Source organism: Roseateles sp. P1_C1_2 (assembly GCF_056406535.1).
The window spans coordinates 169475-215225 of record NZ_JBFUAB010000009.1 but is presented as its reverse complement, the minus strand read 5'-3'; the positions used below and the strand labels follow the sequence as shown (position 1 = coordinate 215225).

Sequence of the window (45751 nt, the reverse complement as noted above, 5' to 3'; positions counted from 1 at the left end):
ATCCGAAGCCCCGGCTCGCCGGGGCTTTGTCATTTCTGAAGTCTGGTGCGCCACACGACGGTGCACCGGTTGCAACCCAGCCATTACGATGGCCCACCCGCCATGAAATTCGTTGACGAAGCCACCATCGATGTCGCCGCCGGTAACGGTGGCGCTGGCTGCGCGAGCTTTCGCCGCGAAAAGTTCATCCCCTTCGGTGGCCCCGACGGTGGCGACGGCGGCAAGGGCGGCAGCGTCTGGGCCGAGGCTGACCGCAATCTCAACACGCTGATCGACTACCGCTATGCGCGCCGCCACGAGGCCCGCAACGGCGAGGCCGGCCGTGGTTCGGACTGCTTCGGTGCGGCGGCCGACGACATCGTGCTGCGCGTGCCGGTCGGCACCATCATCACCGACCTCGAAACCGAGTCCGTCATCGGAGAACTGCTGGAGCCGGGTCACCGCATCCTGATCTGCAAGGGCGGCGACGGCGGTTTCGGCAACCTCCATTTCAAGACCTCGACGAACCGGGCGCCGCGTCAGAAGACGCCGGGTTGGCCGGGCGAGATCAAGAAGATCCGCATGGAGTTGCGCGTGCTGGCCGATGTCGGCCTGCTGGGCCAGCCCAACGCCGGCAAGTCGACGCTGATCACGGCCATTTCGAACGCCAAGCCCAAGATTGCGGACTATCCGTTCACGACGCTGCATCCCAACCTCGGCGTCGTGCGCGTTGCGCCGGAGAAGAGCTTCGTCGTGGCCGACATTCCAGGCCTCATCGAAGGTGCAGCGGAGGGGGCCGGCCTGGGCCACCAGTTCCTGCGCCATCTGCAGCGCACGCGCCTCTTGCTGCACGTCGTTGACCTGGCCCCCTTCGACCCCGAAGTCGACCCCGTCAAGGAAGCCAAGGCGATCGTCGCCGAGCTCAAGAAGTACGACCCCGAGTTGCATGACAAGCCGCGCTGGCTGGTGCTCAACAAGCTGGACATGGTGCCCGAGGAAGAGCGCGAAGCCCGCGTGAAGGACTTCGTCAAGCGCTACAAGTGGAAGGGCCCGGTCTTCAAGATTTCCGCGCTGACGCGCGAGGGCTGCCAGCCCCTCATCCACGCCATCTACGACCACGTTGCCGCCGAGCAGAAGGTGGTCGAGGACCGCGACGTCCGCTTCGACGCCCCCGACACCACAGAATGACCCTGCTCTCCAGCGCGCGCCGCATCGTTGTCAAAGTCGGTTCCAGCCTCGTCACCAACGAGGGCCGGGGCGTTGACGCCGAAGCGATCGCGAACTGGAGCCGTCAACTGGCGGCATTGGCCAACGAAGGGCGTGAGCTGATCATGGTGTCCAGCGGCGCCATCGCCGAGGGCATGAAGCGCCTCGGTTGGGCGACGCGCCCCAAAGAGCTGCATGAGTTGCAGGCCGCCGCCGCCGTCGGCCAGATGGGCCTGGCGCAGATGTACGAGAGCCAGCTCAGCGCCCAAGGCATGGCCAGCGCCCAGGTGCTGCTGACCCACGCCGACCTGGCCGACCGCGAGCGTTATCTCAATGCCCGCTCGACGCTGCTGACGCTGCTGGCGCATCGCGTGCTGCCGGTCATCAACGAGAACGACACCGTCGTCAACGACGAGATCAAGTTCGGCGACAACGACACGCTGGGTGCGCTCGTCGCCAACCTCGTCGAGGCCGACGCCCTCGTCATCCTGACCGACCAGCGCGGCCTGTATTCAGCCGACCCGCGCAAGGACCCTTCTGCCCGCTTCATCGACACGGCCCAGGCCGGTGACCCTGAGCTGGAGCGCATGGCCGGCGGCGCGGGCTCCAGCCTCGGCCGCGGCGGCATGATCACCAAGATCCTGGCCGCCAAGCGCGCTGCGGGCAGCGGCGCCGGCACCGTGATCGCCTGGGGGCGCGAGCCCGACGTGCTGCTGCGACTGGCGCGGGGCGAGGCCATCGGGACGGCCCTGCACGCAGCAACGCCCAAGCTGGCGGCGCGCAAGCAGTGGATGGTTGATCACCTGCAACTGCGCGGGGCCGTCAAGGTCGATGCCGGCGCGGCGATCAAGCTGCGTGACGAAGGCAAGAGCCTGCTGCCCATCGGTGTCGTCGAAGTGCAGGGCGGCTTCCACCGCGGCGATGTCATYGCCGTGCAGACGGCCGAAGGCGTTGAGCTGGCCCGTGGCCTGGCCAACTATTCAGCGTCGGAAGCGCGATTGATCGCGCGCAAGCCGTCGTCGGAGTTCGAGGCCCTGCTCGGTTACGCAGCAGAGCCTGAACTTATCCACAGAGACAACCTGGTGCTCCGCTAGGAGCTCAGCTCGTTGGCTCGCCGTCCGGTGGTGACGCAGTCGTCTCCACCGGCGCCTCCAAAGGCATCGGCCCGCTGTTGCGCTCCCGATGCGCCGGCCGCATGCCGGCGCGCAGATAGCGGTTGTGGTGGTTGATGCGCGGCAGATAGCGCGCCAGCTCCGTCAGCGCCATCTCGTAGACGCCGCGCTTGAACTCGATGACGGCCTCGAGTGGCACCCAGTACTCGTTCCAGCGCCAGGCGTCGAACTCGGGGTGGTCGGTGGCGCGCAGATTCATGTCGCAGTCGCGGCCCACCATCTGCAGCAGGAACCAGATCTGTTTCTGGCCGCGATAGTGGCCGCGCGCATCGCGCCGGATGAAGTGCTCGGGCACCTCATAGCGCAGCCAGTCGCGTGTTCTCGCGATGATGCGCACATGCTCTGGTATGAGCCCCACCTCTTCGTGGAGCTCTCGGAACATCGCCTGCTCAGGCGTTTCACCGTGCTTGATGCCCCCTTGCGGGAACTGCCACGAGTGCGTCCGGATGCGCTTGCCCCAGAACACCTCGTTGCGTTGGTTGAGCAGGATGATGCCGACGTTGGGGCGGAAGCCTTCACGGTCGAGCATAATCAACCTCAAATCTCTAGTTGGTTCGATTATTGCATCGGGCCGCGATTGCCACAGCGCCCTCGCTAACCCGAAGATTTGCCTCTGTTTTGTCGTGACTTCGGCCGGGTTTTCACCCGGCCTTCGCATTTGGTTTGCCCATGAAAGCCTCCCAGTTTTTCGTCTCCACCCTCAAGGAAGCGCCCGCCGATGCCGAGGTCGTCAGCCACAAGCTGATGATGCGCGCCGGCATGATCAAGCGCCTGGGCGCCGGCATTTACAACTACATGCCGATGGGGCTTCGCGTCATCCGCAAGGTCGAGAAGATCATTCGCGAGGAGATGGATGCGGCCGGCGCCGTCGAGTGCCTGATGCCCGTCATCCAGCCTGCCGAGCTGTGGCAGGAAACTGGCCGCTTCGACAAGATGGGCCCCGAACTGCTGCGCGTGAAGGACCGCCATGGCCGCGACTTCATCGTCCAGCCGACCAGCGAGGAAGTCATCACCGACATCGCTCGCCAGGAGCTGCGCAGCTACCGCCAGCTGCCGAAAAATTTCTATCACATCCAGACCAAGTTCCGCGACGAGCGCCGCCCGCGCTTCGGCCTGATGCGTGGCCGCGAGTTCACGATGAAGGATGCCTATTCCTTCGACCGTGACGTGGAGTCGGCCGGCCGCAGCTACGAGAACATGTACGCGGCCTACTGCAAGATCTTCGACCGCTTCGGCCTGCAATACCGCGCCGTCGCGGCGGACACCGGCGCCATCGGCGGCGACCGCTCGCATGAGTTCCAGGTCATCGCGGACACCGGCGAGGACGCCATCGTCTACTGCCCGACCAGCGACTACGCGGCCAACATGGAGCTCGCGGAAGCCGTGGCCCTGCTGCCTGGCCGCGCCGCTGCCCTGCAGGCGCTGAGCAAGACGCCCACGCCCGGCAAGGCCACCTGCGCCGAGGTCGCGCTGCTGCTGAACCTGCCGCTGGCCCAGACGGTGAAGTCCCTGGTGCTGGCCACCGATGAGCTCGACAAGGACGGCAACATCGTCAAGACCCAGGTCTGGCTGCTGCTGGTGCGTGGCGACCACGACCTGAACGAGGTCAAGGCCGGCAAGGTCGAAGGCCTGAAGGGCGGCTTCCGCTTCGCGACGGGCGGCGAGATCGACGCCCACTTCGGCTGCAAGCCCGGCTACCTCGGCCCCATCGGCTTGAAGCAGCCGCTGAAGATCGTCGCCGACCGCACCGTCGCTGTCATGAGTGACTTCGTCTGCGGCGCCAACGAAGCAGACTTCCACTTCACCGGCGCCAACTGGGGCCGCGACCTGCCCGAGCCCGATGTCGTCGCCGACATCCGCAATGTCGTCGCCGGCGACCCCTCGCCCGACGGCAAGGGCCTGCTCGCCATCCAGCGCGGCATCGAGGTCGGCCATGTCTTCTATCTCGGCACCAAGTACTCGTCCGCGATGAACGCGAACTTCCTGGACGAGAACGGCAAGCCCAAGCTGATGGAGATGGGCTGCTATGGCATCGGCGTGACGCGCATCCTGGGTGCCGCCATCGAGCAGAACCACGATGCGCGCGGCATCATCTGGCCGGACGCCATCGCGCCGTTCACGGTCGTCATCTGCCCCATCGGCGCGGACCGCAGCGCCGACGTCAAGGCCGCTGCCGACAAGCTCTACGAAGAGCTGAAGGCGCTGGGCGTGGACGTRCTGCTGGACGACCGCGGCGAGCGCCCCGGTGCCATGTTTGCGGACTGGGAGCTGATCGGCGTGCCGCACCGCGTCGTGCTGGGCGACCGTGGCCTGAAGGAAGGCCAGGTCGAGTACCAGGGCCGCCGCGATGAAGCCGCGACCAAGCTGGGCGTCAACGATGTGGTCGGCCATCTGAAGGGCCTGCTCAAGCTTTGAAGCGCCGGCTGCTGCTGTCCAGCCTGCTCGCCGCGCCGTTGGCGGCGCGGGCGGGCGCCCAGGTCGAGGAGCCGCTGGCGGATTCGATGCGCTCGGCGCTGAGCGCGTCCATCGCGCAGAGCGCGCCGCCGCGCCCCAGGTTCGATGCCAGCCAGATCGACGAGCGCATGGCCTATCTGCGCTGGCTGGGCGCCATGAGCGAGCGGCTGAAGAAACGCAAGACCGAGGCGCAGATCCGCATCGAGTTCCTCGAGACGGTCTGGTACGAAGCCAAGCGCGCGGGCCTGGAGCCCAGCCTGGTGCTCGGCCTCGTGCAGGTGGAGAGCGGCTTTCGCAAATACGCCATCAGCATTGCCGGCGCGCGCGGCTATATGCAGGTCATGCCCTTCTGGGCCAAGCTGATCGGCGACGGCGACGCCGCGAGCCTCTTCCACATGCAGAGCAACCTGCGTTTTGGCTGCGTCATCCTGCGCCACTACCTGGACCGCGAGAAGGGCGACATGTACCTCGCGCTGGGGCGCTACAACGGCAGCCGCGGCAAGCCCGAGTACCCGAACGCCGTGTTTGCCGCACGTCGGCAGTGGCTGCTGCCGGGCGAGAAGTGAAGGGCCAGTAAAGCCCTCAGGGCTTACCCGGCGTGGCTTGTGGCTGGGGTTGATTGGCGCGTTAGGCTTGGTGGTTTCGTCCACAAGACAAGCCGCCGATGCACGCTGCCAAACGCTTTGCGCCCCTTCTTCTCACCACGCTGCTGGCCACCAGCCTGAGCTGGGCCCAGTCCACGGACAACCCCCTCTTCGCGCCAAGCCCGCTGCCGCTGCAATACCCGCAGTTCGACAAGGTGAAGGACGAACATTTCGGCCCGGCCCTGGACAAGGGCATGGCCGAGCAACTGGCCGAGATCCAGGCCATTGCGGACAACCCCGCGGCGCCCACCTTCGACAACACCATCATCGCGTGGGAGAAGAGCGGCCGGCTGCTGGGCCGCACCTCCACGCTGCTGTTCAGCCTGATCGGCGCCGATGCCAACCCGGCCCGCCAGCAGCTGCAGACCGACTACGCCGCCAAGCTCGCCGCGCATCGCGACGCGGTGCTGCTCAACCCCAAGCTGTTCGCACGCATCGAGGCCTTGTATGCGGCACGCACCACGGCGGCGCCCAACGCCCAGGGCACGCGCCTCATCGAGCGCTACCGCCGTGACATGGTGCGCGCCGGCGCCCAGCTGAGCGATGAGCAGAAGGTGCGCATGAAGGCCATCAATGCCGAAGTGGCGACGCTGGGCGCGCGCTTCAACCGAGCGGTGCTGGCCGAGGTCAATGACTCGGCCCTCGTCGTCGACAGCGCCGAGGAGCTGGCCGGCCTGACACCGGCCCAGATCTCCGCCGCCTCGGAGGCGGCCAAGAAGAAGGGCCTGGAAGGCAAATACCTGCTGACGCTGCTGAACACCACCATCCAGCCGCCCGAGACCGAGCTGCAGAACCGCGCGCTGCGCGAACGCCTGCATTTGGCCTCGGTCGCCCGCGGCAGCCGCGGCAATGCCAATGACACGACGGGCATCGTGTCGCGCGTGATGACGCTGCGCCAGGAGCGCGCCGCCCTGCTGGGCTATGCCACGCCGGCCGCCTATGTGCTGGAGGAAGAAACGGCCAAATCGGCCGAAGCCGTCAACGCCATGCTCGGCAAGCTCGGGCCGGCCGCCGTCGCCTCCGCCAGACAGGAAGCGGCCGAACTGCAGAAGCTCATCGACACCGACCAAGCCGCCAAGAAGCAGCCCAGCTTCGCGCTGCAGCCCTGGGACTGGAGCTACTACTCCGAGAAGCTGCGCGCCGCCAAGTACGGCTTCGACGAGAGCCAGCTCAAGCCCTATCTGGAGCTCACCAGCGTGCTGGAGAAGGGCGTCTTCTACGCCGCCAACCAGCTCTACGGCATCAGCTTCAAGCGCCGCACCGACCTGCCGGTCTACCGTGACGACGTGCGCACCTACGACGTCTTCGACAGCGACGGCAAGCAGCTCGCCATCTTCATCGCCGACCTCTACGCCCGCCCGAGCAAACGCGGCGGTGCGTGGATGAACGCCTATGTCGGCCAGAACCCGCTGGAGGGCACTTCCCCCGTCGTCGCCAACCACCTCAACATCCCCAAGCCACCCGCCGGCGAGCCGACGCTGCTGACCTGGGACGAGGTCAACACGCTGTTCCACGAGTTCGGCCACGCGCTGCATGGCATGTTCAACAAGGGCCTGTATCCGGGCCTCTCCCGCGTGCCGCGTGACTTCGTCGAATACCCCTCGCAGGTCAACGAGGTCTGGGCCGACTGGCCCAGCGTGCTGGCCAATTACGCCAAGCACTACCAGACCGGCGCACCCATGCCGCGCGAACTGCTCGACAAGGTGGCGCGTGCCAAGCGTTTCAACCAGGGCTACACGACGCTGTCCTATCTCGGCGCGGCCATCGTCGACCAGCGCCTGCACCAGCTCAAGGCCGGTGAGGTGCCGGCCGCCGACGGCGTCATGGCCTTCGAGGCCAAGGTGCTGAAGGACGAGGGCATCGCCTTCGGCCCGGTGCCGCCGCGCTACCGCCTGCCCTACTTCAGCCACATCATGGGCGGCTACTCGGCTGGCTACTACGCCTACATCTGGAGCGAGGTGCTGGACGCCGACACCGTGGAATGGCTGAAGGCCCATGGCGGCCTCAAGCGTGCCAACGGCGACGCGTTGCGCGCCAAGCTGTTGTCGCGTGGCGGCAGCGAGGATGCGATGGTGCTGTTCCGCAACCTGGTCGGGCATGAGCCCGACATCAAGCCGCTGCTGGAACGCCGCGGCCTGGTCGTGCAGAAGCCCTGAGCAGAACCGCTGGGCGCGTCAGGCGTTGGTCGCCAGCGCGCCCGGGTAGCTCAGGGAGCTCGACGTCGCGGAGACGGAGAACACCACGCTGGTGCTGCTGGTCTGCTGCATCAGCGAGGTGTAGAGCGACATGACGCCGCCAGCCGACCTGGCGAGCTTGGCCGCCTGAGAGATGGCGGCGCTTTGCTGAATCGTCGTCGACAGCTTCATCGCCTCCTTGGCCTGGTCGGCGATGCGGTTGGCGAAGCTGGGCTGGCTGGTGTCAGCCTTCAGAAAGGCCTTCATCGCGGCCTTGTCCGCTTCGGAGCCGTTGAAGGCCACGCTGCCGTCGCTCTTCACCGAGATGTCGATGGCTGCCGTCAGGTGGATGCCAGCCTTGTCCATCGCGGTGCGCAGCTCGGCGCCCAGCTTCTTCTGGGCGATGTCGAGCTGGTGCACGGCAGCCGATGACTTGGCCGTGCCGGCCGCGCGTTGCAGGGCAGCCTGGGACACTTGCGAAGTCACCGTCTTGTCGCCGGTGCGGGCATTGGCGGCCGTCTTGCCATTGGCGGCCGAGTTGTCGAGGCCTTGCGTCGACAGATAGTTGAGTAGCGAGGCGTTGAGGCCAGTCACCACGGCATTCCCCTGAGTCTTTCCTGCCGGCATCTTGCGGGCAAGAGGGCGGTCCCAAGGGCGCTGCAAGGCCCGATTCACCGGGCAGTTCGCCGTTGACGTGGGAGGTTAGAGCCCGGTCCAGGTCTTGGGCTGCGCCTGTGCCACGCCCGCCAGCTCGAGCACGCGCTCGGCCGTCTCGTTGACCATCTCCTCGATGGTCTTGGGGTGGTGATAGAAGGCCGGCAGCGGCGGGAAGCAGATGCCGCCCATCTCGGTCACGGCGACCATATTGCGCAGATGAGCCAGGTTGAGCGGCGTCTCGCGCACCATCAGGATGAGGCGGCGGCGCTCCTTCAAGGTGACGTCGGCGGCGCGGGTCAGCAGGTTGTCGCCCAGGCCATGGGCAATCGCGGCCAGGGACTTCATCGAGCAGGGCGCCACCACCATCGCGGCGGTCGCGAAGCTGCCGCTGGCGATGCAGGCGCCGATGTCGCCCGGCGCGTAGGCGTGGTCGGCTTCCGCTTCCAGCGTGGAGCGGTCCAGGCCCAGCTCGTGGTGGGCGTTGAGGATGCCGGCGGGTGTCGCGACCAGGTGGGTTTCGACACCCAGCTCGCGTGAGCGGCGCAGCAGGCGCAGCGCGTAGGCCGCGCCCGTCGCCCCCGTCAGCCCGACGACAAGGCGGGTCACGCCGTGGTCAGGGCCTGTTGCAGCTCACCCGACTCGTACATCTCCATCATGATGTCCGAACCGCCGAGGAATTCGCCGTTGACGTAGAGCTGGGGGATGGTGGGCCAGTTGGCGTAGTCCTTGATGCCCTGGCGCACTTCCTCGTCTTCCAGCACGTTGAAGGTCTTGAGGTCGCTCACGCCGGCGGCTTTCAGGATCTGGATGGCGCRGCCGGAAAAGCCGCACATGGGGAACTGGGCGGTGCCCTTCATGAAGAGCACGACACGGTTGTTCTTGACCAGGTCGTCGATGCGTTGCTGAACGTCGCTCATTGCAGTTCTCGGAAAGGCAAAGCCGTGATTATCCGAGACGCGGCGTGGCCGCGGTCAGTAGCTGTAAGCCAGGCCCAGTTGCAGCAGGGGCTTGAAGCGCAGGTCGCGCATGGCGTCCTCGAAGCCCTGGGCGCTGCTGCGGCCCAGACGCAGGCCGTTATAGGAGCCCGACATCAGGCCGAGATCGGCGCTGAAGGCCAGGCCGCCGTTGTGCACGCGGCCCGTGTAGCCGATGCCGAAGTAGGAGAGGTTGGCGTTGTCCAGCGAATAACCGTCGGGGCCGCTCAGCGACAGGCTGCGTCGGCCGGCGGCGACGGGGCCGCTGCCCAGGGCCAGGCCGCCACTGCTTTGCGACATCGACAGCGGGCCGAGCAGCAGGCCGCCGGTGGCGCGCAGGCCGCCGCGCAGGCTGGAGAAACCGGAACTGGTGAGGTAGTAGTCGCCGAGCAGGTTGGCGCTGAGCACGCGCGAGCCGCCGAGATGAGGCTGCTGGGCCTCGCTGCCGCTGTCGACGCTGTTCAACTGCAATCGCGCCTGCCAGCGCGGATTGGCGTTGTCGTCGGCCCAGGCCGGGACAGCGGCGAGAACACAGAGGCTCAGTACTGCAGCGCTGGCGAGGCGGACCATGATCGTCTCCTGCGCGGTGCATCGGGTGGCACCGGGATTTGATACTACGCCGGCCAGTCAGTTACGGGAATGAAGAACTGGCAGCAATACATCACACATTTCGGGGTGGTTTCAGCTGGTTGCACGCCAGCGGCCACCGCTGGCCCGGGGCCGATCGGCCAGGTCGCGCCTCAGCGTGGCCTGGGCAAAACCCCGTTCGGTCAGGCGGGCGCCGACCGCTTCGGCCTGATCCCAGCCATGCTCCATCAGCAGCCAGCCGCCGTCGTTGAGGTGTTGCGGTGCAACATCAACAAGGGTCTGCAGGTCGGCCAGGCCGTCGCCGCCGGGCGTGAGCGCCGTGCGGGGCTCGTGGCGCAGGGCCGGCAGGTGCGGGTCGTCGCCGGCGATATACGGCGGGTTGCTGACGACGAGATCGAAGCGTCGGCCGGCCAGCGGCTCGAACCAGCTGCCATGGCGCCAGTCGACGGCCAGGCCCAGGCGTTCGCCGTTGGCGCGGGCGACGGCCAGGGCGTCGGCGCTGAAGTCCACCGCTGTGACCTGGGCGCGCGGGCAAGCCGCCTTGATGGCCAGCGCGATGGCGCCGCTGCCGGTGCCGAGGTCGACGACGCTGGGCTGGCCAGCCAGGCCGGAAAGCAGTTCCAGCGCCCAGTCGACCAGGGTTTCCGTGTCGGGGCGGGGTATCAACGTGGCGGGCGTCACCTGCAGCATCAGGCCGTGGAAAGGCTGCCAGCCGGTCAGATGGGCCAGCGGTTCGCCAGCGGCCAGCCTGTTCAAAGCGGCTTCAGCATCGTGAACCGGCGCGTCGCCGTGGGTGATCAACCAGGCGCGGTCTTGGCCAGTCAGATGGCTCAGCAGCGTCTGCGCATCGCCGCGCTCGACGCCGAGCCGGCGGGCGAGGGCGAGCGCTCCATCTACCGTCAAGCTGGCCGTCACACGCGGCCTTCTTCGAGCTGGGCCAGTTGCTCCGCTGCCTGCGCCGCGAGCAGGCCCTGGATCACGTCGCTGAGGTCGCCGTCCAGGATCTGACCGAGCTTGTAGAGCGTCAGGTTGATGCGGTGGTCGGTCAACCGGCCCTGCGGGAAGTTGTAGGTGCGGATGCGGTCGCTGCGGTCGCCGCTGCCGATCAGGCCCTTGCGCGTGGCTGCCTCCTTGGCGGCGCGCTCGCTGCGCTCCTTCTCCTGGATGCGTGCCTGCAGCACCTGCAGCGCCTTGGCCTTGTTGCTGTGCTGGCTGCGGCCGTCCTGGCATTCGGCCACGATGCCGGTCGGCAGGTGGACGACGCGCACGGCGGAATCGGTCTTGTTGATGTGCTGGCCACCGGCGCCGCTGGCACGGAAGGTATCGATGCGCAGGTCGGCCGGGTTCAGCGTGATGGCCTCGGCCTCGTCGGGCTCGGGCATCACGGCGATCGTGCAGGCGCTGGTGTGGATGCGGCCCTGGGTCTCGGTCGCCGGCACGCGCTGCACGCGGTGGCCGCCGCTCTCGAACTTGAGGCGACCGTAGACGCTGTCGCCCTCCACGCGCACGACCAGCTCCTTGTAACCGCCCAGGTCCGACACGTTTTCGGACAGGATTTCGGTGCGCCAGCCCTGGCCTTCGGCGAAGCGCAGGTACATGCGCGCCAGATCGCCGGCGAACAGGGCCGATTCGTCACCACCTGCGCCGGCGCGGATTTCCAGGAAGGCGTTGCGTTCGTCGTCGGGGTCCTTGGGGATCAGGGCGAGCTGCAGTTCGTGATCCAGCGCGGCGAGGGCCGCCTCGTTGGCGGCGATCTCCTCGCGGGCCATCTCGGCCATCTCGGGGTCGGCGAGCATGTCGCGCGCGGCCGCGAGGTCGGCCTCGTGCGCTTGATAGCGGCGGTAGCGCTCGACCAGGCCTGACACCTCGGACTGCTCCCTGGTCAGCGCGCGATAGCGCTTCATGTCCGATGCGATGCTGCCGTCGGCGAGAAGGGCGTCGAGCTCGGCGAGGCGGAAGCCAAGGCGGTCGAACTGCTGGCGAAGGGAATCTTTCATGGGCGGCAAACAAGAAGGGCAGTCAGGGGCGGCGCGAGGATTCCATCCTTGGGCGCCGGGCGGCGAGCGAGATCGCCGCTAAGACTGCTTGCCGCGCAGGAAGAGGCGCGACACCGTCTGCGCCAGCTGCAGCCGCTGTTCGCCATCGCTGCTGTTCAGCTCGGCCAACGTGCCGTGCAGCAGCTTCTGCGTGAGGCCCTTGGACAGCGCGTCCAGCACCTCGTCCACGCCCGCGCCCTTGGCCAGCAGCTTGCGGGCACGGGCGATCTCGAGCGCACGCCAGTCGTCGGCCTGGGCATGCAGGGCCTGGATCAGCGGCACCGTGTGGCGCTGGTCCAGCCAGTGCATGAAGCCCTGCACGCCGGTCTCGACGATGGCCTCGGCCTGGGCCACGGCGGCCTGGCGCTTCTCGCCGGCGGTCTGCACCTGGGCGGCGAGTTCGTCGACGGTGTAGAGGTAGACGTCGTCGAGCTGGGCGACTTCGGGCTCGATGTCGCGCGGCACGGCCAGGTCGACCATGAACATCGGGCGGTGCTTGCGTTTCTTCAGCGCCCGCTCGACGGCGCCCAGGCCGATCAGCGGCAGGCTGGACGCCGTGCAACTGACGACGATGTCGAATTCATGCAGGCGCTCGGGCAGGTCGGCCAGGCGCATGGCCTCGGCGCCGAAATGGGTCGCGAGCTTCTCGCCGCGCTCGAGAGTCCGGTTGGCCACGGCCATCTGGCGCGGCGTCTTGGCCGCGAAATGGGTCGCCGTCAGCTCGATCATCTCGCCAGCGCCGACGAAGAGGACGCGCGTCTTGGCCAGGTCCTCGAACAGCTGGCCGGCCAGGCGCACGGCGGCGGCGGCCATGCTGATGGAGTGGGCGCCGATCTCGGTGGAGGAGCGCACTTCCTTGGCGACCGAGAAGCTGCGCTGGAAGAGCTGATGCAGCGTCGTGCCCAGGGCGCCGGCCGCTTCGGCCTCCTTCACGGCCTGCTTCATCTGGCCGAGGATCTGCGGCTCGCCCAGCACCATGGAGTCCAGCCCGGCCGCAACGCGGAAGGCGTGGCGGGCGGCTTCGCTGCCTTGCATCACATAGGCGTGCTCGCGCAGCGCGCCGGCCTGCACGCCGCCGGCGTCGGCCAGCCAGGCGATGGCCGGCTGCACCAGGGCCGACGGCGCGGCCACATAGACCTCCGTGCGGTTGCAGGTGGACAGGATGGCCGCTTCGGGCGTGCCCGACAGTTTCTGGCGCAGACCGGTCAGCGAAGGCGCGAGCTGCTCGAGCGTGAACGCAAACCGCCCGCGCAGATCGAGCGGGGCGGTGTTGTGGTTCAGGCCGAGAGCAAAGACCGACATGGGTTGAATTGTAGGATTCGCGGCTTTTCCGCATCTGACATCGGTCAAGCCGCATGAGCCCACTCGACGCCTTCTGGCATATCGCCAACCTGTTTGCCCCAGCCTGGGGCCTGGCGGCGCTGCTGGCGGCGGCGATCAAGGGGTTGTGGCGGCGTGAGGCGAAGTCTCTGGGCTGGCGGACGTTGTGGCTCTGGGGCGCGGCGGGCGGCACGGCCGCTGCCATCGGTGCGCTGGTCCTGCTGGGCCGCGATGGCCGCATGGCGGGCTATGCCTTGCTGGTGCTCGGCGTGGCCCTGCCGCAGTGGTATTTGCTCAGCATCAAGCGCTGAGCACCTCCTCAGTCGTGACGACCTCTCCGCGCAGCGAATGCGCGAAGGCCGTCGTGATGCGAACGTCCACCAGCTGGTTCATCAGGCGCGGCGAGCCGGGGAAGTTGACGATGCGGTTGCACTCGGTGCGACCCATCAGCTCGGAGCTGTCCTTGCGGGCGTTGCCGGTGACGAGCACCTTCTCGACCTTGCCCACCATGCCTTGCGAGATGGTGATGGCATGCGCCTCGATGGCGGCCTGCAGTTCCTGCAGGCGCTTCACCTTGACCTCGTAGGGCGTCGTGTCCTCCAGCGCCGCGGCCGGCGTGCCGGGGCGGGGGCTGAAGATGAAGCTGAAGCTCGCGTCGAAGCCGACGTCGTGCACCAGCTTCATCAGCTTGGCGTGGTCTTCGTCGGTCTCGCCGGGGAAGCCGACGATGAAGTCGCTGGCCAGGCGCAGGTCCGGGCGGATGGCGCGCAGCTTGCGCACGATGCTCTTGAACTCCAGCGCCGTGTAGCCGCGCTTCATGGCCATCAGGATGCGGTCGCTGCCGTGCTGCACGGGCAGGTGCAGATGGTTCACCAGCTGCGGGATCTTGCCGTAGGCCTCGATGAGGCGGGGGCTGAACTCGTTGGGGTGGCTGGTGGTGAAGCGCAGGCGCTGGATGCCGGGGATCTCGGCCGCGTATTCCAGCAGCAGGGCCAGGTCGGCGAACTCGGCCGTGTCACCCATCTTGCCGCGGTAGGCATTGACGTTCTGGCCCAGCAGGTTGATCTCCATGACGCCCTGGTCGGCCAGGCCGGCGATCTCGGTCAGCACGTCGTCGAACGGCCGCGAGACCTCTTCGCCGCGGGTGTAGGGCACGACGCAGTAGCTGCAGTACTTGGAGCAGCCTTCCATGATGGACACGAAGGCCGAGGCGCCCTCCACCTTGGCCGGCGGCAGGTGGTCGAACTTCTCGATCTCGGGGAAGGAGATATCCACCTGCGGGCGGCGCTGCTCGCGGCGGGCGTCCAGCATGGCGGGCAGGCGGTGCAGGGTCTGCGGGCCGAAGACGACGTCCACATAGGGCGCGCGCTCGATGATGGCGGCGCCTTCCTGCGAGGCCACGCAGCCACCGACGCCGATCATGACGCCCTTGGCCTTGAGGTGCTTCACGCGGCCGAGGTCGCTGAAGACCTTCTCCTGCGCCTTCTCACGCACCGAGCAGGTGTTGAACAGGATGAGGTCGGCCTGCTCGGGATCGTTGGTCGGCTCGTAGCCTTGCGCTGCGCCCAGCACATCGGCCATCTTGTCCGAGTCGTACTCGTTCATCTGGCAGCCGAAGGTCTTGATGTAGACCTTCTTGCCCGTCGTTTCGGCGCTCATCGCTTGATCCAGGTCTGGTTGCCCGGATTGAACTGCCAGGTCGCAGCCTCGAGGGGCGTCGTCGGCCAGGGCTTGTTGGCGAGCTCGGCGGGGTTCAGCACCCAGACGTCCATGATCAGGCCGCTGCTCTCGACCGTGTAGTGCACGATGAATTTCTTGCCTGCGATGCCGGCGGGCTGCACGAGGAGATTGTTATCGCCCTTGACGCGGCTGCCGGGCGCCAGGCGCGCGGGCTTGCCGTTCAGCAGCACGTCGGGGTGCTGGGTGACGACAAGTTCGCCACGCAGGGTCTGGGGTGTGAAGAAACGGTGGGTCTGGGCGTGGGCGACCAGACTGCTGGCGGCCAGGGCCAGCGCGAGTGCACAGCGGTACATGGTATGTGTCCAGTGGCTGCGTAAATGAAGACGGCGCGAGGCTTGCTCGCGCCGCTTGGGGCTTCGCGGTGCTCGCACCAGCGAAGGGGCGCAAGTTTACCTTGGGCGATTCATTCGGTCGGACCGCAATCCTGTGCGCGGAGGCCCCCCAAGCGTGCGGTGCTCGCAGCCGGGCCGCCGACTATGGTTGTTGTTGGCTTCGGATGAGGAGATCGACATGACGGCGTGGCGTGCAATTCCAACCCTGCTGGCTGCTCTCAGCCTGGTTGCCGGCCTCACGTCGGCGCGGGCCGACGTGATCAGCGACTGGAATCAGACGGCATGCGACGTGGTGGCCAAGGCCGGCCCCGGTGCGCCCGGGCATCGCATGCTGGCCGTTGTACAGCTCGCCGTCTTCGAGGCGGTCAACGGTATCGAGCCTCGCTATGCGCCTTGGCTGTCGCGGCTGGCGGCACCCGCCGGTGCGTCGATCGAGGCGGCGGTGGCCGCCGCCAACCGCGCCACGCTGACAGCCCTGATGCCGGCCGAGAAGGCGGCCATCGACTCGGCCTACCAGGCCGCGCTGAAAAACATGCCCGAGGGCGCGGCCAAGGCGGACGGCATCGCCGTTGGCGAAAAGGCGGCCGCTCAGGTGCTCGCGCGCGCCGCGGCCGATGGTGCCGCTGGCCCTGACAACTATCAGTGGCAGACAACGCCCGGCCGCTACGTGCCCACGGTGGTTCCCGCCGTCCCGACCTGGCCGCGGCGCACGCCCTGGGTGATGGCGCGTGCCGACCAGTTCCGGCCCGGGCCGCCACCCGATCTCGCCAGCGAGGGCTGGGCGCGCGACCTGCAGGAGGTGCGTGCGCTGGGTGGCAAGAGCAGCACGGCCCGTACGGCGACCCAGACCGATATCGCGCGCTTCTGGGAGGACACGCGGCCAATGATCTATTACCCCGTGCTGAAGGCCGTCGGCCAGATGCCGGGGCGCACGGTGGTGCAGAACGCACGGCTTTACGCCGCCACCGGCATGGCCATCGACGACGCACTGATTGCCGTCTTCGACGCCAAGTACGCCTACAACTTCTGGCGCCCCATCACGGCCATCCGCGTCGAGCATCTGGCCGGCGGCAGCAAGACAGCGGCTGACCCAGGCTGGACGCCCTTCATCGCCACGCCCATGCACCCGGAATACCCCTGCGCCCATTGCGTGGTGTCGGGCGCGCTTGGCGCGGTGCTGCGCGAGGAGATGCGCGGCAAGGCCATGCCTCGCCTCAGCTCGACCAGCCCCACACTGCCCGGTGCCGTGCGCGAGTGGGACAGCGTCGAGGCCTTCATGGAAGAGGTGCGCATGGCGCGCGTCTATGACGGCGTGCATTACCGGAACTCGACGGAGGTGGGCAACCAGATCGGCATGGCCGTCGGGGCGCTGGTCCAGCAGCGCTTTGCCGGCCCGGCGAAATAGCGGGCCAGGTGCAGCGGACCAGGTCTACGGCGCAAAGCAAAACGGGCTGCCCTGAAAAGGACAGCCCGTTGGCTTTGTTTGGTGGCGCTTCAGGGACTCGAACCCCGGACCTGTGGATTATGATTCCATCGCTCTAACCAACTGAGCTAAAGCGCCTGAGCCCGCCATTCTAAGCGAAGTTTTTCGGGGCTGGCAAGTGGGTCTGAAAATCAGGGCGTGGCGGGGTGCAGAAAGCTCTGCAGCGGCCGGCCCGGCAGGCGCTTCAGGCCCTCGACGACCTGGGTGGCGTTGAAGACCGCGCCAGCGTCGTTCGTGTGGGTGCGGGCGTCGGAGAAGAACGTCTCGACGCGCTCGGCGCCAGCGACGCGATAGGCCTCGGTGACCAGCATGGTCAGGTCGATGAACTGGGCGCCGCCGGCGCGCGCGACCTGCTCACCCCAGACGGCGTAGTTCTCGAAGTCGCGTGGCTGGCCGGCCTGCCAACGGTCCTTGTGCGGGATGGGTGACAGCACGACGACATGGGCGCCCTTGGCGCGCGCGTCGGCGATGTAGCGAGCCAGGTACCAGCCAAAGCTCTGCACCATCTCCTTGCTGCCATCGGGCCGGGTGTCTTCCACGGCCTCGGGGCCGATGCCGGACACCGAGCCGCGGTTCTTGCCGGCCGGGTCGCCGATGCGGGCACCGTCGTTGTGGCCGAACTGGATCAGCAGCGTGTCGCCGGCCTTCAGCTGCTCGAGCACTGACGCCCAGCGGCCTTCGGTGAAGAAGGTGCGGCTGCTGCGCCCGCCGATGGCGTTGTTGACGACGTTGATGCGCTGGGTGTCGAAGAAGGCGGCCAGCCGCTCGCCCCAGCCAAAGGCGCCGTTCTGGCCACCGCTGCGCACGGTGGAGTCGCCGATCAGCACGAGGCTGGGCAGACTGGCGTCGCGCGGCGCCTCGACCTTGACCTTGCGCGCATCGACCACGGGCCGGTCGTCGCTGCCGTCGGGCGCGAAGCGGCGCGTGTAGACGTCGTCCGGCAGCAGCTTGTTCTGGATCAGCCCGGCGATGACGAGCTGCGCGTTGACCGCCGCGCCGAGCCAGTTGGTGTGCACGGTCTCCTGGGGCGTGTCGGCAGGGAAGAGCTTCTCGACCGTGGCCTTGCCCAGCGCCTCGTAGCGCAGCGCACCCCACTCGTTGAGGTCGATGAAGGCCACGCCCTCCTGCTTGGCCACCTCGGCGGCCCAAGCGGCGTAGTTGCCGCCGGCGCGCGTCACCTTCACACCGTCGGCCTCCCAGCGTTTGCGGATCACCGGCGAGGCGATGACGGGCGTGGCCCCGGCCGCACGGATCTCGCCGATGTAGCCGCGCAGATAGGCCCCGTAGGTGTAGACGGTCTCCCGCTTGCCGGTCAGCAGGTTGTCGATGTCTTCCTTCTCGGGGCCTGTGCCGCGCAGCACGCCGCGAGCGCGGCTGTTGTCGTTGACGGGGCTGGCGTCGTTGTGGCCGAACTGCACGACGACCCAGTCGCCGCGCTTGATGAACGGCTTGGTGCGCTCCCAGTGGCCGCTCGTGCGGTAGGTGCGGCTGCTCAAGCCGCCAACGGCGCGATTGACGACATTGATCCTGTTCGTGTCGAAGTAAGCGGCGATCGGGTTGCCCCAGCCCCACTGACCTTCGGCGCCCTTGCCCTGGCCATCATCCTGGCCATTGCGCACCGTCGAGTCGCCGATCAGGATGAGGGACGGCAGCTCGGGCCGAGCCGGCTCCGGCAGCTTGACCTGGGCGCGCGCCGGGTCGGTGCTGGCGGTGAAGGTCTGGGCCTGGGCCAGAGGCCAGGCCAGCAGTGAGAGCAGGGCGATGAGCGTTCGGATCATGGCGCGGATGCTAGGAGCAGCCCGACCCGGGACGGCGCAAGTTCTTGAGCGATTGAGGCCCAGCAACATCGCGCAACAGAGCCGGTCCTAGAGTCGCGCCACTTCTACCGGGCACCCATCATGTCGCTTCGCAAGACCTCCCTGCTGTTGACTCTCCTGGTCGTGATGGCGCCCGCCTGGGCCCAGATCGGCCAGCGCTTCCCCTCCGAGAAGCGCGTCGTGCCCGACCCCGTCACCGGCACGCCGCTGACCTTTCTGACGACCCAGCCGCGCGGTGACTCCAAGATCTACCCCAGCCACCCGCAATGGACGGCCGATGGCCAGTGGCTGGTGTTCCGCTCGGCACGCGTCAAAGGCGAGGCCATCGCCGTCAACGAGGCGACGGGCGACATGGTGCAGGTCACCGAGGGCGGCTACGACGGCATGCTCAACCTCGCGCAGTCGGGTGGCAACAAGCTCTACTTCCTGCGGCCCGACAAGGGCGGCGCGGCCAAGGCCATGCAGGCCATCGAGGTGGACCTGGACCGCGTCTTCGCCGACAGCAAGGCCGGCGCCATGAAGCCGGCCAGCAGCTACCAGCGCGTCATCGGCACGCTGCCGCCCGAGCTGGAAGCGGTGGGCGACAACRCACTGGACGCCGATGGCCAATGGTTCTACTTCCGCGTCACCGGCAAGGCCTTCGCGGGGGCCAGGCTGCCGGCCGGCACCAAGATCGAAGCGCCGTTCGGCCCGCGCGGCATGGGCGCCGGGCCCCATGCCATCGGCAAGATCAATGTGCAGACGGGCGAGATCAAGCACGTCGTCTCCGTGCCCTTCCAGATCGGCCATATCCAGAGCAACAGCTGGAACCCGGGCGAGCTGGTGTTCAGCTGGGAGACGGGCGGCAAGTCGCCGCAGCGCACGTGGACCGTCAAGGGCGACGGCAGCGGCCTGCGCCCGCTCTACCCGGAGGCGCCCTATGAGTGGGTCACGCACGAGGCCTTCATCGGCAAGGACGAGGTGGCCCTGGCCATCATGGGCCACCGCGCCATTCCCGGCGTCGTCGACCCGAACCGGCCGGCCGCCACCGATGTGGGCGGCGCCAACCCGGGCCAGGACGCCGCCTGGGGCGACGCCGGCACGCGCGAAAAGCCGACTGGCCTGGCCATCGTCAATCTGCGCACCCGCGAGGTCATCATTGCCGGCCAGACGCCTGCGGGCAGCGGCCTGTGGCATGTGCATGGCTCGCCGGATGGGCGCTTTGCGACGGGCGACGACTTCGGCCGCAGCCTCTATCTTATCGACCGCAAGACGCGCGAAATGATCGTGCTGACCACCGGCCACAAGACGACGGCGCGCGACCACATCCACCCGACCTTCAGCCCCGACGGCAAGAAGATCCAGATCCAGTCCGCCATGCTGTCTGCCGACGGGCGCGAGATGAATATCTGCATCGTGCCCGTGCCCAAGGCCTGGTTGGATAGAAAGCCATGAGATTCTGACTATCGTCTTGGATATATTGGTGATTGAATAATTCAATATATTGATACTCGCAATATTGGGCCAAACTCTTCTGTGAAGGGTTTGGCCCCTATTTATTCGGGCCTGCCGGGCAGGCCTGGCGAAGGGCGGGAGCGGCCCTTGATAATCACCAACGTGATCGAAACCTGCGTCTTTCAAGGGTTTTCTCGGAGTCAAAGCAATCACGGTCGTGATTCTTTGCCAGCGTGTGAACACAGCGTGAAACCCGACCTCTAGACTGTCTTCGGGGCATTAGAGAGAGCCATTTCGAGCTCTCCCCGGTCGATATTCTGGAGAAGACAAAATGCTGAAGAAGATTCATGGCGGTTCGCCGGTTTCGCGTTGGACGCCGCTGGCCCTGGCCATTTCGGCAGCACTGGCCAGCCAGGCCCAGGCGCAGCAGCCCGCCGCACCGGCCACTGCCGCGTCAGCGCCCGCTGCCAAGGACGCCAACCAGCTCGAGACCGTGGTCGTCACCGGCATCCGCCGCTCCATCCAGAGCGCCATCGACCGCAAGCGCAGCGCCTCCACCGTCAGCGACAGCATCGTGGCGGAAGACATCGACCAGTTCCCCGACAAGAACGTCGGCGAGGCGCTGTCGCGCATCACCGGCGTGCAGCTGTCGCGCCAGTTCGGTGAGGGCTCGCAGGTGTCCATCCGCGGCGTCGAGCCCGACCTGAACCGCATCCAGATCAATGGCATGTCGGTGCTGAGCACCACGGGCGGCGCCGGCCGCGGCGCCGAGTTGCGCGAGCTGGCGTCGGAGCTGATCGCCTCCATCGACGTCATCAAGGGCTCGACGGCCGACCTGACCGAAGGCGGCATCGGCGGCACCGTGGAGATCAAGACGCGCAAGCCGCTGGACTTCACCAAGCTCACCATCGCCGGCACGCTGGCGGCCGAGCAGGGCAGCCTGCGCGGCGGCGTGCAGCCGCGTGGCACGCTGCTGCTGGCCRACAAGTTCCTGGACGGCAAGCTCGGCCTGATGGCCAACCTCGTCTACGACAAGATCTACACGCGCGGTGACTTTGCGCGCAACACGTCCTGGGCCTTCCTGCGCGACTGGGACTTCTCGGCCGAGAAGACCGTCACCAGCCTGAACGCCAATGCCGCCGCGGTCACGACCGCTGCCGGCTGTGCGTCGCTGGCCGCGGCTGATCGCACTCCCTGCCAGTCGCAGTGGTTCGACTACTCGCCGCGCATCTCGCGCTATGGCATCTGGACGCGCGACCACGAGCGCAGTTCCGCCGAAGTGACGGCCCAGTACCAGTTCACCAAGGAGCTGGACGCCTACGTGAGCTACCAGGCCAACACGCAGGCCCAGCGGCTCAACGACATGAACTACGGCACCGACTTTTCAGCCATCACGCGGCTGGCTTCGTCGGGCAATGCGCCGGTCTATGCGGCCAACGGCACTGTCGCCACGGCGGGCACCTGCGTTGCGGCGCCCGCGGCCACCACGCCGGCCGGCATGACGGTGGAGAACCACCACGTCACGCAGTTCACGGTGGGCAACTGCCTGAATGTGGCCGGCCAGGGCGGCCAGGGCGCGTTCAGCACGTCGGCGCGCGATTTCGCGCTGGACATCAAGTCCAAGTACACGACGGCCGGCTTCAAGTTCAGGAACGACAAGTGGCGCGTCGAAGGCCTGCTGGGTGACTCCAAGTCGGACTACAAGAGCGAGAGCAACAACATCGTGCTGACGCAGAACGCGCCCGGCCTGGTCGTCAAGCTCGACGGCAACCACTTGCCGCAGTTCACCTTCCCGTCGGCCTACAGCCCCGACAACGCGTCGTCCTATGTGCAGGCGCAGTTGCAGTACCGCCCGTCGGCCACCAAGAACACCGAGCGCCAGGGCAAGCTGGACTTCCAGTACAGCATCGATCACAGCTTCTTGCAGAGCCTGTGGTTCGGCGGCCAGATGCGCGAGTCCACCGCGCGCCAGTACAACGGCGGCGGCTACCTGATCCAGAACAACGGCAGCCTGACCGCCACCGACGAGGCGGTGGACATCAATGCCCGCACGGCCAACGTCAACCAGACCTTCATCTGGGACCCGCTCTACACCGGCACGGCGCAGCGCCCCAACGATGCGCAGACCTACATCAACAGCGGCTTCAAGACCTCGTATGTGAGCAGCGCGCGCATGCAGGAGATCGTCAACACGATCCGCACGAAGTCGCCCGGCACCTTCATGGGTGGCTATGGCGACGTCAGCGGCGTACCGGCCAACTGGACGGCGCCGAGCTATGCGGCAACGGCGTCCTCCGGCATCTTCGATACCAGCGACTTCACCCACAAATACCTTTACCAAACGCCCGGCAACGACGGCAAGACCTATCCGCAGATTCCGGCCTTCGACGTCATCGAGAAGGTCAAGGCCGGCTATGTGCGGCTGGACTGGGGCACGGAGGTCTTTGGCCTGCCGCTCGATGGCAACGTGGGCGTGCGCTACACCCGCACCGACCTGACCTCGACGGGCCTGAAGACGGACCGTACCTGCAACCCAGCCACCGTGTCGACCTGCTCGGTGCTCGTGAACAGCAATTCGGTGGTGACGCTCAGCAACAGCTACAACGACGTGCTGCCCAGCCTGAACGCCACGCTGCAGCTGATCAACGGCCAGCTGCTGGTCCGCGGTGGTGCAGCCAAGGTGATGGCGCGCCCGGCGATCGACCTGCTGGCGCCCAACGTCACCTGCACGACGGGCAGCGGCGACCCGGCGCGCGGCGGTGACGGCACCGACGACTGCACGGCCGGCAACCCCGACCTGAAGCCCTACCGTGCCACCAAGTACGACCTGAGCCTGGAGTACTACCCCAGCCGCGACACGCAGCTCAGCCTGGCCACCTTCCGCACCGAAATCGGCACCTATGTCCGCAAGGGCATCGTGAACCGCGGCGTCAACTTCTACGGCGACGGCCGCCTGTTCGACGTGACGCAGGCCATCAACGGCGAGGGCGCCAAGACACAGGGCCTGGAGTTGGCCGGCCGCACGGCGCTGTCCTTCCTGCCCGGCTTGCTGGGCAACCTCGGCGTCGATGCCAACTACACCCACATGACGTTCAGCTACGCCAAGGGCAACGAGCTGATCAGCCCGTTGGACAACTCGGTGCTGCCGTATCCGGGCCTGTCGAAGAACTCCTACAACCTGGGCCTGTGGTACGACGACGGCAACTTCAATGCCCGCCTGGCCTACGCCTACCGCGACAAGTACTACACCGGTGGCAACGACGTCTCGGGCAACCCGAACTTCGCCGACAAGACCGGCTATCTGGACGCCAAGATCCAGTGGAAGGCCACGAAGAACTTCACGCTGGCCGTCGAAGCCAAGAACCTGACCAACCAGGCCGAACTGACCTATGCGGGCGACCTGGGTCGGCCCAACGAGCTCGCCTGGTCGGGCCGCCGCTACTACGTGACCTTGGGCTACAAGCTCTGATCACTCCTTCTTCATGAACTCCCGGGCCGGCATGGCCTCCGTAGTTGCGCCGTGAGCGCGCCGGCCCCCGCCTGAAGCTGGGGCCGTTTTTTTTGAGCACACCATGAGTCTTCCGCGCCGTCTTCTTGCCTGTTGCCTGCTCCTGGCAGGGCTTGCCCAGGCCCAACCCAAGCAGATGGAGAAGCTGGACCGCGGTGTCGTCGCGCTTGTCACGGCGAACGGTGTCTTCGTCAGCTGGCGCCTGCTCGGCACCGAGCCGGCCGGGGTGCGCTTCAACGTCTACCGCGATGGCAAGCGCGTCAACCCCGAGCCACAGCTCCTGACCAACCTGGTCGATGCGCAAGGACGTGCAGACAGCCTCTACACGGTGCGTGCCGTCGTCGACGGCCAGGAGCAGACGGCCTCGCATGCCGCTGCACCATGGAGCCAGCCCTATCTGCGCCTGCCGCTGCAAAAGCCCGCAGGCGGCGTGACGCCCGACGGCGTGGCCTACACCTACGAGGCCAACGATGGCGCGGCGGCCGACCTCGACGGCGACGGGCAATACGAGCTGATCGTGAAATGGCAGCCCACCAATGCCCACGACAACTCGCACAAGGGCCACACCGGCCACACGCTGATCGACGCCTACAAGCTGGACGGCACGCGGCTGTGGCGCATCGACCTCGGCCAGAACATCCGTGCCGGCGCCCACTACACCAGCTTCCTCGCCTACGACTTCGACGGTGACGGCAAGGCCGAGCTCATGCTGAAGACGGCCGACGGCACGGTGGATGGCCAAGGCTTGGGTCTCGGCGACGCCAAGGCCGACTACCGCAACGAGGCCGGCTATGTGCTGGCCGGGCCGGAGTTCCTGACCGTCTTCAACGGCCTGAGCGGCGCGGCCATGGCCACGGTGGCTTACACACCGGCGCGCGGCGAGGTGACGGCCTGGGGCGATGCCTATGGCAACCGCGTCGACCGCTTCCTGGCCGGCGTGGCCTACCTGGATGGCCAGCGCCCGAGCGCCGTGTTCTCGCGCGGCTACTACACCCGCGCGGTGCTGGCCGCCTGGGATTGGCGCGACGGCAAGCTGAGCCAGCGTTGGGTGTTCGACAGTGAGAGCGATGCTTCAGCCAAACCCGCGGCAGGACAGGGCGCCCACTGGTTCTCGGTCGCCGACGTGGACGGCGACGGCCGGCAGGACATCATCTACGGCGCCGCCACCATCGCGAGTTCCGGCAAGCTGCTCTACAGCACGGGCCTCTGCCATGGCGATGCACTGCACGTCAGTGCCTTCGACCCCGCGCGCGAAGGCCAACAACAGATCTTCATGGTGCACGAGAGCCCGCGCTGCTACGGCGAGCATGGCCTGGAGATGCACGATGCCGCCACCGGCAAGGTCTTGTGGAGCATGTCGGGCAAGAACACCGACGTGGGCCGCGGCGTCTGCTTCGACATCGACCCCGCCTACCCCGGCGCCGAATGCTGGGGCAGCGTCGGCGGCCTGATGAGCGCGGGCGGCAAGCTCATCAGCGAGCAGCACCCCAACCGCTACAACTTCGCCCTTTGGTGGGACGGCGACCTGCTGCGCGAGTCGCTGGACCATGTCGCCATCGACAAGTGGAACCCCGCCACCTTCAAGTTCGAGAACCTGCTGAACGGCAAGAAATACGGCGCCGCATCCAACAACGGCACCAAGGGCAACCCCGTGCTGTCGGCCGACCTGTTCGGCGACTGGCGCGAGGAAGTGGTCTGGCGCAATGAAGACAGCAGCGCGCTGCTGATTTTCTCGACCGCCGTGCCGACCGAGCACCGCCTCGTCACGCTGATGCACGACCCGCAGTACCGCGTGCAAGTGGCCGCGCAGAATGCCGGCTACAACCAACCTCCGCACACGAGCTTCCATCTGGGCCACGGCATGAAGCCGCCGCGGTATCTGACCATCACGACGCCATGAAGCTCATCGGCCTGCTTCTGTTTGCGCTGCTGACCGGCTGTGCAAGCGTTGAACCGGCACCGCGCCCGCTCTATCGCGACCCCGTACTGGACGGTGCTGCCGACGTGTCCCTGGTCTTCAACCGCGGCCTCAAACGCTGGGAGATGTTCTATACCAACCGCCGCGCCACGCTGCGGCTGGACGACCCCAAGGATGTGAGCTGGGTGCACGCCACGCCCATAGCGATTGCGACGACGGACGACGGCAACCACTGGCGCGCCGCGGGCGAGGCCAAGTTCCCGACCGAATGCACCGGTGTCACGCTTTGGGCGCCCGAGATCCAGGACTTCGACGGCGTGTATCACCTGTGGCTGACCATCGTGCCCGGCGTGCACAGGAGCTGGACCGGCGAGCGCCGCATCGAGCATCTGACGAGTACCGACCTGCGCAGCTGGACCTGCGCCGGCCGCGCGGACCTCGGCTCGCCCAAGGTCATCGACGCGTCCGTCATTCGCGCGCCGCAAGGGGGCTGGCGGATGTGGTTCAAGGACGAGCAGGGTGGCAGCAGGCTCAAGGTGGCCGACAGTCCCGACCTGAAGACCTGGACCGTGCGCGGCCCGGTCAGCCAGCTGGCTGGCGAAGGCCCCACCGTCTTCCACTTTGCCGGCAAGTGGTGGCTGGTGGCGGACCTGTGGAAGGGCCTGCTGGTCATGCGCTCCGACGGCGCCCAGAACTGGGAAGAGCAGCCCGCGCGGCTGCTGTCCGACGTCGGCCTTCACCCGACCGACCGCGCCAAGGGCCAGCACCCCGGCGTGACCGTCGTGGACGGCCGGGCCTACCTCTTCTACTTCACGCACCAGAGCGGCGAGCCCGAAGCGAAGACGGACGACCGCTGGCACCAGCGCACCGTCATCCAGGTGGCGGAGATGAAGCTGCAGGATGGCTGGCTGACGGTGGACCGCAACGCGCCACCGCCGGACCTGCGCGCGGCTTTCGGAGCCCGTTGATGCGCGCGCTGCTGCTGGCCTTGCTGTGTGCGCTGGCCAGCGCAGCGCATGCCGGGCTCGCTGTCGACGTCAAGGCCACGCTGGGCAGCGTGCCGCTGGACGGCGCTGTCATCGTCGCAGCGCCGGATGCCGACCCGCTCGAAGCCTTCGTCGCCAGCGACCTTGCCAACGACCTGAAGCGGCTGGGCCTGAGCGTCGGCAGCAAGGGCTCAGTGCAGATCTGGGTCGGCACCGTGGGCCGCCACGCCGCCATCGACGCCGCCGGTCTCGACCTCAGCAAGCTCAAGGGCTGCTGGGAATGCTTCCAGATTGCGCTGCTGCGCAACCCCGCGCCGGGCGTGAAAGCGGCCCTCGTCATCGCCGGCGCCGACCCCCGCGGCACGGCCTATGGCGTCTACACGCTGAGCCAGGCCCTGGGTGTGTCGCCCTGGCATTGGTGGGCCGACGTCGCGCCGCTCAAGCGCGGGCCACTGCACCTCAGCCTCGATGCGCCGCTGCACGATGGTCCCGCCGTGAAGTACCGCGGCCTCTTCATCAATGACGAGGACTGGGGGCTCTTCCCCTGGGCCGCGCGCACTTTCGAGCCCGAGGCCGGCACCCTCGGTCCGCGCACCTACGAGCAGGTCTTCCGCCTGCTGCTGCGCCTGAAGGCCAACACGCTGTGGCCAGCCATGCACCAGGTTTCGGGTGCCTTCAACGCCGACCCACGCAACGCCAGGCTCGCGCAGCGCTACGGCATCGTCATGGGTTCGTCCCACGCCGAACCCCTGCTGCGCAACAACGTCGCCGAGTGGAGCGCGCCGCACGAGCAGTACAACTACGCGACACATCCTGAACAGGTGCGCGACTACTGGGCCGAGCGGCTGAAGACGAATGGCCGCTTCGACAACCTCTACACGCTGGGCATGCGCGGCATCCACGACTCCGGCATGCAGGGTGGCGGCACGGTGGCCGAGAAGCAGGCGCTGCTGAACCGCCTGCTGGCCGATCAGCGCGAGTTGCTGGCCCGTCATGTCGGCGACCCGCGGCAACTGCCGCAAGTCTTCGTGCCCTACAAGGAAGTGCTGCCGCTGCTGCCCGGCCTGGCGCTGCCGGACGATGTGACCCTGGTCTGGCCCGACGACAACTTCGGCTATATCCGCCAGTTTCCCGACGCGGCTCAAGCCCAACGCTCGGGTGGCTCGGGCGTCTACTACCACCTGTCCTATCTCGGCGCGCCGCTGTCCTATCTGTGGCTGAGCACGACACCGCCGGCGCTGGTGGCGGAGGAGATGGGTCGCGCCTTCGATGCCGGCGCACAGCGGCTGTGGATGGCCAACGCCGGCGACATCAAGCCGCACGAGGTCAACCTCAGCCACTGGTTCGACCTGGCCTGGAACCCGGCCGCCGTGCGGGCGCAAGGGCAGGGCGGCTACCTCCGCGACCTGGCCGCGCGGCTGTTCGGCGTCACCGAAATCGCGGACATCTGGGATGGCTACTACCGCCTCAACTTCGAGCGCCGTCCCGAGCATCTGCAATTCCATCTGCCCGGCGAACGTGCGCGCCGCAGCGGGCTTGCGCCGGCGGTCATCGACGAGCGCCTGCACCGATTCGCGCGCCTGCTCCTCGCGCTGGACGCCGTGCGCCCGCGCATCGCTAGCGCGCAGCAGGGCGGCTTCTTCCAGCTCGTCGAATACCCGCTGCGTGCCTCGGCCCTGGCCAACGAGCGCTTCTTCGCGCTGGAGCGCTACGCCGCCACGATGGAGCGCGACCCGGCCGGTGCCCGCCGCTTCGCGGCCCATGCGGTGCGTGCCGACCAGCGCCTCAAGGCGCTGACTGGGCGCTACAACAGCGGCCGCTGGGCGGGCATGCTGGCCGAGGAGCCGGCGGATGGCTTGTGGACCAGCTACCGCCAGCAGGCCCCGCTGCTGCCGGCGGTCGGCCTGGGTGGTCATGCGGACGATGCGCTGCGCGATCTCGCCAAGGCTGCCGCTGACCTCGCACCCGTGTCAGCGGCCCCAGTACTGCCATCGCTGCGGGTGACCGCGTCGCAGGGCTGGCGCCGCATCCCTGGCCTCGGCCGTGGCGAGGGCGTGCTGAGGTCGCTGCAACCCGACGCCACCGTGGACCTGCAAGCTGAAGCCCCCACCGGCCCCAGCTGCCTGCGTGTCCACGTATTGCCCATCTACCCGCAGGCCACGCATGAGGCTTGGCAGGCCGATGTGCTGGTCGGCGGCCAGACCTATCCGCTGCGCTGGCCGCGCGGCACCCAGGACACCTCCTGGGCGCAAGGCGTGCTGGCCAACCGCCTGACCGCGACACTCACGCTGCCTGATCGCCCTGGCGCTTCTGTGTACCTGAAGGCTCGCCAGGCTGACCTGATGTTCGATGGCGCCGAGCTGCTGCCCGGCGCCTGCAAAGGCAATCCATGAAGCTCGCATCCCTCGCGCTCGCCGCCCTGCTCGCCACGCCGCTGGCGCAGGCCCAGAACCCGCTGAACCTTGGCAAGGACCTGCGCACCGCCGACCCGTCCGGCCACGTCTGGCCCGACGGCAGGATGTGGCTCTACACCTCGCACGACGAGGAGTGCCAGGCCGATTTCCACATGAAGGACTGGGTCGCCTTCTCGTCGACCGACCTCGTCAACTGGACGAACCACGGCGCCGTGCTGTCGGTGAAGGATTTGAAGTGGGCCGACGACTACGCCTGGGCGCCCGACGCGGCCTACAAGAACGGCAAGTACTACCTCGTCTTCCCCGCCGGCAATGGCATCAAGGACCGGCAGAACCCCAAGCTCAGCACCAAGTGGATGGGCATAGGCATCGCCGAGAGCGACTCGCCCGCCGGCCCCTTCAAGGACATGATTGGCGCGCCGCTGTGGCGCAAGCCCTATGCCAACGATCCGGTGCTGTTCGTCGACGACGACGGCCGCGCCTACCTCTACAGCCGCACGTCGGGCGTCAACTACCTGGTGGCCGAGATGGCCGACGACATGCGCAGCCTCAAGGGCGAGCTGAAGAAGATGGACATGGGCGGCTACGAGCCGCCGATGGAGGGGCCGTGGGTGTTCAAGAGGAAGGGCCTCTACTACTTCACGATGCCCGAGCACAACCGCATCCTGACCTACTACACGTCCACCTCGCCCACCGGGCCGTGGAAGTACCACGGCGTCATCATGGAGCAGGAGAACAACGCCAACAACCACCACTCCATCGTTGAGTACAAGGGGCAGTGGGTGCTGTTCTATCACCGCTGGCTGGACACGCCGGGCGCGGCCTGCGCGAAGAAGCAGCGGCATGTGACGGCGGAGTACCTGCACTTCAACGGCGACGGCACGATCCGCAAGGTGGAGCGGACGAAGGAAGGCGTGGGTGATTTTCCCCAGCGGGCAACACCTGGCACTGCTGCAGGCGTGACAAAGTAGTTCGCAGTGCAAGCGCCGTCTTGCCCTGCTGGCCGCTGCAGCCCAGGCTGGGATGTCCAGACCTGTCGCAGCCGCCCCTTCCCGTTGCGGGGCCATCACCCGCTTCCTTCATGAGCACAAAGGACCTGTCCCGATGAAACCTGGTGCCCAGCGTTTGGCCTGGCTGGCGGGCGTCGCCTGTGTCGGCGCATTGGCTTTTGCCGTGACCCACTGGCGTGGCGGCAGCGACGCCGTGCCGCAGCAAGCCTCGGTGCCGGCGCCTTCGCCGCCCGTGGTGCCGGCGCCAGCCGTCCCGTTGGATGAGGGGCGCTCCGTCGCCGCCGCCCCTGCCGCCGCCTCGGTGCCGACAATGGCGATCCCTGCATCGGCCGTCTTGCGCCGCCCGCCTGTAAACGTCTCGCGCATGCAGCCCGACATCCAGCTCGCCATCAGCAGCGATCAGCGTGGCAAGGCGGGAGAAGCAGCGCGGCACATCCAGAGGTGCCTGGCGTTGGAGCGCGACCCAGAGCGGGCGCGCCAGTCGATGGAGAACTTGCTGCGCCGCTTGCCGGAAACCGCGCACAGCGTCATGAGAGCCAGCCACCAGGAGTTGGTCGCCTCCTGCCAGGCCGTGGACGCAGCGTCTCGCGCGCAGTTGGTGCCGCTGCTTCGCCGCAGCCTTGACGAGGGCGACAAGGGTGCTGCTGCAGGCCTGGTGCAGGCCTTGGGAAAGAACTTCAATCTGGCGGATGAGCCCGCCGTCATCCCCGCGCTGCGTCGTGACGCCTGGGACTGCGACAGCAGCTCACAACGTGTGCTGAGCAGTCTGGTCCGCCGGGATCCGCAACTGTTGACTCCCAACGAGATCGGGGCCTTGCGCGATCAGGAACGAATCCAGCTCAGCAAGGGTTTGGAGGCAATGCTGAGCAAGGCTGACGGTGACCCGAAGCGTCAGGCTGCCATCGAAGGCATGCTGGCCACCTTCAAGCCGCCGCCCGAGGCCAACGCTGCGGAAGTGGCGCGCATCTCGGCCGAGATCCAGAGCCGTTGCGAGGCCGCGCGGGCCGCCCTTCCCGGTGGCGGACCTCGTGGCGTGGGCAGCTAGGTGAGCCAGGCCCGGAATCCGTACGCGCAGATCAACGCGCTGGCCCGCCAGGCCTTTGCGCGCTGGGGTGCTGGGCGGCTGGCCGAGGCCGCAGAGGGCTTCACCGCAGCCATCACGCTGGTTCGTGACGGCGGCCTGCCGGCGGTGGCGGACCTGCATGCCCAACTCGCCGGCGTGCTGGATACGCAGGGCCAGCTGGCCGAAGCCGTCGTCCAGTCCGAACTGGCGCTGGCCGCCGAACAGGCGCAGGGCGGGCCGAGCGATGCCGCGCCCGGCGTGAAGATCGCCCGCCACTTCCTGGCGGACCGATTGGTGCGGCTCGGAGAGCCCGAGCGCGCGCTGGACGTGCTGGCGCCGTCGCTGGCTGCACTGCCCGACGACTGGCTGCTGAACCTGACGCAGGCCGAGGCGCTGTTCGCCGCCGGCCGCGCTGCAGACGCCAGGGCCGCGGCCGAGCGTTCGCTGGGGAATGCCTCATCGCAAGACAAGCGCACACAGCTTGCCGAGCGGCTCGCGCCGGTGCTGTCCGCCTGAGCGTGGGTGATCTTCCCCGCCCAGGCAATACTTGGTCCTCTCACCGGAATGACAAAGTCGTCCGCATGAAGTCATCACTTTTCACGGCCTTCGCCCTCTGCCTGCTGACCACCGCTGCGCACGCCGAGACTATCTGCGTTGCCGACTTCTCCACCTTCGGCCAAGGCACGGAACAGCTTCGGCAAGCTGCTGTGGCATGGCCAGTTCAGCGGCAACTCCACGTCGACTTTCGTGCGCAACAACCGGCATGTCATCGTCACCATCATTCGGCGCAAGGCGGGGTAGTTGGATGAAGCTGAGCCGCCATGTGGTCCCGGTTGTCGTTGTAGCCGTGCTGGCCGTATCGGCCTTCGCCTGGTGGCGCGGCGATGGCGCGGCACCAGCCGAGCCGGCGGAGCCTGTGGCGCAGGCCCAATCGATCGAACCGGTACCGCCCCCCGCCACGGCAGGGCCGACCGCCGAGCCAGCTTCGCAGCCGGCGGCACCGGCATCGGCGGTCGCCATTCCCCGCCCGCCGCCGGATGTCTCGCGCATGCAGCGCGAAATCCAGATCGCCGTCAGCAGCGACGAGCGCGGCAAGGCCGGCGAGGCGGCGCGGCACATCAAGACCTGTGAAGGCGTCGAGAGACTCCGTGCGCAGGTTGACGCCGGATGGCACCGCAAGTCCGAGGCTGACGGCCGCGCGCTGCTGGCCGGCATGCAGCAGGACCTGGCGTCCTGCCAGGCCGTGGATGCCGCGTCACGCGCGCAACTGGTGCCGCTGCTGCGCCGCAGCCTCGCCGAAGGCGATCAAGGTGCGGCGGCCGCGCTGGTGTCGGCGCTGGGCAAGGGTTTCGACATGGCCTCAGAGCCCACGGTCGTGGCCGCGTTGCGCCGCGACGCCTGGGCCTGCGACCGCGTGTCGCTGTACTGGCTCAGCACGCTGGCTGCACAGCACCCGCGGCTGCTGACACCCAACGAGATCGGCGCGCTGCGTGAGCAGCAGCGCGCCGAGATCAGCAAGGGGACCGAGGAGACGCGGCGCCGGCCCGACGTCGACTCCGCCCACAAGGCTGCGTTGGAGAGCTTGCTGGCCAGCTTCAAACCGCCGCCCGGGGCAGACCCGGCCGAGGTTGCGCGGCTGGCAGCCGACATCCAGGGCCGCTGCGCGCCTGAGCGCTGACCTGACCGCTCGCTTTGTGCAGGACGCCGCCCACGAGCTGCGCACGCCGCTGACGGCCCTCAACCTGCAGCTGGAAAACCTGCGCCCCCACATGGCCGGCGCCCAGGCCGAGTTCGTGCAGCTGCAGCAGGGCATGGACCGGGCCCAGCACCTGGTCGAGCAGATGCTGAGTCTGTCGCGCCAGGAGGCGGCCCGCACGACCGGCGCCGGTGTGCTGCTGGATCTGCGCACCCTGCTGCGCGCCAGCATCGGTCAGGCCATGGCCCTGGCCGACCGGCGCGGCGTCGAGGTCGCGTTTGTCGACCAGGTTGAAGGACCGCTGCTGCTGAGCGCCGTCGAGGGCGACCTGCGCAGCCTGTTCGACAACCTCATCGACAACGCGCTGCGCCATGCGCCGCCGGGCAGCGAGGTCGAGCTGAGGCTGGCGGCGGGCGAGGGCGGGGCGCGCTGGGTGGATGTGCAGGACAGCGGCCCGGGCCTGCCGGAGGCCATGCGCGAGCGCGTCTTCGACCGCTTCTTCCGCATGCCCGACGCGCCTGCGGGCGGCAGCGGTCTGGGCCTGGCCATCGCGCGGCAGGCGGGTCTCAAGCATGGCTTGCGCATCGAGCTGCGTGGGCGGGAGGACGGGCAGTCCGGCTTGGTGGCGAGAGTGCATCTGCCGGATCCAGGTTAAGGCTCAACTCATTCTTGCCGCCTAGATTGAGCGGCATGAACACCGCACACCCCTCCCCATTCGCCCGCCGGTTCGGCCTTGCGCTGTTGCTGGTGACCGCCGCCGTGACCGGCTTCATGGCGCTGCGCTACGCCTTGCCGGGCCAGCCCTGGGCGCCGCCGCTGACCAACCTGGCCACGCAGCGCGAGCTGCTGGTGCTGCACGCCGTGAGCGCCGGCCTGGCCTTGATGCTGGGCCCCTGGCAGTTCGTCGTGCGGCTGCGCGAGCAGCGCCCGCGCCTGCACCGCGCCATCGGCTGGGGCTATGCGAGCTGCCTGCTGGTCGGCGGCCTGACGGCGTTGCCGCTGGCCCTGCAGGCCAACGGCGGTCTGCTGGCTCAGGTGGGCTTTGCGCTGCTGGGCCTGCTGTGGCTGGCGAGCACGGCCATCGCTCTCGTCCACATCCGCGCTCGCCGCGTGGCGGCGCACCGGCGCTGGATGCTGCGCAGCTTCGTGCTGACGGCCGGCGGCATCACGCTGCGCCTGCAAATCCTCATGGGCTCGGCCTTTGGCGTGCCAGTGGAGGCCTTCTACACGGCACTGGTCTGGAGCTCCTGGCTGCCGCAGGCGCTGTGGCTGGAATGGTGGCTGTGGCGCAGCACCCCTCGGGCGCCGCAGCCGGCGCCGGTCTGGCCGGACCCGCAGCTCGGCGGGCGCTGAGCCTGCGGCGCCGTTGCTGACAGATCCCGGCACCGGCTGCGCAGCGGCGGCGCAAGAATCCACGCACCTGTCCTGGCTCTCCTGGAGACCCTCCATGCTGGTCACTGCCTTTGCGGCGCCGTCCGCTTCACGTCGCCCGACACCCGAGAGATCGGCGCCTGCCATTGCGGCTTCTGTCGGCGCTGGGGCGGCGGCCCGTTGCTGGCCGTGCATTGCGGGCCCGACGTTCGCTTCGTAGGCCAGGAGCACATCGGCGTCTATGCGTCTTCGCAGTGGGCCGAGCGCGCCTTCTGCAAGCATTGCGGCACCCATCTCTTCTACAAGCTGCTGGCCACCGGCGAGTACTTTGTGCCGGCCGGTGCTTTCGAGAGCAACGACTTCGAGCTGGCCAGCCAGATCTATGTCGACAAGAAGCCTGCCTATTACGACTTCGCCAACCAGACGTCGATGTTGACCGAGCAGCAGGTCATCGAGCAGTACGCGCCGCCGGGCGAGGGCAGCTGAACCGCTTGACCTTGGCGATCGACTGAAGGGCTGTCTACCGGCACACCTGCCCAGCACCGATTTCCGCGTGATCGTGGAAGCGCCAAACCCCGTCCACCTTCGTGAACAGGAAGTTCGTCGTCCAGGGGTTCTTGCGGAACAGGTCGCGATAGGTTGCCGAAAACGACAGCATGTCGTCGCCACAGACTTTCCAGCCGCTCACGCTGGTGACGGAGAAACGATTCTTGTCGTTGCGCAGCGGCGGCTGGCGCAGTGCGGCGCGACCATTGCCGGTCAGCACTTCCTTGTCGACGCTCTGCGGCAGATCGGCGTAGCTCAGGGCCACGAGCAGCCTCATGATCGGCGTGATGGCGTCGCCGATCACGCGGGCGTCATGGGCCGTGGTGATGGACGACGTGTCGAGGGCCTGCTTGGCCTTGCGAAAAGGCTGCTGCTTCACGAAGGCCAGATCCGGGCAGGGGACGGCGGCGGTTCCAGCGCCGACCAGGTGGGCCACCAGTCCGTTCAGATAGCGCTCCAGCTGCGTGTAGCCCGAGGACGGGTCCACGCGCGCTGCGTCCGACGCATCGCCGGGGTTCAGGCCCTGCGCCGTCTCCCACGCATCCGGCATGCCATCGCCATCGCTGTCCAGAGGTGCAGGGCCACTCTTCAGCTCGGGCCAGCCGCCCACTTCGGCCTGGCTGTTGATGAGCTTGCCACGGCGCTGGCGCACGTCGGTGATGAAGCGCTCATCCACCGCGTCTCGCACCAGTGACGCGCCGGCGCTGGCCAGCACGCGCTCCAGCGTCTTCGCGGGCGCGTCCGCGGTGACCGCTGCGAAGGGCAGGGGCGCCGCCAGCTTGTAGCCGGCCGGCAGGCCGCCGGGCAGGTTCTGCGCATGGGCCCGCACCAGCGTCCACGGGTCGGCGGGCAACTCGCCGTCCATGCTGTTGCCGGCGAACCAGGCGCGTGACCCGGGGTTGCTTTCCTCGAAGGCGAACTTGCCCGTGGAGCTGGGCCCGGTCAGGTAGACGTTGTCGACGAAGTTGTAGCTGGCGAGCTCGCCGCCGCGGTCCAGGTTGTAGCCAGCGCGCTCGGTGCCCCAGTTGTAGAAGACGTTGGCGCGCAGATCGTAGAAGCCACCCACCGGGTCGGCCTGCGGGCTGAGGTAGTTGCCGGGGCGGGGCATGCGGTCCTGGTGGTGGGCCCACAGGTTGTGGTGCATGGACAGCCGCGTGCCGTGTGCGCCACGCAGCAGGCTGCCGAAGCCATGGCAGGCGCCTTTCTTGGGCGCATTGCAGTTCAGTGATTCGGCAATCAAGCTCCATTGCACGGTGACATGCTGGTAGGCCGGGCGGCCCAGGTCGGCGCGGGCCACCGAGACCGACAGTGACTCGTCGGTGGACCAACTGGCCGAGACATGGTCCAGCATGATGCGCTGGCCCGAGCCGACGCTGATGGCGTCGTCGTCCGCGCCGGCCTCGTCGCCCATGCGGGAGCGGATGAAGCGCACGACGACGTCGTCGGCATCGATCAGCAGCGCGTGATTGCGCAGCGTGATGCCGTCGCCGGGTGCCGTCTGGCCGGCGATGGTGAGGCGGCCTTCGGTGACGTGCAGCGGCCTGGCCAGGGCGATGGTGCCGGACACCGCGAACACGACGGTGCGTGGCCCCTTGGCCTCGACGGCGGCGCGCAGCGAGCCGGGGCCAGCGTCGGCCAGCGTCGTCACGTAGAGGGCCCGCCCGCCGCGCCCGCCGAGGGAGATGGCGCCTTCGCCCTCGGCGCCCGGGAATGCAGGCGGTGCCGCTGCCGACTGTGCCGTCGCACAGGCGGCGAGCAGCAGGAGGGTGGCGAGAGCGGTGTTTGTCTTCATGTCGCGGGCGGGGTCAGTCGTCGTGAGCGGGCCGCGCGCCCGGGCCGGCCGGCGTGTCCTGCGCGATCAGGCGCAGCGCGATGCCCGGCTTGCCAGGCAGCGGGATGGCCTGGCCGCTGCGCTCCACGAAGTCGTAGCGGCCCTGCGGCGTGAACTGCAGCGGCGTGGGCACTGGCGTGATCGTCATGGCCCAGGTGTCGATGATCTCGGCCTTGAAGCGCTGGCCGTCACGCAGGCCGGTCAGGTAGAGCCTGGGCAGCCATGCGGTGGGCGCCCGCTGGCCGAAGTAGACGAGGTAGTAGCGGCCGGGCTGGCCGGCGATGAAGAGGTCGTCGAAGGCGTCGATGGGGTCGATGCCTTCGGCGGGCGCGGCGTCGAGGATGCGCCTCAGGAAGGCCAGCCGTGGCGGGCTCTCGCCGCGCAGCTGCACGCCCTGGGCCAGCCAGACCAGGCCGTCGGCGTCGGGGATGAACTCGCTGTGGCCGCCGTAGCTGCCCGCGATGGTCGCCGACCAAAAGGCGTGCACCATCTGCGGCCCGCTCAGTTGCGCCCAGCGGCGGTCGTGCCGGCCCTCGTACTTCAGCTCGTCGAAGACGACCGGCTTGCGCCAGGCCTCGCGGAACAGCACGGCGCGGCTGGCCTCTGCGGCCGCCATGCCGTGCTGCATGCTGACGTGGGTGATCCACGGCCGCGCCTGGTCGTAGATGCGCTTGCCGTTGTGGATGGAGCGCAGATGGCCGTAGGGATCGACGTGCTGCAGCAGCTGGCCGAGGTGCTCCCAGTCGTCGTCGGTCTTGGTGCGGATGAAGTCGAACTCGTTGGCCAGCGACCACCAGACGTTTCGATAGGCCGCCAGGCGCGCGACGAGGTAGCGGGCGTAGCGGTCGTCCTGCTCGCGGGTCATGGTGGCCAGGCCCCATTCGCGCTTGTCGTCGTAGGGGTGGTGCAGGATGAGGTCGGCCTCGATGCCGAGGTCGCGCAGCTGGCCGACGCGCTGTTCCAGGTGGCGGAAGAAGGCCGGATTGAAGCGGCTGTGGTCCCAGTTGCGAGGCGGCGTGCCAGCGTAGGGCCAGAGTTCCGGGGGATGCCTGTCCGTTCCCGCCGTCTGCGGGAACACCAGCATGCGCACCTTGTTGAAGGGCGCGACGGCCAGCGTTTTCAGCGTCTGCTCTTCCAGCGCCGCGCCGCGGTGAGCCCAACTGTACATCGTCGTGCCGACGGGCTTGTAGGGCGAGCCGTCGGCGTAGCCGAAGTGGTGGCTGTGGCGCACCCCTACCGGGCCGTGATTGCTGCCTTTGGCCGGCGTGACGCTGAACTCGCCCTGCTTGTTCGTCAGCGCCCAGCGGTTGCTCTGGCTGACCCAGGTCCAGCGGCCGGCATGCGGCGGCATGAAGCGCAGGCGGTAGACGCCGTCGCTGTCGTAGAAGCCGTCGACTTCTATCGTCCGCGCGCCATCGCTGAAGCGCGCCGTCAGCTGCACGTCGACAAAGGGGTTGCCGTCGGCGGGGCCGGTCAGCGCGATCTCATGGATGCCCCATTGCTCGACGGCCTGCGCCGGCAGGCCGCACAGGGCCAGCAGCAACAGCGTCAGGGTGCGCCAGCGTTTCATCGCCTCACTCCACCACCGGCTTCCAGCCACCCAGCACGAACTCCGGCCGGCGGTAGTCGGCTATCAAGGCGGCGTCCTTCTCCATCGTCAGCCGGCGCGAGACCGGGTGGCGCCTGGAGAAGTCGATGGGGCGGCCCTGCAGGTCCATGGTGTTGAACTCCCAGAAGCGCACCTGCGAGCTGTCGAAGTCCGGCGCCTCTTCCACCGGACCCCAGCCTTCGGGCGCGATGCCCTGGGTGCGGGTGTCGATCAGCACCATCTCGGCATGCGGGTAGTTGGCGGCTGCGGCCGTGACGGAGCGGTTGCGCGGCAGCCGGGCGAAAACAGCGGGCGGGCGCTCGGCCTTGTCACCCTGCTGGCCCCAAGGCAGCGGGGCTTCGCTGGCGATGAAGCGGCAGTCCACGAACACATTGCCGTGCTGGCCGGCGGGTGTGCGCGTCCAGCTGAAGGGGCCGATGGACTGCAGCTCGGTGCGCAGGAAATAGGCCGCCGCATAGCCCAGGATGGTGTCGCCATGGCCGGTGAGCTTGCTGTCGGCCACATAGAGCGTGCCGTAGGTCGTTAGCGCGTCGCCGGAGCCGTTCAGCGTCATGTCGCTGAGCACGATGCGCTCGCCACGCGTCATCAGCGCCTCGGCCTGGCCGATGGCGTAGTTGTTGATCGTGAAGCTGGAGAGCTGGATGTCAGCGCCATCGACGATGGAAAAGGCCCAGCGGCCGCGCGCGCCGGGGTTGAAGGCGCTGCTGTTGGCATAGCCGACCTGCACCTTGTCGCGGTCCTCGCCGCGCAGGATGAGCTTGGACTTGGCGGCCAGCGACACGATCTCCTCGTAGAAGCCATTGCGAATGAAGAGGGTGATCCGCTTGGCCGGCTTGTCGGGCACGAAATCGATGGCGCCCTGCACGGTGGCGAAGTCGCCGCTGCCGTCGGCCGCGACGACGAGGCGGGTGCTGTCGGCCGGCGGCGGTGCGGCACGGGTCGCAAAGGTCCAGGTGAGGGCGGCGGCCTGCAGCACGCCGGCATCCACCGTCACGCGATAGCGGCGGCCGTAGCTCAGCACGCCGTGGTGAGGGTAGATCGTCGCCACGTTGCCGCGCACGATGACCGGGCGGAAGTGCCAGTCGCGGCCGGCGATGCGGGTGGACTGGTAGGCCTGCTGGAGCGCGTCGGCGGCCGCCTCGGGCGCCGTCATGCGGCGGTTGGGTGAGGCCGCAACAGACAGATCCAGCGTGTCGACCAGCCGCCCGTCGTCGGCGTCATGGATGCGGATCAGGCCTGCAGTGCCCGGCGTGGGCGGGCTGGCGAAACGGATGGCGAGCTGGGTGTCGGGGCTGATGCCGCTGGCCTGGTGAGCGGGCGACAGCATGAGGGCGCCGCCCTCGGCCAGGGCCGCCAGTGGCAGCCAGGCCGCGCACAGCAGCAGCGACTTCAGCAGATGGGTCATCCAGGATCTTTCGTGCCGGGCTCGGCAACGCCGCGCCACAGGGCCATGGTGCGTGCCGTCCGGCTCGGCGGTTTGGGGGCGCGCCCGGGCAGGAGCAGGTCCATGGCGTGGATGGCGCGCGCGAGGAAGGGCAGGGCGAAGAGCAGCGGCATGGCCGTCAGGCGCAGCGCCGCAGGCGTTCCCGCCTGGAACTGAAACAGCTGGTGGACGGAGTAGGGCAAGGTCAGCACATGCTGCGAGAGCTGCATCGAGACCGCCTTGTGCCAGTCGGCGTCCACGCCGCTCAGGGCGCAGCGTTGGCGGCGAGTCAGGTGGAAGTCCGGCGGGTCGCTGCGCCGCAGCCGCAGGCGCAGCTCCGCCTGCGGCACGGCCGGCAGCGAGGCCATGTACTCGTGCGCCTCCAGCGCCAGCTGAAGCCGCGCGGCGTCGGCCAGGATGCCGGTGATCGCGGGGTCCGTCGAGGCGGTGCCGCCCAGGATCTTCAGGCGGCGCGTGGCGTCGTGCAGCTCCCAGAGCCGGATGCGAAAGCCGCGCTCCGAGTCCGTGACTGGTTGCCCGGCGATGTATTCGAAGGCGTCATGGGCCTCGATGACGCAGCGTGCCAGCGCGCACATGGAGGGCTGGTCCCACAGTTCGCGCGGCATCGGCTGGCCGGGGTCGGGCGCCAGCCGGCGCAAGGCGATGCTGTGGGACAGCAGCTTGACGTAGATCTGCGCGCCATAGCTGACATGCGGGGCGGACGGTGGCAGCCCGGTCAGCGCCGCGGCAACCGCCTTGCCGTGCTCGAGCACGGCGTCGAACTCCCTCACCTTGGATCGGTAGTCACCCCAGCTATTGATCGCTTCCAGCATGCTTGACTCGTGGCTCTGACAAGCCGGCAAGGTTAGGCGAAGTTGGGGCTGTCCAATTTGGCCGCCATCCAGCGGGCCGCGAGCGCCGGCCATCGGTCCTGTGTGCCGGCGAGGCCGCGCAGCGCAAAGCCATGCTCGGCCTGCGGGAAGACATGGGCCTCGACGTCCAGTCCATGGACCTGCGCGGCCTTGATGAGATTGAGGGCGTGGTCGACGGGCACGATGGCGTCGTGCAGCGCATAGGCCAGGAACACCGGGCAGCGCGGCAGGCCGTGCGGCTCGGTGGCGATGCCGATGGGCCAGGCGTCGTAGAAGGCCTGCTTCTCGGGCGGTGGAAAGTCGGGCTTGCCCGCCGGGGCCTTGTGGTCGCGGTGGTTGGCGTTGAGGGGCGCGTAGGCGATGACGGCGCCGACCGATCCGCCCTGGCAGGCCATCACGCCGGCCAGATGGCCACCGGAGGACAGGCCCACATGCAGCAGCGGCAGCGGAGGCAGTGTGGCCAGCAGTTCCATGGCGCGCAGGCCGTCCTGCAGCGCGATGTCGAAGGGCTGGCCGTCCTGGCCGGGCAGGCGGTGCACGAGGACATGGGCGTCCATTCCCAGCGTGTTCAGCCAGCGCGCGATCTCGACGCCTTCCTTGTCGTGCATCAGCTGCAGATAGCCGCCCCCCGCGTAGACCAAGGCTCGGCCCCGGGCCGGCAAGGACGAGGGGTAGGCATGCAACTCGGCGCGCGTCGGCCGGCGGCAGACCCGGTCGGGGGACTCGCCATCGAACACATTGGGCACGCCGGCCGAGAGGGCGATGACGGTCATGGCCTGGTGGTCTCGCGCAGCGGCTGGCCGAAGTCGGGCATGCCCTCGGCCGTGAAGCGCAGCGGCTGCACGCGTGTCGCGCGGCCACTGTCCTTCAGCGGGTCGCCGACGATGTCGCGGTAGTTGCGCGCGTGGAAGACGTTGAGCACGCTGCCGTCAGGCTCCACGACGAAGCTGTTGTGGCCGGGGCCGTACTGGCTATTTTCAGGGCTGCTGACGAACACCGGGCCGGGTGATTTGCGCCAGCTCTTTGGGTCCAGCAGGTCGGCGCTCTCGTCGGCCCACAGCAGGCCCAGGCAGTACTCGGCACCCGTGCCGGCCGCCGAATACGTCATGAAGACGCGGCCGCCATGGATGAGCACGGCGGGCGCTTCGTTGACGATGTGGCGCAGCTGCTCCCAGGCGTAGTCGGGCTGGCTCAGGCGTACTTGCGGGCCTTCCAGCTCGGTCGCGCTCTTCATGCGCGACAGGTAGATATCGGTGCTGTGGTTCTTCTTGGCCGGGTCGGTCTGCGCCCAGGCCAGATAGCGTTTGCCGCGGTGCTCGAAGACGGTGGCGTCCAGCGTGAAGGTTTCCCACTGCGTCTTGATCTGGCCGCGCTCGGTCCAGTCGCCCTGCAGTGGATCCGGCGACGCGTTCTCCAGCACCCAGAGCCGGATCTTCCAGGGCTCCTTGGCCTCGCCGGCGCTGAAGTAGATGAACCAGCGGCCGTCGATGACGTGCAGCTCGGGCGCCCAGATGTTGCGGCTCATGGGGCCTTGCTCATGCCGGCGCCAGACGACCTTGGGCTCGGCCGTGGCCAGGCCGGCGATGCTGCGCGCGCGGCGCAGCTCCACCCRGTCGTACTCGGGCACGGTGGCCATCAGGTAGACCCAGTCGCCGTGGCGCAGGATCTGCGGGTCGGCGCGCTGGGGGACGAGCGGGTTGGGCCACGAGACCGGCTGGGCCGAGGCGGTCAGGGCCGGCGCTAGCAGCGTGGCGGCCAGCAGCTGGCGGCGGGTGAGAGCAGGTGAATTGGGCATGGCTCAGGGCTGCTTGTAGAACTCGGCTTCGACGATGGACAGCACGCCGCGGCCGAGGCGGCTCGCGCCGGTGTCGACGATCTTCTGGTTGGCGACCTCGGTGTTGGCGGCCGCCTCGTTGCCGCCCTGGGCATCGCCGGTCAGCTCGATGCTGACGAGCTGGCCGCGCTGCGGCCGCAGCGGCAGCGTCACATAGCCGAGGCTGCGCTCCGTCAGGCCGCGCCAGACGGCGATGCCGTCCACGCGGATGACCAGCGGGTACTGGCGCTCGCGCCAGCCGCCGAGCTTGAGCGTGATCTCCTTCAGCGTCGTGGCCTCGGCCAGGCGGAAGCGGATGCCGCTCCTACCGGGCTCACCGGTCCAGGAGGTGGATTCATCGTCGTCGATGGCGTGGCCCGGCGTGCCGCTGTCGGCTTCCACCGAAGACACGGCCACGGCGATGCGGCTCACGACAAAGGACGGTGTCGCGGGCGTCGGGCCGCGCGTGAAGGGCGCGGCGATGCCATCCGCGGGGAAGCGTGTGCTCAGGCCCCCGCTGACCTTCACGGCCTGCGAGCGCAGCTCCAGCGTCGCGGGCGCCAGCCCCTGGGCTTCGGCACGCAGCCTGATGAGGCCCGCATCGGTCGTGCTGCGCACCAGCACGCGGTTGACCCCGCCTTCCACCGGCAGCTCGCGCGCCAGCACAAAGTTGCCCGGACCCTGCGCGATGCCGCCGCGCCACTCGGCCAGGCCGTCGAGGGTGAACTTCACGCTGTCCAGGGCCAGCGGGCGGCGCTGGCCCTTGGCGTCGACGACCTCGACCTGCACCAGCGCCAGGTCGGCGCCGTCGGCCTGCAGGCCCTGAGGGTGAGTCTGCGCCGTCAGCTTCAGCGCGGTGGGCGCACCGGCGGTAACGCGAACGTCCTCGCAGACCTTGTTGCCCTCCTTGTCGAGACCCACGGCGCGCAGCTCGCCGGGTTCGAACTTGACGCCGTCGAAGCGAAAGATGAAGGGCTCGCCGGCGGCGACCGCGCCGACCGGCCTGCCGTTCAGCGTCAGCACGACGCGGGCGGCGCTGGAGATGACGGTGACGGTCTTCACCGTGCCGGCTGGGTAGTTCCAGTGGCCCAGCAGATGTGCGCGCGGCTTCTCGACATCGACCCAGCCGTCCCACATCACCTGGTGGGCGAAGAAGCCGTCCTTGGGGATGCGCATGGCATCCACTTCGCCGCTGCGGCGGTAGTTCTCGGCGCCGCGGTGGTGGGTGTTGCTGTCGCTGAAGATGATGTTGACGCCGCCCGACGACACGCGGGTGCCGGTGCCGGGGCGCTCGCGCCAGTAGTCCACCCAGCGGCGCACGTCCTCCAGCGCGTGGCTATCCTGGTTGCGGTTGTAGCTGGCGGCGCTCTGGCCCTTGTGCTCGGGGCCGTCGCCGTCGCGGTGCCAGGGCGGCGAGAGCTCGTCCCAGAACTTGCGGGCGCTTTCGTCGCGTGAGTACTCCATGGCCCACATCGGGCGGCGGGCGCTCTTGTTGATGTAGAGCATCTCGCCACCGTACTCGGCCACGTCCTGCAGCGCCCGCGACAGCATCTCGCGGCTGCCGGCGGCGCGGCCGCCGTGCGGGTCGAAGCGGTCGCGCAGCGCGCGCACCTCGGCCATGTGCTCGGCGCTGACGCTGCGGTTGCCCGCCTCGAACATCAGCACCGATGGGTTGTTGCGGAAGTAGACGATGGCGTCGCGCATGGCTTCCATGCGCTGCTCCCAGCGCCTGCCCGTCACATCGGCCTCGGAGTCGCCGGTGGGCAGGGCCTGCATCAGGCCGATGCGGTCCAGCGACTCGACGTCCTGCTTCCACGGCGCGGTGTGCATCCAGCGCACGAAGTTGGCGTTGCTGGCCAGCATCAGGCCGTTGCTGTAGTCGCTGAGCCAGGCGGGCACGGAGAGGCCGATGGCCGGCCACTCGTTGCTGGTGCGCTGGGCATAGCCCTTGAGCTGGATGATGCGGCCGTTCAGCGTGACCATGCCGTTGGCGAACGCGGTCTGGCGAAAGCCGGTGCGCGTGACGACCTTGTCGACGGGCTTGCCGTCGACACTCAGCGTCGTCTCGACGTCGTAGAGGGCGCCATAACCCCAGCTCCAGAACTGCAGGCCGTCGACAGGCGCGCTGGCGCGGACGGTGGTGGTGGCGCCGGGCAGCAGCGTCTGGGCTGGAGCCTTGAAGCTGGCAACCTGCTTGCCGTCGCGGTCAAGCAGGGCGACGTCGAAGGCGAAGCGGCGCGGCTTGTCGTGCTCGTTGCGCACCTGGGCTTCAGCGGTGATGGTGGCGCGGTGGGCCTGCGGGTCGAAGTCCGCCGCGTGGACGTAGACGCCCGTGGTGCCGAGGTTGCTGTACAGCGGCAGCGTCTGGTAGAGCTTGTCGGTGACGTGAAGCCGCAGGTTCTTGGGCAGGCCACCGTAGTTGGCGTTGAAGTTCTTGTCGGCCCACTGGTAGCGCTGGTTGGTGGCCTGCTCGCGGTAGTCCCAGCGGTTGTCGGTGCGCACGGCGATGAAGTTGTCGCCGGGTTTGACGACCTGGCTCAGGTCGAAGCCGAAGGCCGTCACGCCGTTCTCGTGCAAGCCGATGCGCTGGCCGTTGACCCAGACCTCGGCGGCTTGGCGGGCACCCTCGAACTCGATGAAGACCTTGCGGCCGGCGATGTCCCTGGGCAGCGTGAAGCGCTTGCGGTACCAGGCGATGCCGGTGCGGTGGTCGACGATGTCCCTGGCGAAGGCGTCGTCCTCGTTCCAGGCGCGGGGCAGGGTGACGGGCTGCCAGCCGGCGTCGTCGAAGGCCGTGGCTTCAGCGCCCGGCGCGTCGCCAACATGGAGTCGCCAGGCGGGGTTGAAGTTGTAAACCTCGCGGGCGGCTTGTGCCGGCAGGGCCAGGCCCGCCAGCAGGGCGAAGGCGATGCGAATCATGGGCATAGGGTTTTGAGGTCCATGGCTTCGGCGGCGGCGTGCGCGGGCAACTTGGCGTTGCTTGCCCGGGCCTCGCGCGTGATGAGGCTGCCACCGCCGAAACGCTCGTAGGCCGGGTCGCGCTGCGCCTGCTCCAGCGAGACGAAGCGCGCGCCTGCCGCCTGCAATCGCCTCAGCACCTCGGGCAGGGTGGCGGCGCTGAAGGCGCCCAGATGGGTCAGCAGCACGAAGGGGATCTCGCGCCCGTACAAGGCCTCGGACCCCGCGCGAGCCCGGGTGAGGCCCGCGTCGACACCGCGCAGATAGTGGGCCGTCATCGCAGCCACGGCGGTCTCATTGCCCGCCGCCTTGCAGCGCGCATAGGCGTCCGTGTAGTCCCAGTCGGAGAAGGCGAGGCTCACATCCGCCACGCGGTAGCCGCGTTCGCGCAAAAAGGCCAGCGCGGCATCCCGCCGCTCGCCATCGCCCACGGACAGGTTGGGATAGCGGAACCAGCGCCAGTTCGCATCGCCCATGTGCTTTTCAACCAGCGGCTCGCCAGCGATCACGTCGGCCGCCCAGACTTGCAGCGACGCCGCCCGCCCCAGGTTCAGGTGGCTGAACGTGTGGTTGCCCAGCGGATGCCCCGCCCGGCGCCAGGCGGCCAGCACCTCGTCGCCCTCGGCCTCGGCGCCGCGCGCGTTGACGAAACCCCAGGCCTCGCTCACCCCGAACGCCTTGAACGCGCGCAGATGCGCTTCGGCCACCTCCAGCCGCGTCACG

39 protein-coding genes and 1 tRNA gene (1 of these 40 only partly in view) are annotated in these 45751 nt (G+C 68.3%); 19 read left to right on the top strand and 21 right to left on the bottom strand.

Annotation, left to right across the window (positions count from 1 at the left end; genetic code table 11):
* The first annotated feature begins 102 nt into the window (after nt 1–102).
* Nucleotides 103–1167 (top strand): GTPase ObgE, encoded by a 1065-nt coding sequence (gene obgE, locus AC1D2H_RS11065; protein WP_477930423.1) that lies wholly within the window; start codon nt 103–105, stop codon nt 1165–1167.
* On the top strand, nt 1164–2279 hold the full coding sequence (gene proB, locus AC1D2H_RS11060; protein WP_477930421.1) for a glutamate 5-kinase: 1116 nt from the start codon (nt 1164–1166) through the stop codon (nt 2277–2279). Before obgE ends, proB begins: the two co-directional genes overlap by 4 nt.
* 4 nt (nt 2280–2283) lie before the next feature.
* Here proB and AC1D2H_RS11055 read toward each other — a convergent pair whose 3' ends face one another.
* Nucleotides 2284–2886, bottom strand: a complete 603-nt coding sequence (locus AC1D2H_RS11055; protein ID WP_477930419.1) for an RNA pyrophosphohydrolase — start codon at nt 2884–2886, stop codon at nt 2284–2286.
* Between the two features lie 140 nt (nt 2887–3026).
* Between AC1D2H_RS11055 and AC1D2H_RS11050 the strand changes: the two genes are divergently transcribed.
* The 3 genes from AC1D2H_RS11050 (at nt 3027) to AC1D2H_RS11040 (ending at nt 7611) form a co-directional block, all read left to right on the top strand.
* Nucleotides 3027–4772: a proline--tRNA ligase gene (locus tag AC1D2H_RS11050; RefSeq protein ID WP_477930417.1), complete on the top strand. Its 1746-nt coding sequence runs from the start codon at nt 3027–3029 to the stop codon at nt 4770–4772.
* Nucleotides 4769–5377: a lytic transglycosylase domain-containing protein gene (locus tag AC1D2H_RS11045; protein ID WP_477930415.1), complete on the top strand. Its 609-nt coding sequence runs from the start codon at nt 4769–4771 to the stop codon at nt 5375–5377. Before AC1D2H_RS11050 ends, AC1D2H_RS11045 begins: the two co-directional genes overlap by 4 nt.
* Before the next feature lie 98 nt (nt 5378–5475).
* Entirely contained in the window at nt 5476–7611 is a 2136-nt protein-coding gene (locus tag AC1D2H_RS11040) for a M3 family metallopeptidase (protein WP_478010957.1), read from the top strand.
* Nucleotides 7612–7629: 18 nt separating this feature from the next.
* On the opposite strand, the gene AC1D2H_RS11035 is transcribed toward AC1D2H_RS11040, so the two are convergent.
* From AC1D2H_RS11035 to hemA, 7 genes are all read right to left on the bottom strand, one after another.
* The gene (locus AC1D2H_RS11035; RefSeq protein WP_477930411.1) at nt 7630–8223 is read right to left on the bottom strand and encodes a hypothetical protein; all 594 of its coding nucleotides are present in this window, start codon (nt 8221–8223) and stop codon (nt 7630–7632) included.
* 108 nt (nt 8224–8331) lie between these two features.
* Nucleotides 8332–8892, bottom strand: a complete 561-nt coding sequence (locus AC1D2H_RS11030; protein ID WP_478010956.1) for a UbiX family flavin prenyltransferase — start codon at nt 8890–8892, stop codon at nt 8332–8334.
* Nucleotides 8889–9203: a Grx4 family monothiol glutaredoxin gene (gene grxD / locus AC1D2H_RS11025; RefSeq protein WP_478010955.1), complete on the bottom strand. Its 315-nt coding sequence runs from the start codon at nt 9201–9203 to the stop codon at nt 8889–8891. The genes AC1D2H_RS11030 and grxD overlap by 4 nt, the downstream gene beginning before the upstream one ends.
* A 54-nt stretch (nt 9204–9257) precedes the next feature.
* Nucleotides 9258–9830, bottom strand: coding sequence for a hypothetical protein (locus tag AC1D2H_RS11020; RefSeq protein ID WP_477930405.1), 573 nt, complete (start codon nt 9828–9830; stop codon nt 9258–9260).
* A gap of 111 nt (nt 9831–9941) precedes the next feature.
* Complete coding sequence (gene prmC, locus AC1D2H_RS11015; protein ID WP_478010954.1) at nt 9942–10763, bottom strand: peptide chain release factor N(5)-glutamine methyltransferase; 822 nt, start codon at nt 10761–10763, stop codon at nt 9942–9944.
* Entirely contained in the window at nt 10760–11845 is a 1086-nt protein-coding gene (gene prfA / locus AC1D2H_RS11010) for a peptide chain release factor 1 (protein ID WP_477930401.1), read from the bottom strand. The genes prmC and prfA overlap by 4 nt, the downstream gene beginning before the upstream one ends.
* 78 nt (nt 11846–11923) lie before the next feature.
* Nucleotides 11924–13186 (bottom strand): glutamyl-tRNA reductase, encoded by a 1263-nt coding sequence (hemA, locus tag AC1D2H_RS11005; RefSeq protein ID WP_478010953.1) that lies wholly within the window; start codon nt 13184–13186, stop codon nt 11924–11926.
* Nucleotides 13187–13239: 53 nt separating this feature from the next.
* On the opposite strand from hemA, the gene AC1D2H_RS11000 reads away from it, so the two are divergent.
* Entirely contained in the window at nt 13240–13515 is a 276-nt protein-coding gene (locus AC1D2H_RS11000) for a hypothetical protein (RefSeq protein ID WP_477930399.1), read from the top strand.
* On the opposite strand, the gene miaB is transcribed toward AC1D2H_RS11000, so the two are convergent.
* Nucleotides 13505–14863 (bottom strand): tRNA (N6-isopentenyl adenosine(37)-C2)-methylthiotransferase MiaB, encoded by a 1359-nt coding sequence (miaB, locus tag AC1D2H_RS10995; RefSeq protein WP_478010952.1) that lies wholly within the window; start codon nt 14861–14863, stop codon nt 13505–13507. The genes AC1D2H_RS11000 and miaB overlap by 11 nt on opposite strands.
* Nucleotides 14860–15237, bottom strand: a complete 378-nt coding sequence (locus tag AC1D2H_RS10990) for a hypothetical protein (RefSeq protein WP_478010951.1) — start codon at nt 15235–15237, stop codon at nt 14860–14862. Before AC1D2H_RS10990 ends, miaB begins: the two co-directional genes overlap by 4 nt.
* Before the next feature lie 217 nt (nt 15238–15454).
* On the opposite strand from AC1D2H_RS10990, the gene AC1D2H_RS10985 reads away from it, so the two are divergent.
* Nucleotides 15455–16681, top strand: coding sequence for a vanadium-dependent haloperoxidase (locus tag AC1D2H_RS10985; RefSeq protein WP_478010950.1), 1227 nt, complete (start codon nt 15455–15457; stop codon nt 16679–16681).
* Nucleotides 16682–16760: 79 nt separating this feature from the next.
* Here the strand turns inward: AC1D2H_RS10985 and AC1D2H_RS10980 are convergent.
* A tRNA-Met gene (locus tag AC1D2H_RS10980) sits at nt 16761–16837 on the bottom strand.
* A gap of 53 nt (nt 16838–16890) precedes the next feature.
* Nucleotides 16891–18537 (bottom strand): rhamnogalacturonan acetylesterase, encoded by a 1647-nt coding sequence (locus AC1D2H_RS10975; protein WP_478010949.1) that lies wholly within the window; start codon nt 18535–18537, stop codon nt 16891–16893.
* Nucleotides 18538–18657: 120 nt separating this feature from the next.
* Here AC1D2H_RS10975 and AC1D2H_RS10970 point away from each other — a divergent pair, with 120 nt between their 5' ends.
* From AC1D2H_RS10970 to AC1D2H_RS10935, 8 genes are all read left to right on the top strand, one after another.
* Nucleotides 18658–20010 carry a hypothetical protein gene (locus AC1D2H_RS10970; protein ID WP_478010948.1) on the top strand — a complete coding sequence of 451 codons (1353 nt, stop codon included), beginning with the start codon at nt 18658–18660 and terminating at the stop codon, nt 20008–20010.
* Between the two features lie 331 nt (nt 20011–20341).
* A complete protein-coding gene (locus AC1D2H_RS10965) occupies nt 20342–23479 on the top strand; it encodes a TonB-dependent receptor (protein WP_478010947.1) in 3138 nt (1045 codons plus the stop codon).
* Between the two features lie 103 nt (nt 23480–23582).
* Nucleotides 23583–25418 (top strand): rhamnogalacturonan lyase, encoded by a 1836-nt coding sequence (locus tag AC1D2H_RS10960; RefSeq protein WP_478010946.1) that lies wholly within the window; start codon nt 23583–23585, stop codon nt 25416–25418.
* Nucleotides 25415–26404, top strand: a complete 990-nt coding sequence (locus tag AC1D2H_RS10955; protein ID WP_478010945.1) for a hypothetical protein — start codon at nt 25415–25417, stop codon at nt 26402–26404. The genes AC1D2H_RS10960 and AC1D2H_RS10955 overlap by 4 nt, the downstream gene beginning before the upstream one ends.
* Nucleotides 26404–28815 carry a glycosyl hydrolase 115 family protein gene (locus tag AC1D2H_RS10950; protein WP_478010944.1) on the top strand — a complete coding sequence of 804 codons (2412 nt, stop codon included), beginning with the start codon at nt 26404–26406 and terminating at the stop codon, nt 28813–28815. Before AC1D2H_RS10955 ends, AC1D2H_RS10950 begins: the two co-directional genes overlap by 1 nt.
* Nucleotides 28812–29807 carry a family 43 glycosylhydrolase gene (locus AC1D2H_RS10945; protein ID WP_478010943.1) on the top strand — a complete coding sequence of 332 codons (996 nt, stop codon included), beginning with the start codon at nt 28812–28814 and terminating at the stop codon, nt 29805–29807. The genes AC1D2H_RS10950 and AC1D2H_RS10945 overlap by 4 nt, the downstream gene beginning before the upstream one ends.
* Nucleotides 29808–29940: 133 nt before the next feature.
* Nucleotides 29941–30891 carry a hypothetical protein gene (locus AC1D2H_RS10940; protein WP_477930378.1) on the top strand — a complete coding sequence of 317 codons (951 nt, stop codon included), beginning with the start codon at nt 29941–29943 and terminating at the stop codon, nt 30889–30891.
* Nucleotides 30892–31425 (top strand): hypothetical protein, encoded by a 534-nt coding sequence (locus tag AC1D2H_RS10935; RefSeq protein ID WP_478010942.1) that lies wholly within the window; start codon nt 30892–30894, stop codon nt 31423–31425.
* A gap of 74 nt (nt 31426–31499) precedes the next feature.
* Here the strand turns inward: AC1D2H_RS10935 and AC1D2H_RS10930 are convergent, their stop codons facing one another.
* The gene (locus tag AC1D2H_RS10930; protein WP_478010941.1) at nt 31500–31691 is read right to left on the bottom strand and encodes a hypothetical protein; all 192 of its coding nucleotides are present in this window, start codon (nt 31689–31691) and stop codon (nt 31500–31502) included.
* A gap of 266 nt (nt 31692–31957) precedes the next feature.
* Between AC1D2H_RS10930 and AC1D2H_RS10925 the strand changes: the two genes are divergently transcribed.
* The 4 genes from AC1D2H_RS10925 to AC1D2H_RS10910 are packed head-to-tail and all read left to right on the top strand — an operon-like array spanning nt 31958 to nt 34462.
* Nucleotides 31958–32587 carry a hypothetical protein gene (locus AC1D2H_RS10925; RefSeq protein WP_478010940.1) on the top strand — a complete coding sequence of 210 codons (630 nt, stop codon included), beginning with the start codon at nt 31958–31960 and terminating at the stop codon, nt 32585–32587.
* A gap of 16 nt (nt 32588–32603) precedes the next feature.
* Complete coding sequence (locus AC1D2H_RS10920) at nt 32604–33260, top strand: sensor histidine kinase (RefSeq protein WP_478010939.1); 657 nt, start codon at nt 32604–32606, stop codon at nt 33258–33260.
* A gap of 35 nt (nt 33261–33295) precedes the next feature.
* A complete protein-coding gene (locus tag AC1D2H_RS10915) occupies nt 33296–33958 on the top strand; it encodes a DUF2306 domain-containing protein (RefSeq protein WP_478010938.1) in 663 nt (220 codons plus the stop codon).
* Nucleotides 33959–33994: 36 nt separating this feature from the next.
* A complete protein-coding gene (locus AC1D2H_RS10910) occupies nt 33995–34462 on the top strand; it encodes a GFA family protein (protein WP_478010961.1) in 468 nt (155 codons plus the stop codon).
* A gap of 34 nt (nt 34463–34496) precedes the next feature.
* Here AC1D2H_RS10910 and AC1D2H_RS10905 read toward each other — a convergent pair whose 3' ends face one another.
* The 8 genes in view from AC1D2H_RS10905 to AC1D2H_RS10870 are tightly spaced (at most 32 nt apart) and all read right to left on the bottom strand, a layout consistent with a single transcriptional unit that may run on beyond the window.
* Nucleotides 34497–36314 (bottom strand): pectate lyase family protein, encoded by a 1818-nt coding sequence (locus AC1D2H_RS10905; protein WP_478010937.1) that lies wholly within the window; start codon nt 36312–36314, stop codon nt 34497–34499.
* Between the two features lie 13 nt (nt 36315–36327).
* Entirely contained in the window at nt 36328–37923 is a 1596-nt protein-coding gene (locus AC1D2H_RS10900; RefSeq protein ID WP_478010936.1) for a DUF5060 domain-containing protein, read from the bottom strand.
* Nucleotides 37924–37927: 4 nt separating this feature from the next.
* Nucleotides 37928–39367, bottom strand: coding sequence for a pectinesterase family protein (locus AC1D2H_RS10895; protein WP_478010935.1), 1440 nt, complete (start codon nt 39365–39367; stop codon nt 37928–37930).
* Nucleotides 39364–40218: a hypothetical protein gene (locus AC1D2H_RS10890; RefSeq protein WP_478010934.1), complete on the bottom strand. Its 855-nt coding sequence runs from the start codon at nt 40216–40218 to the stop codon at nt 39364–39366. Before AC1D2H_RS10890 ends, AC1D2H_RS10895 begins: the two co-directional genes overlap by 4 nt.
* A 32-nt stretch (nt 40219–40250) precedes the next feature.
* Entirely contained in the window at nt 40251–41030 is a 780-nt protein-coding gene (locus AC1D2H_RS10885; protein ID WP_478010933.1) for an alpha/beta hydrolase, read from the bottom strand.
* Complete coding sequence (locus tag AC1D2H_RS10880; protein WP_478010932.1) at nt 41027–42052, bottom strand: glycoside hydrolase family 43 protein; 1026 nt, start codon at nt 42050–42052, stop codon at nt 41027–41029. Before AC1D2H_RS10880 ends, AC1D2H_RS10885 begins: the two co-directional genes overlap by 4 nt.
* A 3-nt stretch (nt 42053–42055) precedes the next feature.
* A complete protein-coding gene (locus AC1D2H_RS10875) occupies nt 42056–44995 on the bottom strand; it encodes a glycoside hydrolase family 2 protein (RefSeq protein WP_478010931.1) in 2940 nt (979 codons plus the stop codon).
* On the bottom strand, nt 44986–45751 hold the 3' portion of the coding sequence (locus tag AC1D2H_RS10870; RefSeq protein ID WP_478010930.1) for a polysaccharide deacetylase family protein. It continues 110 nt past the right edge of the window; only the last 766 of its 876 coding nucleotides appear in the window; its start codon lies beyond the right edge, outside the window — the gene reads right to left on this strand; it ends in the stop codon at nt 44986–44988. Before AC1D2H_RS10870 ends, AC1D2H_RS10875 begins: the two co-directional genes overlap by 10 nt.

Coding starts and splice junctions, on each gene's coding strand:
- obgE (WP_477930423.1), top strand. CDS start 103: ATGAAATTCGTTGACGAAGCCACCATCGATGTCGCCGCCGGTAACGGT.
- AC1D2H_RS11055 (WP_477930419.1), bottom strand. CDS start 2,886: ATGCTCGACCGTGAAGGCTTCCGCCCCAACGTCGGCATCATCCTGCTC.
- AC1D2H_RS11040 (WP_478010957.1), top strand. CDS start 5,476: ATGCACGCTGCCAAACGCTTTGCGCCCCTTCTTCTCACCACGCTGCTG.
- AC1D2H_RS11020 (WP_477930405.1), bottom strand. CDS start 9,830: ATGGTCCGCCTCGCCAGCGCTGCAGTACTGAGCCTCTGTGTTCTCGCC.
- prfA (WP_477930401.1), bottom strand. CDS start 11,845: ATGAAAGATTCCCTTCGCCAGCAGTTCGACCGCCTTGGCTTCCGCCTC.
- hemA (WP_478010953.1), bottom strand. CDS start 13,186: ATGTCGGTCTTTGCTCTCGGCCTGAACCACAACACCGCCCCGCTCGAT.
- AC1D2H_RS11000 (WP_477930399.1), top strand. CDS start 13,240: ATGAGCCCACTCGACGCCTTCTGGCATATCGCCAACCTGTTTGCCCCA.
- miaB (WP_478010952.1), bottom strand. CDS start 14,863: ATGAGCGCCGAAACGACGGGCAAGAAGGTCTACATCAAGACCTTCGGC.
- AC1D2H_RS10990 (WP_478010951.1), bottom strand. CDS start 15,237: ATGTACCGCTGTGCACTCGCGCTGGCCCTGGCCGCCAGCAGTCTGGTC.
- AC1D2H_RS10985 (WP_478010950.1), top strand. CDS start 15,455: ATGACGGCGTGGCGTGCAATTCCAACCCTGCTGGCTGCTCTCAGCCTG.
- AC1D2H_RS10975 (WP_478010949.1), bottom strand. CDS start 18,537: ATGATCCGAACGCTCATCGCCCTGCTCTCACTGCTGGCCTGGCCTCTG.
- AC1D2H_RS10960 (WP_478010946.1), top strand. CDS start 23,583: ATGAGTCTTCCGCGCCGTCTTCTTGCCTGTTGCCTGCTCCTGGCAGGG.
- AC1D2H_RS10955 (WP_478010945.1), top strand. CDS start 25,415: ATGAAGCTCATCGGCCTGCTTCTGTTTGCGCTGCTGACCGGCTGTGCA.
- AC1D2H_RS10950 (WP_478010944.1), top strand. CDS start 26,404: ATGCGCGCGCTGCTGCTGGCCTTGCTGTGTGCGCTGGCCAGCGCAGCG.
- AC1D2H_RS10945 (WP_478010943.1), top strand. CDS start 28,812: ATGAAGCTCGCATCCCTCGCGCTCGCCGCCCTGCTCGCCACGCCGCTG.
- AC1D2H_RS10940 (WP_477930378.1), top strand. CDS start 29,941: ATGAAACCTGGTGCCCAGCGTTTGGCCTGGCTGGCGGGCGTCGCCTGT.
- AC1D2H_RS10930 (WP_478010941.1), bottom strand. CDS start 31,691: ATGATGGTGACGATGACATGCCGGTTGTTGCGCACGAAAGTCGACGTG.
- AC1D2H_RS10925 (WP_478010940.1), top strand. CDS start 31,958: ATGCAGCGCGAAATCCAGATCGCCGTCAGCAGCGACGAGCGCGGCAAG.
- AC1D2H_RS10915 (WP_478010938.1), top strand. CDS start 33,296: ATGAACACCGCACACCCCTCCCCATTCGCCCGCCGGTTCGGCCTTGCG.
- AC1D2H_RS10905 (WP_478010937.1), bottom strand. CDS start 36,314: ATGAAGACAAACACCGCTCTCGCCACCCTCCTGCTGCTCGCCGCCTGT.
- AC1D2H_RS10900 (WP_478010936.1), bottom strand. CDS start 37,923: ATGAAACGCTGGCGCACCCTGACGCTGTTGCTGCTGGCCCTGTGCGGC.
- AC1D2H_RS10895 (WP_478010935.1), bottom strand. CDS start 39,367: ATGACCCATCTGCTGAAGTCGCTGCTGCTGTGCGCGGCCTGGCTGCCA.
- AC1D2H_RS10890 (WP_478010934.1), bottom strand. CDS start 40,218: ATGCTGGAAGCGATCAATAGCTGGGGTGACTACCGATCCAAGGTGAGG.
- AC1D2H_RS10885 (WP_478010933.1), bottom strand. CDS start 41,030: ATGACCGTCATCGCCCTCTCGGCCGGCGTGCCCAATGTGTTCGATGGC.
- AC1D2H_RS10875 (WP_478010931.1), bottom strand. CDS start 44,995: ATGCCCATGATTCGCATCGCCTTCGCCCTGCTGGCGGGCCTGGCCCTG.